60 protein-coding genes and 1 pseudogene (1 of these 61 cut by a window edge) are annotated in these 55,318 nt (G+C 67.8%); 26 read left to right on the top strand and 35 right to left on the bottom strand.

Features of this window, described 5'->3' with window-relative positions:
• Positions 1–189: the 3' end of an MFS transporter gene (locus A5706_RS16650; protein WP_068132532.1), read on the top strand. 1,113 nt of this gene lie to the left of the window's left edge; only the last 189 of its 1,302 coding nucleotides appear in the window; its start codon lies off the left edge, out of view; it ends in the stop codon at positions 187–189.
• Positions 190–199: 10 nt separating this feature from the next.
• On the opposite strand, the gene A5706_RS16645 is transcribed toward A5706_RS16650, so the two are convergent.
• From A5706_RS16645 to A5706_RS16635, 3 genes are all read right to left on the bottom strand, one after another.
• Positions 200–1,837, bottom strand: coding sequence for an NRAMP family divalent metal transporter (locus tag A5706_RS16645; RefSeq protein WP_068132531.1), 1,638 nt, complete (start codon positions 1,835–1,837; stop codon positions 200–202).
• Complete coding sequence (locus tag A5706_RS16640) at positions 1,834–3,162, bottom strand: magnesium transporter MgtE N-terminal domain-containing protein (RefSeq protein ID WP_068132529.1); 1,329 nt, start codon at positions 3,160–3,162, stop codon at positions 1,834–1,836. The genes A5706_RS16645 and A5706_RS16640 overlap by 4 nt, the downstream gene beginning before the upstream one ends.
• A gap of 233 nt (positions 3,163–3,395) precedes the next feature.
• Entirely contained in the window at positions 3,396–4,145 is a 750-nt protein-coding gene (locus tag A5706_RS16635) for a sensor domain-containing protein (RefSeq protein WP_068132527.1), read from the bottom strand.
• A gap of 132 nt (positions 4,146–4,277) precedes the next feature.
• Here A5706_RS16635 and A5706_RS16630 point away from each other — a divergent pair, with 132 nt between their 5' ends.
• The gene (locus tag A5706_RS16630; protein WP_082964440.1) at positions 4,278–4,637 is read left to right on the top strand and encodes a VOC family protein; all 360 of its coding nucleotides are present in this window, start codon (positions 4,278–4,280) and stop codon (positions 4,635–4,637) included.
• Here A5706_RS16630 and A5706_RS16625 read toward each other — a convergent pair.
• Positions 4,608–5,486 carry a DMT family transporter gene (locus tag A5706_RS16625; protein ID WP_068132541.1) on the bottom strand — a complete coding sequence of 293 codons (879 nt, stop codon included), beginning with the start codon at positions 5,484–5,486 and terminating at the stop codon, positions 4,608–4,610. The two genes, A5706_RS16630 and A5706_RS16625, sit on opposite strands and share 30 nt — an antisense overlap.
• A gap of 80 nt (positions 5,487–5,566) precedes the next feature.
• On the opposite strand from A5706_RS16625, the gene A5706_RS16620 reads away from it, so the two are divergent.
• The 3 genes from A5706_RS16620 (at position 5,567) to A5706_RS16610 (ending at position 7,150) form a co-directional block, all read left to right on the top strand.
• Positions 5,567–6,100: a hypothetical protein gene (locus A5706_RS16620; protein ID WP_156767175.1), complete on the top strand. Its 534-nt coding sequence runs from the start codon at positions 5,567–5,569 to the stop codon at positions 6,098–6,100.
• A 12-nt stretch (positions 6,101–6,112) separates the two neighbouring features.
• Complete coding sequence (locus A5706_RS16615) at positions 6,113–6,700, top strand: TIGR03086 family metal-binding protein (RefSeq protein WP_068132519.1); 588 nt, start codon at positions 6,113–6,115, stop codon at positions 6,698–6,700.
• Positions 6,701–6,847: 147 nt separating this feature from the next.
• Complete coding sequence (locus A5706_RS16610; protein ID WP_156767174.1) at positions 6,848–7,150, top strand: hypothetical protein; 303 nt, start codon at positions 6,848–6,850, stop codon at positions 7,148–7,150.
• Positions 7,151–7,293: 143 nt separating this feature from the next.
• Here A5706_RS16610 and A5706_RS16605 read toward each other — a convergent pair whose 3' ends face one another.
• From A5706_RS16605 to A5706_RS16585, 5 genes are all read right to left on the bottom strand, one after another.
• A complete protein-coding gene (locus A5706_RS16605) occupies positions 7,294–7,686 on the bottom strand; it encodes a MauE/DoxX family redox-associated membrane protein (protein WP_068132516.1) in 393 nt (130 codons plus the stop codon).
• 34 nt (positions 7,687–7,720) lie between these two features.
• The gene (locus A5706_RS16600; protein WP_068132514.1) at positions 7,721–8,779 is read right to left on the bottom strand and encodes a cupin domain-containing protein; all 1,059 of its coding nucleotides are present in this window, start codon (positions 8,777–8,779) and stop codon (positions 7,721–7,723) included.
• A 125-nt stretch (positions 8,780–8,904) separates the two neighbouring features.
• Complete coding sequence (locus A5706_RS16595) at positions 8,905–9,684, bottom strand: HD domain-containing protein (RefSeq protein ID WP_156767173.1); 780 nt, start codon at positions 9,682–9,684, stop codon at positions 8,905–8,907.
• 3 nt (positions 9,685–9,687) lie between these two features.
• Positions 9,688–10,560 (bottom strand): alpha/beta fold hydrolase, encoded by an 873-nt coding sequence (locus tag A5706_RS16590; protein ID WP_068132510.1) that lies wholly within the window; start codon positions 10,558–10,560, stop codon positions 9,688–9,690.
• Between the two features lie 45 nt (positions 10,561–10,605).
• Positions 10,606–11,118 carry a helix-turn-helix domain-containing protein gene (locus A5706_RS16585; RefSeq protein ID WP_068132508.1) on the bottom strand — a complete coding sequence of 171 codons (513 nt, stop codon included), beginning with the start codon at positions 11,116–11,118 and terminating at the stop codon, positions 10,606–10,608.
• A gap of 155 nt (positions 11,119–11,273) precedes the next feature.
• Here A5706_RS16585 and A5706_RS16580 point away from each other — a divergent pair, with 155 nt between their 5' ends.
• Positions 11,274–12,449, top strand: a complete 1,176-nt coding sequence (locus A5706_RS16580; RefSeq protein ID WP_068132506.1) for a thiolase family protein — start codon at positions 11,274–11,276, stop codon at positions 12,447–12,449.
• A gap of 60 nt (positions 12,450–12,509) precedes the next feature.
• Here A5706_RS16580 and A5706_RS16575 read toward each other — a convergent pair whose 3' ends face one another.
• The gene (locus tag A5706_RS16575; RefSeq protein WP_369831888.1) at positions 12,510–13,094 is read right to left on the bottom strand and encodes a hypothetical protein; all 585 of its coding nucleotides are present in this window, start codon (positions 13,092–13,094) and stop codon (positions 12,510–12,512) included.
• Between the two features lie 132 nt (positions 13,095–13,226).
• Between A5706_RS16575 and A5706_RS16570 the strand changes: the two genes are divergently transcribed.
• Positions 13,227–13,955 (top strand): 3'(2'),5'-bisphosphate nucleotidase CysQ, encoded by a 729-nt coding sequence (locus A5706_RS16570; protein WP_068132503.1) that lies wholly within the window; start codon positions 13,227–13,229, stop codon positions 13,953–13,955.
• Between the two features lie 80 nt (positions 13,956–14,035).
• Positions 14,036–14,899, top strand: coding sequence for an alpha/beta fold hydrolase (locus A5706_RS16565; protein WP_082964439.1), 864 nt, complete (start codon positions 14,036–14,038; stop codon positions 14,897–14,899).
• Between the two features lie 20 nt (positions 14,900–14,919).
• On the opposite strand, the gene A5706_RS16560 is transcribed toward A5706_RS16565, so the two are convergent.
• Positions 14,920–15,342, bottom strand: a complete 423-nt coding sequence (locus A5706_RS16560; protein ID WP_231985327.1) for a hypothetical protein — start codon at positions 15,340–15,342, stop codon at positions 14,920–14,922.
• Between the two features lie 238 nt (positions 15,343–15,580).
• Here A5706_RS16560 and A5706_RS16555 point away from each other — a divergent pair, with 238 nt between their 5' ends.
• Entirely contained in the window at positions 15,581–16,612 is a 1,032-nt protein-coding gene (locus A5706_RS16555; protein ID WP_068132498.1) for an amidohydrolase family protein, read from the top strand.
• A 7-nt stretch (positions 16,613–16,619) separates the two neighbouring features.
• On the opposite strand, the gene A5706_RS16550 is transcribed toward A5706_RS16555, so the two are convergent.
• The gene (locus A5706_RS16550) at positions 16,620–17,525 is read right to left on the bottom strand and encodes a haloalkane dehalogenase (protein WP_068132496.1); all 906 of its coding nucleotides are present in this window, start codon (positions 17,523–17,525) and stop codon (positions 16,620–16,622) included.
• A gap of 110 nt (positions 17,526–17,635) precedes the next feature.
• Between A5706_RS16550 and A5706_RS32345 the strand changes: the two are divergent.
• Positions 17,636–18,214: pseudogene (locus A5706_RS32345) on the top strand (DUF2652 domain-containing protein).
• 80 nt (positions 18,215–18,294) lie between these two features.
• Here the strand turns inward: A5706_RS32345 and A5706_RS16545 are convergent.
• Together A5706_RS16545 and A5706_RS16540 are read right to left on the bottom strand one after the other, a co-directional pair.
• On the bottom strand, positions 18,295–19,431 hold the full coding sequence (locus tag A5706_RS16545; RefSeq protein ID WP_369831887.1) for a MalY/PatB family protein: 1,137 nt from the start codon (positions 19,429–19,431) through the stop codon (positions 18,295–18,297).
• A gap of 46 nt (positions 19,432–19,477) precedes the next feature.
• Positions 19,478–20,584 carry a dihydrodipicolinate reductase gene (locus tag A5706_RS16540; protein WP_068132492.1) on the bottom strand — a complete coding sequence of 369 codons (1,107 nt, stop codon included), beginning with the start codon at positions 20,582–20,584 and terminating at the stop codon, positions 19,478–19,480.
• Positions 20,585–20,888: 304 nt separating this feature from the next.
• Here A5706_RS16540 and A5706_RS16535 point away from each other — a divergent pair, with 304 nt between their 5' ends.
• Positions 20,889–21,881 carry an LLM class flavin-dependent oxidoreductase gene (locus A5706_RS16535; protein ID WP_068132490.1) on the top strand — a complete coding sequence of 331 codons (993 nt, stop codon included), beginning with the start codon at positions 20,889–20,891 and terminating at the stop codon, positions 21,879–21,881.
• A complete protein-coding gene (locus A5706_RS16530; RefSeq protein WP_068132488.1) occupies positions 21,878–23,074 on the top strand; it encodes a cytochrome P450 in 1,197 nt (398 codons plus the stop codon). Before A5706_RS16535 ends, A5706_RS16530 begins: the two co-directional genes overlap by 4 nt.
• Positions 23,075–23,081: 7 nt before the next feature.
• On the opposite strand, the gene A5706_RS16525 is transcribed toward A5706_RS16530, so the two are convergent.
• A complete protein-coding gene (locus A5706_RS16525; RefSeq protein WP_068132487.1) occupies positions 23,082–23,867 on the bottom strand; it encodes a spirocyclase AveC family protein in 786 nt (261 codons plus the stop codon).
• Positions 23,868–24,040: 173 nt separating this feature from the next.
• On the opposite strand from A5706_RS16525, the gene A5706_RS16520 reads away from it, so the two are divergent.
• Together A5706_RS16520 and A5706_RS16515 are read left to right on the top strand one after the other, a co-directional pair.
• Entirely contained in the window at positions 24,041–24,679 is a 639-nt protein-coding gene (locus tag A5706_RS16520; protein WP_082964436.1) for a TetR/AcrR family transcriptional regulator, read from the top strand.
• Between the two features lie 8 nt (positions 24,680–24,687).
• A complete protein-coding gene (locus tag A5706_RS16515) occupies positions 24,688–25,887 on the top strand; it encodes a cytochrome P450 (RefSeq protein WP_068132484.1) in 1,200 nt (399 codons plus the stop codon).
• Between the two features lie 50 nt (positions 25,888–25,937).
• Here A5706_RS16515 and A5706_RS16510 read toward each other — a convergent pair whose 3' ends face one another.
• The 7 genes from A5706_RS16510 to A5706_RS16480 all read right to left on the bottom strand — a co-directional run bounded on the left by A5706_RS16510 (position 25,938) and on the right by A5706_RS16480 (position 31,428).
• Positions 25,938–26,927, bottom strand: a complete 990-nt coding sequence (locus A5706_RS16510) for an alpha/beta fold hydrolase (protein WP_068132481.1) — start codon at positions 26,925–26,927, stop codon at positions 25,938–25,940.
• A gap of 217 nt (positions 26,928–27,144) precedes the next feature.
• On the bottom strand, positions 27,145–27,648 hold the full coding sequence (locus A5706_RS16505; RefSeq protein WP_068132478.1) for a lipoprotein LpqH: 504 nt from the start codon (positions 27,646–27,648) through the stop codon (positions 27,145–27,147).
• Between the two features lie 99 nt (positions 27,649–27,747).
• Positions 27,748–28,476 (bottom strand): hypothetical protein, encoded by a 729-nt coding sequence (locus A5706_RS16500; protein WP_068132476.1) that lies wholly within the window; start codon positions 28,474–28,476, stop codon positions 27,748–27,750.
• On the bottom strand, positions 28,473–28,970 hold the full coding sequence (locus A5706_RS16495; RefSeq protein WP_068132475.1) for a hypothetical protein: 498 nt from the start codon (positions 28,968–28,970) through the stop codon (positions 28,473–28,475). Before A5706_RS16495 ends, A5706_RS16500 begins: the two co-directional genes overlap by 4 nt.
• A 12-nt stretch (positions 28,971–28,982) precedes the next feature.
• A complete protein-coding gene (locus A5706_RS16490) occupies positions 28,983–29,846 on the bottom strand; it encodes an LLM class F420-dependent oxidoreductase (protein WP_068132472.1) in 864 nt (287 codons plus the stop codon).
• Positions 29,843–30,625: an SDR family NAD(P)-dependent oxidoreductase gene (locus tag A5706_RS16485; RefSeq protein ID WP_068132471.1), complete on the bottom strand. Its 783-nt coding sequence runs from the start codon at positions 30,623–30,625 to the stop codon at positions 29,843–29,845. The genes A5706_RS16490 and A5706_RS16485 overlap by 4 nt, the downstream gene beginning before the upstream one ends.
• A complete protein-coding gene (locus A5706_RS16480) occupies positions 30,622–31,428 on the bottom strand; it encodes an alpha/beta hydrolase (protein WP_068132469.1) in 807 nt (268 codons plus the stop codon). The genes A5706_RS16485 and A5706_RS16480 overlap by 4 nt, the downstream gene beginning before the upstream one ends.
• Before the next feature lie 164 nt (positions 31,429–31,592).
• Here A5706_RS16480 and A5706_RS16475 point away from each other — a divergent pair, with 164 nt between their 5' ends.
• Positions 31,593–32,603: a 5'-methylthioadenosine/S-adenosylhomocysteine nucleosidase gene (locus tag A5706_RS16475; protein ID WP_231985326.1), complete on the top strand. Its 1,011-nt coding sequence runs from the start codon at positions 31,593–31,595 to the stop codon at positions 32,601–32,603.
• A gap of 1 nt (position 32,604) precedes the next feature.
• Here the strand turns inward: A5706_RS16475 and A5706_RS16465 are convergent, their stop codons facing one another.
• Entirely contained in the window at positions 32,605–33,456 is an 852-nt protein-coding gene (locus A5706_RS16465) for a sulfurtransferase (RefSeq protein ID WP_068132467.1), read from the bottom strand.
• 267 nt (positions 33,457–33,723) lie between these two features.
• On the opposite strand from A5706_RS16465, the gene A5706_RS16460 reads away from it, so the two are divergent.
• From A5706_RS16460 to A5706_RS16445, 4 genes are all read left to right on the top strand, one after another.
• Positions 33,724–34,056: a DUF732 domain-containing protein gene (locus A5706_RS16460; protein WP_068132466.1), complete on the top strand. Its 333-nt coding sequence runs from the start codon at positions 33,724–33,726 to the stop codon at positions 34,054–34,056.
• A 182-nt stretch (positions 34,057–34,238) separates the two neighbouring features.
• Positions 34,239–34,700: a hypothetical protein gene (locus tag A5706_RS16455; protein ID WP_068132465.1), complete on the top strand. Its 462-nt coding sequence runs from the start codon at positions 34,239–34,241 to the stop codon at positions 34,698–34,700.
• A complete protein-coding gene (locus A5706_RS16450) occupies positions 34,684–35,403 on the top strand; it encodes a TetR/AcrR family transcriptional regulator (RefSeq protein ID WP_068132463.1) in 720 nt (239 codons plus the stop codon). Before A5706_RS16455 ends, A5706_RS16450 begins: the two co-directional genes overlap by 17 nt.
• A complete protein-coding gene (locus A5706_RS16445) occupies positions 35,400–36,239 on the top strand; it encodes a class I SAM-dependent methyltransferase (protein WP_068132461.1) in 840 nt (279 codons plus the stop codon). The genes A5706_RS16450 and A5706_RS16445 overlap by 4 nt, the downstream gene beginning before the upstream one ends.
• Positions 36,240–36,252: 13 nt before the next feature.
• Here the strand turns inward: A5706_RS16445 and A5706_RS16440 are convergent, their stop codons facing one another.
• Entirely contained in the window at positions 36,253–37,377 is a 1,125-nt protein-coding gene (locus tag A5706_RS16440) for a glycosyltransferase (RefSeq protein WP_068132458.1), read from the bottom strand.
• Between the two features lie 77 nt (positions 37,378–37,454).
• Positions 37,455–38,237, bottom strand: a complete 783-nt coding sequence (locus tag A5706_RS16435) for a helix-turn-helix domain-containing protein (RefSeq protein ID WP_068132455.1) — start codon at positions 38,235–38,237, stop codon at positions 37,455–37,457.
• An 84-nt stretch (positions 38,238–38,321) separates the two neighbouring features.
• Between A5706_RS16435 and A5706_RS16430 the strand changes: the two genes are divergently transcribed.
• Positions 38,322–39,272 carry an LLM class flavin-dependent oxidoreductase gene (locus tag A5706_RS16430; RefSeq protein ID WP_068132453.1) on the top strand — a complete coding sequence of 317 codons (951 nt, stop codon included), beginning with the start codon at positions 38,322–38,324 and terminating at the stop codon, positions 39,270–39,272.
• Entirely contained in the window at positions 39,269–39,934 is a 666-nt protein-coding gene (locus A5706_RS16425; protein WP_068132451.1) for a maleylpyruvate isomerase family mycothiol-dependent enzyme, read from the top strand. The genes A5706_RS16430 and A5706_RS16425 overlap by 4 nt, the downstream gene beginning before the upstream one ends.
• Positions 39,935–40,114: 180 nt before the next feature.
• Here A5706_RS16425 and budA read toward each other — a convergent pair whose 3' ends face one another.
• The 7 genes from budA to A5706_RS16390 all read right to left on the bottom strand — a co-directional run bounded on the left by budA (position 40,115) and on the right by A5706_RS16390 (position 48,841).
• Positions 40,115–40,897 carry an acetolactate decarboxylase gene (budA, locus tag A5706_RS16420; RefSeq protein WP_082964434.1) on the bottom strand — a complete coding sequence of 261 codons (783 nt, stop codon included), beginning with the start codon at positions 40,895–40,897 and terminating at the stop codon, positions 40,115–40,117.
• Positions 40,898–40,906: 9 nt separating this feature from the next.
• A complete protein-coding gene (alsS, locus tag A5706_RS16415; protein WP_068132447.1) occupies positions 40,907–42,598 on the bottom strand; it encodes an acetolactate synthase AlsS in 1,692 nt (563 codons plus the stop codon).
• A gap of 26 nt (positions 42,599–42,624) precedes the next feature.
• Positions 42,625–44,148, bottom strand: a complete 1,524-nt coding sequence (locus A5706_RS16410) for an FAD-dependent monooxygenase (protein ID WP_068132445.1) — start codon at positions 44,146–44,148, stop codon at positions 42,625–42,627.
• The gene (locus A5706_RS16405) at positions 44,145–44,786 is read right to left on the bottom strand and encodes a TetR/AcrR family transcriptional regulator (RefSeq protein ID WP_068132444.1); all 642 of its coding nucleotides are present in this window, start codon (positions 44,784–44,786) and stop codon (positions 44,145–44,147) included. Before A5706_RS16405 ends, A5706_RS16410 begins: the two co-directional genes overlap by 4 nt.
• A 55-nt stretch (positions 44,787–44,841) precedes the next feature.
• Complete coding sequence (locus A5706_RS16400) at positions 44,842–45,999, bottom strand: AAA family ATPase (RefSeq protein ID WP_068132441.1); 1,158 nt, start codon at positions 45,997–45,999, stop codon at positions 44,842–44,844.
• Between the two features lie 8 nt (positions 46,000–46,007).
• Positions 46,008–47,600, bottom strand: a complete 1,593-nt coding sequence (locus A5706_RS16395; RefSeq protein ID WP_068132534.1) for a Na+/H+ antiporter — start codon at positions 47,598–47,600, stop codon at positions 46,008–46,010.
• Positions 47,601–47,788: 188 nt separating this feature from the next.
• Positions 47,789–48,841: a DUF5685 family protein gene (locus A5706_RS16390; RefSeq protein ID WP_068132440.1), complete on the bottom strand. Its 1,053-nt coding sequence runs from the start codon at positions 48,839–48,841 to the stop codon at positions 47,789–47,791.
• 134 nt (positions 48,842–48,975) lie between these two features.
• On the opposite strand from A5706_RS16390, the gene A5706_RS16385 reads away from it, so the two are divergent.
• A complete protein-coding gene (locus A5706_RS16385) occupies positions 48,976–49,410 on the top strand; it encodes a protease inhibitor I42 family protein (RefSeq protein WP_068132438.1) in 435 nt (144 codons plus the stop codon).
• A gap of 110 nt (positions 49,411–49,520) precedes the next feature.
• The gene (locus A5706_RS16380) at positions 49,521–50,339 is read left to right on the top strand and encodes a lysophospholipid acyltransferase family protein (protein WP_068132436.1); all 819 of its coding nucleotides are present in this window, start codon (positions 49,521–49,523) and stop codon (positions 50,337–50,339) included.
• Here the strand turns inward: A5706_RS16380 and A5706_RS16375 are convergent.
• Positions 50,336–51,100, bottom strand: coding sequence for an SDR family oxidoreductase (locus A5706_RS16375; protein WP_068132434.1), 765 nt, complete (start codon positions 51,098–51,100; stop codon positions 50,336–50,338). The genes A5706_RS16380 and A5706_RS16375 overlap by 4 nt on opposite strands.
• A 2-nt stretch (positions 51,101–51,102) precedes the next feature.
• Positions 51,103–51,525 carry a DUF1707 domain-containing protein gene (locus A5706_RS16370; RefSeq protein WP_068132433.1) on the bottom strand — a complete coding sequence of 141 codons (423 nt, stop codon included), beginning with the start codon at positions 51,523–51,525 and terminating at the stop codon, positions 51,103–51,105.
• 64 nt (positions 51,526–51,589) lie between these two features.
• On the opposite strand from A5706_RS16370, the gene A5706_RS16365 reads away from it, so the two are divergent.
• Positions 51,590–52,177, top strand: a complete 588-nt coding sequence (locus A5706_RS16365) for a TetR/AcrR family transcriptional regulator (protein ID WP_068132430.1) — start codon at positions 51,590–51,592, stop codon at positions 52,175–52,177.
• Here A5706_RS16365 and A5706_RS16360 read toward each other — a convergent pair.
• Positions 52,123–53,418: an alpha/beta hydrolase gene (locus A5706_RS16360; RefSeq protein WP_068132428.1), complete on the bottom strand. Its 1,296-nt coding sequence runs from the start codon at positions 53,416–53,418 to the stop codon at positions 52,123–52,125. The two genes, A5706_RS16365 and A5706_RS16360, sit on opposite strands and share 55 nt — an antisense overlap.
• 17 nt (positions 53,419–53,435) lie before the next feature.
• Here A5706_RS16360 and A5706_RS16355 point away from each other — a divergent pair, with 17 nt between their 5' ends.
• Together A5706_RS16355 and A5706_RS16350 are read left to right on the top strand one after the other, a co-directional pair.
• Positions 53,436–54,092, top strand: a complete 657-nt coding sequence (locus tag A5706_RS16355) for a TIGR03085 family metal-binding protein (RefSeq protein ID WP_231985325.1) — start codon at positions 53,436–53,438, stop codon at positions 54,090–54,092.
• Positions 54,093–54,293: 201 nt separating this feature from the next.
• Positions 54,294–55,318: serine/threonine-protein kinase (locus A5706_RS16350; RefSeq protein ID WP_156767172.1), on the top strand; the 1,025-nt coding region annotated here is incomplete at its 3' end.

The following is a 55,318-nucleotide window of genomic DNA, read 5'->3' as shown; positions in this document are numbered from 1 at the left end:
ACGGCGTTCGCGTTCTGCACGTCGTTCGGCCGCTTCGTCGGCGCGGGCGTCAACTTCCTGCTCGGCGCGGCGGTGCTGCACCTGCACACCCTGGGGCTACCGGTCGCTTTGACGGCCATCGCGTTCGTGATCGGGCTTTTCATCATTCCGTTTGCGCCCGAGACGCGGGGCGAGGCGCTGCCCCAATAAGGGGCGAAACTCAGCGGCCGAGCTGGACGGCTTTGACCACTAGCAGCAGCGCGCCGACGACCAGGTAGCTGCGCAGCGCGATCATGCCGAGCCGGGTGCCGGGGGACCAGGTGACCGGTTCGAGCAGCGTCAGCGGCGGCATCCGCCAGGTGTTGCGGTCGACGGGACGTGCCGGCTCCTTGGGGGCCGATGGGGCGGGCTGGCCGCGAGACATCCAGCGCAGGGCCGGTACCGCGGCGGCGGCGAGGATGACCAGCGCCAGCGAAAGGTAACCGGCCACGGCGACCACGTCGATGTGGGGGAACAGGGTGGTGGCCATCAGGATGCCGGACAGCAGCAGCAGGATGCCGACGATCAGCCCGGCGACCCAGTTGAGCCAGCGGCGATTGACCCAGGGCCCCAACACTTCCCGGTCGTTGCACAACAACAGCAGAAACACGCTGGCGCTGGGCAATAGCAGGCCGGCCAGGGCCTGCACGGCGGTGGTGATCAAGCCCAGTGGCGCGCCGGGGATGAGCACGATGGCGGCGGCCAGCGCGACCATCGCGGTGTAGGACAGGTAGAACTGCTTGGCGTCGGCGAACCCGCGGTGCAGCGAATGCTTGAGGCCGAAGACGTCGCCGAAGGCGTAACTGGTGGCCAGCGTCACGGCGGCCGCGCCGATGATGGAGGCGTCCATGAGCACGATGGCGAAAAACGCTCCGAGAGTGGCACTGTGCTGGCCGAGCAGGTGCGCGATGGCCCCGGCGTCGGTGAAGCCGCCCACGGTGTTGGTCGAGCGCGCCGCCCAATCGCCGGTCATCAACAACGCGGCGGCGCCGACGATCACGACGAAGGCCCCGATCACAGTGTCGGCGCGCTCGTAGGCCATGAACCGCGGCGTGATCCGTTTGTCGACGACGTTGGACTGCTGGAAGAACAGCTGCCAGGGCGCGACGGTGGTGCCCACGATGGCGATGATCAGCAGCACCGCATCCGAACTGACGCCGCCCGAGATGCTCGGCACCACAAACGACTTCGCCGCATGCGCCCATTGCGGGTGCGACATGAACAGCATCGGGATCTGCAGCAGGGTGACGGCGATGAAGATGAACATGGCCCGCTCCCAGCGCCGGAAGCTGCCGCTGGCCATGATCGCGACCAGCGCAACCGCCGAGATGGGCACCACAACGTATTTGGAGATGCCGATGTAGTCGGCGGCCAGCGTGATGCCGATGAACTCGGTGACGATCGTCAGGAAGTTGAGCAGGAACAGGTCGCCGACGGAAAACCAGCCCCAGCCACGGCCGAAGCGTTCGTTGATCAGCCGGGCGTGACCGACGCCGGTCACCGCACCGAGCCTGACCACCATCTCCTGGTTGACGATGAGCACCGGGATGAGCAGCAGCAGCACCCACAACAGGGAGTAGCCGTAGTTTTGGCCGGCCTGGGTGTAGGTGGCGACCCCGCCCGCGTCGTTGTCGCCGACCATCACGATGATTCCGGGGCCGACGATCGCCAGCAGCGTCAGCAGCCGGGTCTTCCACGTCCGCGGGTGGTCGGTCTCGCCGAGTTTGATGCGCCCGAACGCACCCTCGATGTCGCCCAGGTGTGCGGTGTCGAGCACCGCGCTGAACCCGGGATTGGTCTCGTCCGCGTTCGACGTCACGGTGCCTGGCCTCCGGGGGCGTGGCTGTCGGTCGGTTCGGTGATTTCACGGAACGGGCGTGGGGCGGGCTCGCGTCGGCGCCAGTCCTCGGGGATGGTCGCTTCCAGGACGTCGTCGACGGTCACCACCCCGAGCACGCGGTCCTCCTCGTCGACGACGGGAATGGAGTAGAGGTTGAAGTCGGCCATCAGCAGCGCTATGTCGGTCAGGTCGGCGTCGGCGCTGACGCACACCGGGTCCGAATCCATCAGCGCGCCAATGCTTTCGACGGGATCCGCCTGCAACAGGGTGATCACCGACACCACACCGGCCAGCCGCTCGCCCTCGTCGAGGACATGCACCTTGATCAACGCCTCCGGCTGGACGGTGCGCGCGGCCGCGATCAGGGCCAGCGCCGTGCCCGCGGTCGCAGTGGCGGCGCACGAGACGAAGTCGACGTTCATCAACCCGCCGGCGCTTTCGGGGTTGAACCCCATCAGGGTGATCACCTTGGTGCGCTGCGGGGCGGGCATCAGCTCCAGCACGCGCCGACGTCGCGACTGACGCAGGTCGGCGATCGCGTCGGCGGCGTCGTCGGCGCGCATCCGGCCCAGCAGCGCGGCGACCTCGTCGTCGGGCATGCCGTCCAGGAGCCGGCTGGCCTTGTCGGGGTCCAGCTCCTCGAAGACGTCGGCTTCCAATTCCGGGTCGCTGCGGACCCGGTCGAGGATTTCGCCGCCTTCGGTCTTGTCGGCCTCTTCGAGCAGGTCGGCGATCTCGGCGGCCTTGAACTCGCCAAACCGGTCCGACAGCCGCCGCACCGCGTCGGAGCCACCGTGGCCGATCAGCGGTTCGAATGCCTTCCAATCGCGTGCCGCATGCCCGCCGGAATGCTTGATCAGGCCGAACAACGTCGGCGGCCGGCGGGTGTCCAGCCGCGCAACCACCCACCCGTCGCCGGTGTCCTCCAGCTCGACGTCGTACGCGCGCACCAAGTCCGCGGCGGCCACATCGATCAACCGATGGCCCAACACGTCGGCGCGCAACAGCACCTCACCGTCGCGGCGCTCGAACCCGCGGAGGTCAACTTTGTTCTTGTTCAGGACGATTCGCTTCGGGGCGAACTCCTCGATGGATTTGGTGCCGATGAATACTCGACGGCCGCCGACCCCCGCCACGATGCCGGTCACCGCCGGATAGTCGTCGGCGCCCCGCAGCCGCACGATCACGTCCTCGACGCGGCCCACGGCCTCGCCGGCGCGGGCCACCACCGGCGCGCGCAGCAGTTCGGAGAGGTGGATCACCGGAAGCCCCCCTCGGGGCTTCGCCGTCTCTGATGTGCTCACTTGTCCTCCTCAACGCTGTGCGACAGTCGCCCGCAGGATGCCATCTGCGGGTACGGCTTACAACCAGGTTCGGTGATGGCGCAAGTATCGTGTCTCGACGGGTTCGGCCGCCAGAGCGTACGCCGCCGCCGCGCGGGATGGCTACAGCCAACAGGTGAACGGCGGGTGGCGATCGGGGAATACGGCCGCGCCCGCCGCCTACCGCGACTTCCTAAAACGCTTGCACGAGTGGGCTATTGCTTGTCGACTTTGCCGGCGATCTGGTTGGCGACGGTGACGGCAAGGTCCCCAGGGTCCTTGCGGCAGGCGTCGACGTCGATCACGACGTTGTTGCGCACGGTCAGCGCCCGCTGGCAACTCTGGGACAGCGTGGTGCCGTTCCTGGTCGCGGACACGCTGGTGGTGGTGCTCAAAACCCCGTTGCTGTTGGAGACGGTACCCACCTTCCATTGGATTTCGGGGGCGTCCGCGTCGCCGGGAATCGTGCCCTGGCGGTTGGCGCAGTCAGGCCAGCGCTGGGTGGAGGTGGTGAAGAAGGCGTTCGCCTCTTTCGCGGAAGGGAACAACACCACCACCTCGTTCACCTCGGGATCGGGATCGTTCGAATTTGGTGGGAGCGGGGTGGTGGCGCGCTGCCGCTGAACTGCGGTGTTGCCGCTGCCGGCATAGACGGGGGCCTCGCCGGGATGCTGAATGAAGAGGCATTCGGCCGGAAATTTGTATCCCTGGGGGTAGTTCGTGGTGCTGTCGTCCGGCAGGGTGTCGAACTTGTCGCCGACGGTCGTTCCGGTGCCGCCCACCGCGCTGTCGATCTCGGGCGGGGTGAGCATGAGATTGAGCAGCGCGGCCTGGGCCAGGGGCGGCTTCGACGGGGTGGTGGTCGTCGTCGATGACGAGGCTGCGCCGCCCCCGTCGCCGCCGCCGCAGCCCGCGGCCAGTATCCCGACGACGGCCACGGCGACCGCGGTTATCTGCTTGCGCATGGTTTGAGCGCCCTTCGTGCTTGAGTAGGCTCCTCAAGCGTTCCGCGCACCCCCACGCGTCGGCTATTCAGAGGTGGTTTGCGGGTGGAGCATACGACAGCGTTCTTGCTGCCACACTGGGGTGTGCCCGAAATCGCGTTTGACTCTGTGTCGCCGATCGTGCCCGTCCGAGATCTGGACGTCGCGCTCGACCGCTATCGCCAACTCGGCTTCGACGCGCGCGCGTATGAGGGCCCGGCGCGCTACGGGTTCGTCGACCGCGGCTCCGTCTCCATCCACCTCACCGAATGGGACGAGCACGACCCGCTGAGCACGGCCGCCAGCGTGTATCTCTACGTCAGTGACGCCGATGCCCTCTACGCGGAGTGGGCGGCGCTGGAAAATTTGGCCGGTCGGCTGATCGAACCGCAGGACACGGACTACGGTTTAAGGGAATTCGCCTATGTCGATCCCGACGGGACCCTACACCGGATCGGTTCGCCGACCATCTGATTCCGTCGCCTGGCTGCGCGCCAGCGCCACCGTCGCGGCGATCATCACCGCGACCGACACGCCAAGCGCGACCATGCCGACCTTGTTGGTGCGAAGCGTCTCACCCAGCACCGTCACTCCGAGCACCGACCCGACGATGGGCTCGGCGATGGTCACCGCGGGTAGCGACGCGGTGAGCGAGCCGGCGCGAAACGCCGACTGCTCCCAGGCCGTCGCCGCGAGGCCCAACACCGCCCAGATGTACAGCTCGGGTGCGCGCAGCAGCGCTGGGACGCCGTTGCCGAGCTGGTCGACGACTCCCTTCGTCAGGACCGTGAAGACGCCCCACAGCGATCCCGACATCAGCCCCAGCAGCAGAGCGCTGACCCAACCCGAAAACAGCTGGGCGCCAATCACACACAGGAACAGGCAGGGGCCCAGGACCAAGCCCACGACGATCCACGTTCGAACCGACCCGCGCGGGACCCCGGCCTGCGGGTTGCCGACCGTGACCACGACGGTGACCGCGGCGGCCAGCAGCACGGCCCAAATCCCTTGCCACCGAGTGATTCTGCGATGGTTGGCCGCCGCGCTGATGACCAATGCGAACAGCAGGGAGGTCACCGACAGCGCCTGCACCAGCACCACGGAACCCAAGCCGAGCGCCGCCGCCTGCAATCCGAACCCGGCGGCGGCCACCAGGCTGCCCGTCCACCATCGGCGGTCGCGCAGCAGCCGGCGAAACAGCGCGAGGGTGCCGACCGGCTTGTCGGTGACCTGTTGCGCGGATCGCTGCTCGAGGACATCGCCGATGCCGATCATGAACGCGGCGCCGATCGCGAGCAGTGCCGCGATGCCCGTTCTGCCCACGATGACCTCCTGTGAAATCAACTCACCTCGGGACTTGCGACCCTAGACGGTCGCGCGGTGGGCGGCGAAAAGTCGGTGTCGTGGTGCGCCGAAGGCTTCTGTACCGGTTTGTGATGCTGCCCGCCATTGTGGTTGGCGCGGTAGTGGCCGCTTATCTGATCTTGCTCGGCTGGGGGATGCTCATGCGCGTGGAGCGGATCAGCGATCGGACGCGGCAAGCCACCAAGCGATTGAATCCCTATCTTCGCTGGGCCGCTGGAACCCGGCTTGGCACGCTCTATTTCAACCTGAGCGCGTTGCATCACGTCGGTCGGCGCAGCGGCAGGCCCTACGTGACTCCGCTGAGTGCATATCCCCTCGGCGATGGCTTCGTGCTCGCGGCGGCATTCCCCCACGTTGACTGGTTGGAGAATGTGCTGGCCGCCGGCGAATGCACGCTCATGTGGAACGGCGCCGAATATCCGCTCGAACGGCCCGAGGTGATTTCGCGACAAGAGGCGATGACGGCCTATCCGTTGCTGGTGCGGCCGTTCCTGGCCGGTGCCGCGGGACAAAACAAGTTCGTGTTGTTGCATCGCGTCGGAACCCCGACAGAGCAAACGGCCGCCGGCTGATTGCGAAGGTATATGAACGACGCGAGGACGCGGATCGGCGTTTTGGCCGCCGAGGCAATGGATCTGCTCATTGACGCGGTGGAAGCGATCCCGCCGGAGAGCTGGGACATGCCGTCCAACCTCGAGGGCTGGACGGTGAGGGAACTGGTCGGTCACGCGACCGGGAGCGCAGCGAAGATCGTGACGCTTGTTGAGAACGGAAAGGTCTGGGACCGCCCCTCCCAACCGGCCGAGTGGATATGCGACAACCCGGCGGCACGGCTTCGCGAGCTGAGCACCCGACTGCGCGACGCCCTACCCGGCACCGATCTTGACGCGACGCGGAAGTCGCCGCAGGGCGACGTTCCGTTGCACCGGGCGCTGACCTATCCCGTCTCGGACCTGGCCATGCACAGCTGGGATGTGTATGCCTCACAGGGCCGCTTGATCGAGCTCCCCGGGGATCTGCTGGCATTGTGTCGTGGGCTGGTGGCGTCGGTACCGGAGAATGTGTTGCGGCGACCCGGCGGCTTCGGACCGGCTCGGTCCGCCCCAGACGAATCGACCCCGACGGCGCGGCTCATGGCCTATCTCGGGCGCTCGGTCGATAGCCGTGGCTGACCGCGGGCTGTCACGGTGAGCCCCCTGGACCGATGCGGGGCAACAACATTCCCGGTGCCGCCAAGCCGAACCGGAATAAAGGTCGCCGCCGCATATTGCATTTTCGCGGGGCTGTCCGAGATATGGGTCGGAATCACCGGTAATTGGATGAAATTGCTGTCCAAGCCGCTCAAACCGTCGTTCCGTACGGCAGTCGTTGGAGCCTTCTATGTTGCCGCCGGCATGTCGTTATTGCTGAAGAACAGGTCCGGCGGACTGCTGGGCATTCTCTTCATCCTGCTCGAGGTCCTCGGCCGCGTTCACCTGGTGCGTACCGGTGATTACCCGCCGAGGGGTCCCGACTTCATGAAGAGCGTTGTGGGCGGCGCTATTGCGCTTCTAATCGTGGTCTACCTGGCCTCGCAGTGGCGAAAGTTCGACGCCGGGCAAAGCCCGAACGCACCCGCGTAGCCTCTGAGCCCGAGGGCAGACATATCGCCCGCCTCATAGGCATACTGTCGAACGACGCGGGGAACGGCCCGAGAACGTCCATTTGTCGCTAGCGGTCGGGCAAAGACGTCCTTTCCCGACGGGGACTCGTGTCGCGAGGAGACTCAGCTATTTCGGCTGATCTTGAGCGCGGTGGTGATCATCGGGATCTGCAGCGGCAGCCGGGCCAGCGCGGCGATCCGCATCGGCCATGGCTTGCCCCACCACAAGCGGCACATGTTGACGTTCGCCGGGAAAACGCAGACGAACAGCAGCGCGGCCGCCAGCGCGGCCAGCCGCCGGGTGCGCCGCGGCACCAGCAGTGCGCCGACGGCAATCTCGGCGACTCCGGATGCGTAGGTATAGAACCGCGCGTCGCCGGGAAGTTCGGCCGGGACGATGTCGTCGAATGGTTTGGGCGCCAGGAAGTGGACGGTGCCGATGCCCATCAGCATCGCCGCCACTCGATAGGCGGTTGTTCGGGTGGTGTCCCGTTCAAGGAGGGGGGTGGTCGTCATCGATCCATTGTGTCGTGCGCGGCGCCGACGCCGCTCACTGCTCTCCCACAGCGTGGGCATCGACCGGGTTGCGCCGGTTGACGATCAGTGGATCCGCCTTCGTGAACGGGAAGTCGGGAAGATCGTCGATGTGTGTGTCGAACGTCGCCGCCAGCACCTTACGTGAGTAGGCGCTTGCCGACGCGCGATACCCGATGTCGCCGGGGGTGGGTTGATCGAAGAAGATGCAGAAGTGCATCTCAGGGGCGTCGAAGACCTCGATGTGGTGGGGGTAGGCGCGGGGGATGAAATACACGTCTCCCTGTCGCAGATACCACGTGTCGAGCGTGCCGTCCGGATCCATCACGGTCATGCGCGCCCCGCCTCGGTTGACGTAGCCCATCTCCGCGGTGATCGGATGCCAGTGCGGCTCGCGCATGCCGTCCTCGCGGATGCGCAACGAATACATCGACAGGTCCTTCAGGGCTGGCCAGTACTGCAGTCGTGCGGTTCGGGCCGAGCCGACGGCGATGCTGACGGGAGGCGTCATCGCCTCCACCGAGAACTTGTGCGGGTCATCGAAGTAGGCGGTCGCCGGCACGTCCGGATCCCCGTCCCGGGCCGCCAGTGCGCGGTCGCTGGTGCTGCGGCGGATAGCTGCGAAATCAGAGGCCGGCAGGTCGTAGGTGTTGCCCAGGACGGCGTCGGTCATGGCCCCGAAAGCCGCCCCCAGCCCGAAGTCCTCGGGCCGTTCACTGCGAAAGGCGATGATGAACTCGGCTGTGTCGGTTCCGATGTTCTCGATGTGGTGCAGTGATCCGGAGTCGATGTGAAACATGTCGCCGGCCCGCACCACGAAGGACGAGAATTGGCTGCCGGTGTCGAGCACCGACACCAGCGCGGTACCGGAGACGCAGTAGGTCAACTCGTTGGCGTTGGCATGCCAGTGCGGGGTCCGCATGGCGCCCGCGCTGATCAGCAACCGCTTGATCGAAAGCCCTCGCAGGATCGGGAAGGTGTCGGCGGTGAGGCGGCGGATCGAGCCGAGATCGGATTCCTCGAGGATTTCACCGTCCGTTAACGATGCGACGTGTTCGCTTGTCCGCGTGAGCATTTCATCCTCCAAGGAGATTCCGGGCCGAGATCAGAAGGGCTACCGTCTCTACCATCCCTCTTCGGACTCTGTCCGTCCAACGCAAGTCTTCGATGCGCTGATCAGCGTCGCTTATCAACCCGGCTTTACGCGGGGGTGAAGGTGCTCCAGCGGACCACGGTTGGAAAAATCGGGCCGAAGCATGCGAATCGGCAGCCGGGGTTGCGGCGGGCCTCTTGCTTGACGAGTCGGGCGGTGTCTTCGGCGAATCCGTCACGCGGGTGAAGGTTGAGAATCTCGTCGAGGTTGTCTGGGTGCAGCGCCCATTGCTGGGCCAGGACGTCGACCAGTCCACCCTGCCGGAGCCAGTAGGCGACCCGGCCGTATCGATGCGCGGGGACAAACGGGTTCAGATTGGTCGTGATGGCCAGGGCCACGCTGTCCTGACGCGAGCTGGCCCATCCGGCTACCCCGGTGATCTCCCGAGCCAGTCTGGCGCCGGAGACGGTGAAGCACCCTTGCCGGGTGGGGTCGAAGAGCCCGGTGTCGTGGAGTAGCGCTGCGACACAGAGCTCTTCGCGGTCGAGTGGGTCGGGTTGGCCGCTCAACTCGTATCGAATGGCGGTGAAGTAGTAGGTGCGGAAGCTGTGGTCGACAATGTGCGGGCTTGCGACGGCGCGCAGGCGCTCCTCGGCCGCGCCGACCGCCTCCGTGCGTGGCGGCGCCCACCGCGCGAGGTCGACCTTCCGGGGCGCGCGGGGCGGGGCGACATGTCGCATGGCCCAACGCAATCGGGAAGCGGCGTCACCGAGCAGCACCGCGCCGGTGCCGGCGAGCAAGGCCACGCGCTGAGGCACGGACAATGGCGGGCCGCCCAGCCTTTCCCATTCCAGCGAGCCGACCGGTGGTGCGGGGCTGCGGCGCATCCGTCACTCCGCTCTCGTCGGGTGAGCGGCGAGGAAGCCCTGGATCGCGGTGACAAGGCGATCGGGCTGCTCTTCGGGGATGAAGGTGCGGCTGCCGGTGATCAGTTCAAATTGGCCTTGCGGCAACAGCTTTGCCAGTCGTCGTCCGTGGTCCCGGGGGAATATCTTGTCGTTGTCGGCCCACAGCACGAGCGCGGGTTTGTCGAAGCCGGTGAGCCGGTCGGCGGCCTCGAAGGTGTACTTAGTGTCGACAGCGCGCAGCATGCGCCGGAAGTCGCGCCTGACCCCCGGGTTCAGGCGCACCGGATCGGTGAAAGAGCGCATGATGTCCGGCGGCATCGGCCGCGAGGTCACAAACCCGTAGGCGGTCGGCAGGCGCTGAATCGCCTTGAACTGCGCGGTGTATGCGACGATCCAGGTGAGCAACCGGGAGCGCGCCATCACCTCGAGGTACTTCTGCGGCGTCGGCGGAAACTTCTCGAACGCGTCGCACGAGGTGAGCACTAGGCGGGCGATCCGATCGGGGTGGCGGCCGACCAATGCCTGGGCGACGGCGCCGCCCGTGTCGTTGGCGACGATCGTGACGTCGTCGAGGCCCAAGGCGTCGAGGAAGTCCGCGGTGATCCGGGCCATGCCGGGCAGCGACAGATCGGCGTCGGCGTTCAGCGGGATCGAGTGCGAGCCCCACGGCAGGTCCGGGGTGATGCATCGATGGTCGGCCGAAAGCCGCGGTGCGACATATCGCCACAGATCGCCGTTGACGCCAACGCCATGCACAAACACGATCGGCGGACCAACGCCGCGGTCGCGGTAGCTGATCGCGCCTTGCGGGATGGCGACGCGACGCTCCTGGCCAAGATCGGCACTGATCGACATAGCCTGCATACTTGCATGGTGCAAGTAGAGGGGCAATGGCGCGGCTCAATGTCGCGCGGGACGGCCTTCCCAAGCTGCGAGTTGGGGCGGTGTCAGGGTGGTCGGTTCGCCGTCCGGTCCGACCGCGCCGGGCGCCGTCACCACACGCAGGTCGGGTAGCTCGATGGGCTCGTCGCAGTGTTCGCAGCGCAACGCGCCACCGGCCTGGTGCTCGCAGCCCTTATGCAAGATCAGAACTTCGGGACCCTCCGGCCCCGGCTCGTGCCGGTCGGCCCAAGCCATAAGCGTCAAAACCACCGGGAACAGGTCGCGGCCCTTCTGGGTCAGGTGGTACGAGCCGCGCGAGCCGCTCCGCTCCATCACGCCGTGGTCGACCAACTTCTGCAGCCGAGCGCTCAATACATTCGTCGCCAGACCGAGGCTACGCAGGAACTCGTCGTAGCGGGTCAATCCGTGAAAGGCATCGCGGACGATCAGCAACGTCCAGCGCTCGCCAAGGATCGTCAGCGCCCGGGCGAGCGCGCAGTCCTGACCCGTGTAGTCGCGCCCAAGTGGCATGGTGCAAGTTTAGGCGTGCGGGGCGCTTGATTGTTAGCGCCGTCACAGCCGGCGGCGTCAGGAACTTAGCCCGTTACTATTGCTCATACGGTATTGAATACGATTCCACCCACCCGCTGCTGCCGACCGCAGCCAAACAGTCCGAGGTTGAAAACATGGCCACACCCGTGATCGTCGGAGCCACCAGGACGGCGATCGGCCGCTCCTTCAAGGGCGCGCTCGTCAACACGCCGCCCGAGACGCTGATCACCACGGTGCTTCCGGAGGTGGTGCGCAGGTCGGGCATCGACCCCTCGGCCATCGACGACATCATCTTCGCCGAATCCCACTACGGTGGTGGGGATTTGGCGCGTTACGCGGCGGCCGCGACCGGTATGGAGGACATCCCCGGCCAGGCGGTGAACCGGCACTGCGCGGGCAGCCTCACCGCGATCGGCAACGCCGCGGCCCAAATCGGCTCCGGGATGGAGCGTGCGCTGATCGCCGGCGGGGTGCAGTCGCTGTCCATGACGCCGCTGATGAACCAGCGCATTCCCGGCCCCGAGCTGAAGTTCGAGGAGCGCTGGCTGCCTCCGACCCACGTCGAGAGCCCGGACGCGCCGACCAAGGACATGTCGATCACCGTCGGGTGGAACACCGCGCAGACCGTCGGCATCACCCGCGAGGAGATGGACGCCTGGGCGGCTCGGTCACACGAGCGAGCCATCGCGGCCATGGACGCCGGCAAGTTCCTCGACGAGATCGTCCCGCTGAAGATCACCCAGGCCGACGGCTCGGTGACCGAGTTCGCGGTCGACGAGCATCCCCGGCGCGACACCACGATCGAGAAGCTCGCCGCCCTCAAGGTGCTGCACCCCGAGATCGAGGGCTTTTCGATCACGGCGGGCAATAGCAGCGGCACCAACGACGCCGCGGCGGCGGTCGCGCTGGTGGACCGTGACTATGCGCTCGCCGAGAAGCTGAACGTGATGGGCACGGTCCGGGCGTGGGCTGCCGTGGGCGTGCCGCCCCGGGATTGTGGCCTGGGTGCGGTCAAGGTGATCGGAAAGGTGCTGCAGCGGGCCGGGTTGTCGGTGGACGACGTGGCGCTGTGGGAGATCAACGAGGCGTTCGCCTCCGTGCCGATCGCCGCGTGCCGCGAGTACGGCATCGACGAGGAGAAGGTGAACTTCTCCGGCAGCGGCTGCAGCCTCGGCCACCCGATCGCGGCCTCGGGCGCGCGCATGGTCACCACGCTGGTCTACGAGCTGGCCCGGCGCGGCGGCGGCATCGGTGTCGCGGCGATGTGCGCGGGCGGCGGTCAGGGCGGCGCGGTCGTCGTCGAGGTCTGAGCGGCGATCGCGGGGTCAGCGAAGCTGGGCGAAGCGGGTCGCCGCCATCAGGTCTACCTCTCAGTTGCAGAACGTGTAGCCGATGAACTGCGCGTCGCGGGCGTTGGCGACCGAGTAATTGACGTAGTGCACCGCCGGCATCCCGTTGTACTGGGTGTTGGTTTTCTGCGCGGTGGGCGGTGGGACCGCCTTGGGGAAGGCCAAGATCAGATCGGCAAAGATCTTGAGCCCCGACTGACAGACCGCATCGGGCCGGGGCGGCTGGGCGTTCCACGCGTGCACAACGACCGGATCGGTGAGCTGATATCCCGCGGCGCAATTGGGGTCGCAAATCTTGAAGACCGCGGTGCCGGTTCCATCGGCGCCCTGCGGTCCCCACGAGCTCCACGACATGTCTTGCAGCGCAACGGCAACGCTGGCGCATCCCAAAATGCTGAGCTTCTTCGGACGCTCGACCGGCGGGACCGACGGGTTGTAACAGCCCGGGATGGCAAAGCTGCTCGGTGGCGACGGCTGCGTGGTGGCCTGGCCCGGGGTGCTCCGGTGGCCAGTTAGAAGCTTCACGCTGACGAAGGCGAGTACACCGATCAGCAGCACAGCCAGGATGACACCCACGACCCCCAGGCGTCCCCCCGGAAACCGCAGCCGACTCGATGACGAGACGTTGCCGCTCACGGTTACCAGGTTATGGCAGAAACGGCCGAGCCGGGTGGCGCTGCCGCAAGAATCGTCGCACGGTAAATTTGGTCAACGCTACCAACTTATTGAGGATTACCGATGGATGATCATGCTCTGGCCGCGCGGCTGGCCGCGGAGGCGGGACGGCTGCTGCTCGGGGTGCGCGAGCAATTCGCCGAGGCCGACGCCGCCGAGCGAAAAGCGGCGGGGGACAAGCGGTCCCACGACTTCCTGATGGAGGAGCTCGCTCGCGAGCGGCCCGACGATGCGGTGCTGTCCGAAGAAGGCCCCGACGACCCGGTGCGGTTGCGCTCGCAGCGGGTCTGGATCGTCGACCCGCTGGACGGGACGCGGGAATTCTCCGAGCTTGGGCGCGTCGACTGGGCGGTGCACGTGGCGCTCTGGCAGGACGGTGAGCTCGCCGCCGGCGCGGTGGCGCTGCCGGCCCAGGGGGTCACCTTGGCGACGCCACTCGTCGACGCGCCCCCCGTCCCACCGGACCAGCCGCGGATCGTGGTCTCGCGCACCCGGCCGCCGGCCATCGCCCTAGCCGTCCGCGACGCGCTGGACGGCGTCCTCGTCGAAATGGGTTCCGCCGGAGCCAAGGTGGCGTCGATTGTCCAGGGTCTGTCGGACGTCTACGTGCATGCGGGCGGCCAGTTCGAATGGGACTCGGCCGCTCCCGTCGCGGTGGCCCGCGCCGCCGGCCTGCACACCTCCCGCATCGACGGGTCGGCCCTGGCCTACAACCAACCGGACCCCAAGCTGCCCGACCTGGTGGTCTGCCGGCCGGAACTTGCTCACGCCGTACTCGCCGTCACCGCCTGATTGCACCGGGCCGGACTCGTGCCGGCGGGGTTGACGAAATCGGCGCGTAGTCGGACCGCGGCTACGTTGGAGAAATGCTGATGAGTTCTCCCTGCGACCGCTTCCGGCTGGCCTACAAGCGTCACGGGGCGGGTGGGCAACCGGTCATGCTGCTCCATGGGTGGCCCGGTGACCACACCGACTACCGCCACGTTGTCCCGTTGTTGGGCAAGGATTTTGACGTTGTGGTACCTGACCTGCGGGGGTTCGGGCACTCCGACAAACACCGTGTCGATGCGGGACGCGAATACGGCGCCGCTGCCCAGGCGCGCAGCATCGTCGCGCTGATCGACGAACTGGATTTGCGGCGACCTGTCGTTGCCGGCTACGACATCGGAAGCCGCATCGCCCAGTCTCTGGCCAAGGACCGTCCGGATGTCGTCAAACACCTGGTGGTGTCGCCTCCATTGCCCGGCGTGGGAAGCCGTGTCCTCGAGCCAAACGCGCAGAGGCAGTTCTGGTACCAAGCGTTTCACCAGCTGTCACTGTGCGAGGAACTGATCGACGGAAACCGCGACGCCGTGCGGACCTATCTGCGTCACTTCTGGGCGCACTGGTCCGGCCCGGCTTTCACCATCGCCGACGCGGACCTCGATCATCTCCTCGCTGTGTATTCGCCACCTGGCGCACTTATCGCCTCGATCGGTTGGTATCGGGCCGGTGCCGGGACGGTGGCAACCGCGCCGGCCGAACAGCCGCCTCGGCGCGATGAACGAATCAGCACCCCCACGTCGGTGCTGTGGCCGGACGACGATCCACTGTTTCCCCGCCAGTGGTCGGACCGCCTCGACGACTTCTTTGCCGGCGTGCACCTGAGCGCCGTCGATGGCGTCGGCCATTTCACCCCGCTCGAATGCCCGAAGCAATTCGCCGAGCTGATATGCCGCGCGGCGGCCGCCGCATAGTCTCGGCCGAGCGGCCTTGTTCAATCGCGTAGGCGGCGCCGATGCCCTTTGGCCTCATGGGTCCACTCTTGTTCGATGCGCCCGATCTCGAGCGACAGAAGCGCGAGAGTCGGGTTGTCGCAATGCACTTCGTGGGCAGTGCGCAATGCCGCCGCATCGCCGGTGGTCGGCAGGTACGGCCGCAAGCCCTCGAACCATTCGTCGCCGACGACATTGGGCGGATCGCCGGCTTGCGGGCCGCATGCCCATTGCTGGTAGACGTCCCGTGCATTCGCCAAGCCGCTTCGCCAGCGCTGGATGGCGTCGCAGCGCTGCGCGTGGATGTGCATCTTCATCTGGTGCTTGTTGTTGGTGCTCGAAACCATCCCCGGGAGCAAGTTGTCGGCGGCGGACCTCGCGACGCCCGCGATGCCCATGGCCGACGCACCCACGACCGTGCCCATAAGGCCCATCGTTACCATGTCCATTCGCAGATCGTCGCACCCCGGGCGGCGACGGCCAAGGACTACCGCATTAACTCCGATCGGGCGAGGTCGAGGGCGATGTCGACGAGACCAGCTGGGAGCCCGCCACCCACCAGGGAATTAGCATCTGGGGGCACTCCAGAGGGCACTATGAGGAAGTCGTGCCGACCCTGGCCGGCGCGGGCATTCCAGCCCATTGATCGACAAGGGAGCAGCGATGTTGCGGATCGACACCCACCACCACGCCATCCCGTCCTTCTATCGAGACCTGTTGCTAAAGGCCAAGATCGACGATGAGAGCGGCCGCGCGCTGCCGGAGTGGAGCCCCGAGGCGTCGTTGCAGACCATGGGTGAACTCAACGTCGCCACCGCGATCCTGTCGGTGTCCACGCCGGGCACCGCGTTCCTGCCTGACGCGAGGGACGCCGCCTCGCTCGCCCGCGACCTCAACGACTACCTCGCTGGACTCGTACGGGCCCAACCCGACCGGTTCGGGTTCTTCGCGACCGTCCCCATGCCGCATCTCCGAGAGTCCGTCGACGAGGTCGCCAGGTCACTCGGCGACCTGCACGCCGACGGCGTCGTAGTGCTCGCCAACAGCGCGGGAACCTATCTGGGCCAGGACGGACAGGACGATCTGTTTGCGGTGCTGGACGCGCGCTCGGCGGTGGTGTTCATCCACCCCGCCAACCTGCCGGGCCCCGTCGTGGACGGCGTCCCGCCGTTCGCGGCCGACTTCCTGCTCGACACCACTCGCGCGGCGTATTTGCTTGTCCGCAACGAGATTTGCCGCAAGTACCCCAACATCCGGTTCATCCTCAGCCACGCCGGCGGGTTCGTGCCGTACGCGTCGCACCGCATGGCGCTCGGCATCCTGAGCGACACCGGACGGAGCGTCACGGACAGCCTGGACGACTTCGCCAGCTTCTACTTCGACACTGCGTTGTCGTCGAGCGCCGCGGCGCTGCCCAGCCTGCTGGCCTTCGCGAAGCCGGGACACGTCACCTTCGGCTCCGACTGGCCCTTCGCTCCCGTCGCGGCCGGCAAGCTGTTCGCCGCGGGCCTGGAAACCTATCCGGGGCTCGATGCAGGCGCCCGCACGGCGATCGAGCGCACCAACGCCCTCACGCTGTTCCCGCGTTTGGGGGCCGCGGCGCCGCCGGACACCGGCTCCGCCGTGGATCGGGCGCGCCACGCGGCCAGCAGGGTGTTGATGCGCGGCGTCACGCGACTGATCAACAGCGGCTAGCTCCCGCTCAGCGTAGGGCCTGCTGCCAGGACAGCATGCGTCGGGCCAGTTCGGGTCCGGCGTCTTCCTGGATGAAGTGGCTGGCCTTGATGCGGGCGTGCGGCTGGCCGGCCGCGCCCGGGATGTGCTTGATCAACGGGCGGTCCGCTTGCCCGAGGATGGGATCCCTGTTGCCGAAGATGGCCAGGCAGGGCTTGTCCCACTGGCCCAGGGTCTTCCACGCCGCCCGGTTGGCCGGGATCGCCGGGTCATACGGTGACGTCGGCACCAGCTGAGGGAACGCGCGGGCGCCGGCCTGATAAGTCTTGTCCGGGTAGGGCGCGTCGTAGCCCGCCCGCACCTTCGGGGGCACCCGGCGGACGGTGCCGAAGGCGACGATGAGACCGGCGGGCAGCACCGGGGAGTAGCGGGCGAACGCCCGCCACAGGCGGAAGGCCGGCGGCGTCGGGCGCTCGGCGGTGGGCAGGAAACCGTTCGCCACCACCAGCCGCGCGATCCGGTCACCCTGCTCGGCGGCGATGCGTAGGCCGATCAACGATCCCCAGTCCTGGACGAACAAGGTGACGTCCTTCAGGTTGAGGCGCTCGAACCACGAGGTCACCCATTCGACGTGGCGCAGGTAGGTGTAATCCTCCATCCGGCTGGGCTTGTCGGAGCGGCCGAAGCCGATCAGGTCGGGCGCGAGCACGCGGTTGCCGGCGTCGGCCAGCGGCGGAATCATCGTGCGGTACAGGTAGCTCCACGTCGGCTCGCCGTGCAGCAGCACGATCGGTGGACCATCGACCGGGCCCTCGTCCAGAAAGTGCATGCGCAGCGGCGGGGTGTCGCTTGCAGTCACGTCGATGTAGTTCGCTACGAACGGATAGCCCTCCAGGTTTTCGAATCGGGAGTCTGGGGTTCGCAGCACATCCATATTCGGCTCCTCCGGGGGTGAGACCTCTGCAAGCCTCTCGCGGCAGCGCGATTTCGTCCAGTGGCAGATTCATTGAGACGGTAACTGGCAACAATTACACTGCCCCCATCATGGCCATCCGGCAAGCGGTACTGCTGATCGCCGACATCGGCGGATACATCACTACATGAGCTGGAACCGGACGCACTGGCGCACGCGCAGCTAACCGTGGCCGGGTTGTTGGAAGCCGTCATCGACGCCGGCAAAGGGCTGAAACTCGCCAAGCTGGAGGGCCTGTAACTTTCAAGCGGCGTTCTTCTGGGCGCCCGACGGCAACGCCAAAGTGCTGGTATGCGAGCGGCTGTCGCGGATGCGCGAGGCTTTCCTCGCAAAGCGCGAGCGCTTCAAGTCCGACATCGCCTGTGACTGCGCGAGCTGTGGGCAGCTGGACAATCTCTCCCTGAAGTTTGTCGTGCACCAAGGCGAGGTCGCGGAGCAGAAGGTGAAACGCCACGTCGGAGGTGCCGGCCGTGCGGCCACGGCGCAGCCGTTTCGGCCGGTTCGGCGCCACGGCCAAGTTGGAGCTGACCGCGTTGCCGTTTCTGTTGGGCATCAAGAAGCCCGCGGAGGGTAGGTTCCCGCGTGGCCGAAAATCGTTCGATGCTAGCGGAAATCACACAAGTCGCCTGAGTACCGTCAGCTGGTCATAGGGCGACTCCGATTTGCGATATCACCGGCGATATCGAGAATTGAACTCACCTATTGGTCCCGTCGCGCAACGGTTTTGCGCTTACCGGGACAGTGCCCGGCCCATTCGCGAAATCGCCTCGGTGAGAATGACTTTCGATGTCGCGAAGTTCAACCGGACATGCCCGGCGCCGCCGGTGCCGAAGACGTGACCTGAGCTGAGCGCGACCCGGGCGTGGTCGAGGAACCAGCGGGCCGGTCCGGCCATGTCCGCCACCACCGCCAGCCCCCCGCCGGCCTCCTCGTCGAAACCGAGTTCGCGGCAATCGAGCCACGCGAGGTAAGTGCCCTGGGGCCATTGGTATTTCACGCCGGGAAGGTGTTCCGCGATCAGATCGCCCAGCAGCGTCCGGTTCGCGTCGAGGCCGCTCAGCAGTGCGTCGAGCCACTCGCCGCCGCTGCGGAACGCTTCGGCGTGCGCGACGACGCCGAGGTGGCTCGGACCGTGGCTGACCTCCTCCGGCATCCGGCGCAGGTCCGCCGCCGCCTCCGGACCGGCAACGGCCAACGCCGCCTTCAGGCCCGAGAGGTTCCACGCCTTCGATGCGGACGTCAGGGCCAGCGCGTTCTCCGCGCCGGGCACGGTCAGGTACGGGACGAAACGCGCACCCGGCAAGATGACCGGCGCGTGGATCTCGTCCGAGACCACTCGCACACCGAACCGTCGAGCAAGATCGGCGACGGCGCGCAGCTCCTCGAACGTGTGCGCCGACCCGGTCGGGTTGTGCGGATTGCACAACAGGTAGGCGACCTTGCCGCCCGACGCGCCGGCCCGGGCGAACGCGTCCGCCAAGGCGCCCAGGTCAATTCGGCCGTCGACGTCCAGCGGCGCCTCGACCACCCGGCGGCCGTCGTGTGACACAAATGCGTAGAACGGCGCGTACACGGGCGGGTTGACGACGACGGCATCCCCGCGGTCGGTGACCAGGCGCAGCATTTCGACGGCGCCGAGCATGACGTCGGGAACCATCGCGGTGCGCCCGACCTGCAGGTCGTGCCATTGCCAGCGCTGGGACGCGAATTCGCTGACCGCCTCGGCGAACGCGGTGCCGCAGGGATATCCGGTGTCCCCGATGTCGATCGCCCGGCGCAGGGCCTCGGCCACGGTGGGCGGCAGTGCGACATCCATCTCGGCGACCCACAGCGGCAACACGTCGTCGGCGTGGGCGCGCCATTTCATGCTGGTGCGCAGCCGGAGTTGCTGCAGCGTGAGTTCCTCGAGCGGGTTAAAGGCCACTCCGGCAGACTAAAGCGTGCTTTGGAATCGTCAGGGGCAGGTCGACCGAACTCAGTAGCCCGGGTTCCGCCGCAACGACATACGGCACGGCGTTGACGACGCGCATGGCGGTGGCGACCATCGCGCCCGCGCCGGAGGTCATGCCCCCGATCCCGGCCTTGCGGGGATCCTTCAGCGTGGCCGCCAGGGTGCACTCGATGTCGGGGTCGCCGGTGATCGCGATGCGGTAGGACAGGTCGCCGATCCCGGTCGGCCAGTCGGGGGCGACGTCGTGCGCGAGCCGGGTGACGTGCTCGATGACGATCGCCTCGCGGCCGTCGACCACCCCGATCGCCTGCATGCGCAGCGCGCCACACGTGCCGGCCTCGACGGTGCCCATGGCAACCTCGAGGGTGCGGTTGGTGACCGCGCGGTCGAAAGTCTCACGGATTTCCCGCACTTCGACGCCGAGCGCATCGGCGATCAATCGGATCTGCCCCTGCCATTCGCCGGCGATCGCGCCCGGATAGCCGATCCAGGGCTGGTAATCCAGCGGGCGACCGAAACCCAACGCGTCGCTCATGATGTCGGGAACGCCGTAGTCGTCGTACAGGCCGATTTCGAACGAGTGGATCTTCTCGATCGACGACGATTGCGTGGACAGCACCAGCGGCAGGTAGTCCGCCGCGAACCCCGGCTCGATCCCCGACGCGTAAAGCGACACCTGGCCCTGCTTGGCCGCCGCGACGAGCTGGTCGCGCCACTCCGCCGGTTCGTAGGCGTGCGGGTTGACCAACCGCGTGGTGCTGGTGGTGACGACGTTGATCCCCGCCTCGAGCAGCCTGACGTAATCCGGGATCGCCAGCGCGTCGCGTTCGGGGCCGCTGGCCGCGTAGATCACGCAGTCTGGTTTCAGGGCGATCAGCGCGTCGGCGTCATTGGTGGCCTTCAAGCCGATCGGCTCGCCGCTGGCGAGTACGCCGGCGTCCTGGCCATCCTTTTCCGGCGAGTGCACCCACACGCCGACCAGGTCGAGGCTGGGGCGCCGCTGAATGGCGCGGATGGCGATCGATCCGATGCCGCCCGTCGCCCAGACCACTACGCGATGAGTCGTCATCCTGCTCCTCCTTGAGTGCGCGTACCGAAAGTCGAGACGGCCGTTGCCCTTAAACCGTTAAGGAAGTGGACACTATCCTAAAGAACAAATCTTAGGTTAACCCGCAGCTGATGTACACGCTCAGGTTCGACATGCGCGCCCCGGACCGGGCTGGGCCCGCCGCCGACCTCTACGCCACGCCGATCGACATGTGCGCGCGGGCGGAAACCCGAGGCGCGTTCACGTCTTCGACTACCCGTTGACGCAGCTCTTGGCGGGCACGTACCGTACGCGATACAAATATTAGGTTGGCTAGGAGTCGCTGGTGTTCACGCTGCGCTTCGACATGCGCGCCCCCGCGTGGGGAGCGCCGCGAGTAGCGCTGTACGGCGCCGTGCCCGAAATGTGCGCGTGGGCCGAGGATCATGGCGGCCTCGCCGCGGTGTTCTGTGAGCACCACGGGTCCGAGGACGGCTACCTGCCGTCACCGTTGTTATTGGCGTCGTCCGTGGCCGCGAGGACAGAGCGCTTGGCGCTGAGCCTCATCCTGATCCTCCCGTTCTACGACCCGGTGCGCCTCGCCGAGGACATGGCCGTCCTCGACATCATCAGCAAGGGACGGGCGTCGTACATCCTGGCCCTGGGCTATCGGCCCGAGGAGTTCGAGCACTTCGGCGTGGCGATGCGCGGTCGCGGTCGGCTCGCCGACGAAAAGCTTGCGCTGCTGCGGTCGCTGCTGTCCGACGAGACGGTCAGCAAGGACGGGCGCCGGATCACCGTCACGCCGCGCCCGCACACCGCTGGCGGGCCAGGCATGATGTGGGGCGGCGGCACCGTGGCGGCGGCCCGCCGGGCCGGTAGGTACGGGCTGGGCATGCTGGGCAACGCCAACGAACCCGGTATGCGGGAGGCCTACGAGGAGGCCTGCCGCGAACACGGTCACACGCCCGGCCCGACGATGTTCCCCAGCCGCGACACCCCCTCGGTCGTATTCGTCGCCGACGACGTGGACCAGGCGTGGAAAGAGCTCGGCGAGCACCTGCTGCACGACGTCCGTACCTATGCCGCATGGAATCCCGGGGACGAGACGACGGCCGGCTTCTCGCACGTGAAGACCATCGACGAGCTGCGCGCCTCGGGCACATCGCACATCATTATCTCTGTCCCGGAGGCGATTTCGCGGGTCCGCGCCGGCGAGATACTCAACCTGTCGCCGCTGTGCGGTGGGCTGCCACCGGAAGTCGCGTGGCCCTATCTCAAGCGCGTGGGCGAGGTCGTGCTGCCGGAGGCGTTGTCTGAGACAAAGACACCGCTATGACCGGGGCGAGCACCGCGAAGGTCTACTACGACCCCTTCGATTTCGAGATCGACGACGATCCGTACCCGATCTGGAAGCGGCTGCGCGACGAGGCGCCGGTCTATTACAACGACAAGTACAACTTCTACGCGCTGAGCCGCTACGAGGACGTCTCCCGCGAGCTGATGAACTTCGACACCTACCGGTCGGGCCGCGGCACCACGATCGAAATCATCAAGAGCGGCATCGAGGTTCCGCCCGGGATCATCCTCTTCGAGGATCCGCCGATTCACGACCTGCATCGCCGTTTGCTCTCAAAGGTTTTCACGCCGCGCCGGATGGAGGCCATCGAACCGCTGACCCGCGCGTTTTGCGCACGCGCGCTCGACCCGCTGGTCGGTGCGGGCACGTTCGACTTCATCGAGAATCTCGGCGCGATGGTCCCGATGCGCACGATCGGCTACCTGCTCGGCATCCCCGAAGAGGGCCAGGAAGCCATCCGCGACAAGGGCGGCCGCCAGCTCACCCTGAAAGAGGCCACGTTCCGGCCCGCCACGCAAGAGTTCTTCGAACGCAGCTATGAGATGTTCGCCGACTACATCGATTGGCGGGTCGACCACCCGTCGGACGATCTGATGACGCAGCTGCTCAACGCCGAGGTCGAGGACGGCGGGAACGCCCGGCGGCTGACGCGGATCGAGGTGCTGCAGTACACCAGCATGATCGCCGGCGCGGGTAACGAGACGACGACGCGCCTGATCGGCTTCCTGGGCCAACTGCTCGCCGAGCACCCCGACCAGCGGCGGGAGATCGCGGCGGACCCCTCGCTGATCCCCATGGCCATCGAGGAGACCTTGCGCTACGAGGCCCCCTCGCCGGTGCAGGCGCGGTACGTCGCCCGCGAGGTTTCATGCCACGGCACGACAGTTCCCGAGGGCTCAATCATGTTGCTGGTCAACGGATCCGCCAACCGCGACGAGCGCAGGTACCCCGACGCCGACACGTTCGACATCCACCGCGGCGACACCCACCTCAGCTTCGGACACGGGCTGCACTTCTGCATGGGATCGGCCTTGGCCCGCATGCAGGCCCGCGTCGCGCTCGAGGAGGTCATCAAGCGCTGGCCGGACTGGGAAGTCGACTACGCCAACGCCGCCAAGGCCCACACGACCAGCGTGCGGGGATGGGCGAAGCTGCCGGTGTTCACCGGGTAGGTCGGGGCTACTTGGGCTGGTTCGGTACCCCCGGGAACAACTGTTCGGTCGGCCCCGCGGTCACCCAGCCGCCCAGCTTCGTCACCAGGTGCGGCGCGAAAACAGCGCAGTAGAGCAGGTTTCCGACGACGACGACTGCCGCGACCGACAGCACCGACGACTGCAGGCGAGTCTTCGATCTCTTGTCGGCCCACACCTCGACGACGTTGCGTCCCTCCGCGTCGGTGCGCCCGAGCAGGTAGGTGAAGACCATCATCTGTATGCCCATGGCGAGGGAGTCGTAGAGCGGGTACTGGTGAATGGTGCCCTCGCGTATCGCGAGCCCGGGGATCACGCGTCCGTAGTAGAAGACGCCGAGCTTGGCTCCCAGGAACCCGTTGAACAGCAGCGCCCAGCAGAAGCCGACGACGAGCCCGACGATGAGGAGGGTGGTTGGCCTGCGCCACTTGAACTTTGCGCTCAACCACCGCCCCAGCGCCGCCCCGGTGACGGCCGGGAGCACGAAGTAGGAGATGTAGCCGATGGGAACGAACGAGGGCAACCCACCCCAGGTGACGTTCAGCGGCCACCATGACGGCATCCGCGGAATGGCGGGCGGGAACTGGGCGTACATCGCCCAGTCGTAGGGCGCCTCGATCCACGAGAACGAGATCGCCGAGACGCAGAGAAGCAGCAGTGGGTGTACCCGGCGCTGGCGAATGCTCAGGTAGACACCGATCGCGGTGAATGTGATGCCACCGACGAGGGCGAAGCCGCTCGCCGCCTGCATCACGGGCGTCATCCCGCTGCTCATCGACCGCCCTCGTGTCCGCGGGAGCGGCGCGACTCGGGGTCGAAGCGGAGTACCAGCCCGAATACGAAGACGATCAGTCCGAACAGCGTGCCCAGCATGATGACTGCGCCCACGTCCGTACCCCTTCCAGGATCGGGTCGACCCCCAAGATAGTGCATGCTATCTTAAAAGTCGTGCCCCAGCGACCCGCCGTTGCCCCGGCCACGCGCCGGCCCCGCGGCGCGCCGCGCAAACTCCTGCTCGACGCCGCACGAGACTTGTTCGCGCGGCAGGACTACCGCGGCACCACCACGCGCGAAATCGCCCAGGCCGCAGGCGTAACCGAACACCTGCTGTTCCGCCACTTCGGCTCGAAGGCGGCGCTGTTCCGCGAGGCCCTCGTCGTACCGTTCACCAGCTTCGTCGACGAATTCGGCCGCACCTGGCAGGCGGTCGTGCCCGAGGAGACCAAGGAGGAGGACCTGGCGGGCCATTTCGTCGGGCGGCTCTACGACGTGTTCGTGGAACACCAGGGTCTGCTCTTGACGCTGATGGCGTCGGAGGCCCTCAGCGACGAGGAGAAGGCCGACGCCGGCATCGACGACGTCCGGCGCGCCCTCACGGTGCTCGGCCAGATCAGCGCCGAGGGCATGCACCTGCGCGGGTTGCGGTCGGATCACCCTGACCTGCCGGCGCATTCGACGGTGGCGATGATCGCGGGCATGGCCGCGTTGCGATCGACCTACTTCGGCAGAAAGCAGCCGTCGCGGGAAGTGATCGTCGAGGAGCTCGTCCAGGCGATCCTGCACGGCTTCCTGCACCGAAATGACTGAGAGGCAAGATGTTACGTTCAGCCGAGCTCTATTACGACCCTTACGACGTCGCCATCGACGACGACCCCTACCCGGTGTGGAAGCGCATGCGCGCGGAGGCGCCGTTGTACTTCAACGAGAAGTACAACTTCTACGCGCTGAGTCGTTACGAGGACGTGGCGCGCGAACTGCCGAACTGGGAGACCTATCGATCCGGGCGGGGGACCACCGCCGACATCCTGTTCAACAACATCGAGGTGCCGCCCGGCATTCTGCTGTTCGAGGATCCGCCCCTGCACGACCTGCACCGCAAACTGCTGTCCCGCGTTTTCACGCCGCGACGCATGCTGGCCGTCGAGTCCATGGTGCGCGGATTCTGCGTCCGCGAACTGGACCCGCTGATCGGTGCCGGCGGGTTCGATTTCATCGCCGACCTCGGGGCGATGATGCCGATGCGGACCATCGGCTACCTGTTGGGCATACCCGAGGCGGACCAGGCGAATATCCGGGATCGCAACGGAGCCTTCATCGAAATGGCCGAGGGGCGAAAGCCCGGCGAGGTCAACCCGAACCTGTTCGCGGACACCATCGCCATGTTCGCCGAATACATCGAATGGCGCGCCAACAATCCGTCCGATGACCTGATGACCGATCTGCTGCGGGCCGAGATCGAAGAACCCGACGGGACCCGACGCCCCTTGTCCCGGACCGAGGTGCTGTCCTACACCGCGATGATCGCCGGCGCGGGAAACGAAACCACCGCTCGCTTAATCGGTTTCATGGGGCAGCTGCTGTCGGATCACCCGGATCAACGCCGCGAGCTCGTTGCCGACCCATCGCTGATCCCCGGCGCGGTCGAGGAAACGCTGCGCTACGAACCGCCGTCGCCGGTGCAGGCCCGCTACGTCGCCCAAGATGCCGAGCACTACGGCCGCGTGGTGCCGGAAGGGTCGTTCATGTTGCTGCTGAACGGTTCCGCCAACCGGGACGAACGCCGATTCCCCGATCCGGACCGCTTCGACATTCACCGCCAGGGCGGGCATCTGAGCTTCGGGCAGGGCCTGCACTTCTGCCTCGGCTCGGCCCTAGCCCGGATGGAAGCCCGGGTGGCCTTGGAGGAGGTCCTCAAACGCTGGCCCGACTGGGAGGTCGACTATGCCAACGCCCAGCGGGCGCACACCGCCAGCGTGCGCGGGTGGGCGCGGCTGCCCGTCGTCACCGGGGCGTAGCGGCTCTTGCGCCCAATGCCCGGCCAGCCGGGCGCTCGGGGGCGAGACGGCTAGGAGAAGCTTTCGTCGACCAGCACGGCGCCGCCGGGCTGATTGCCGAGCGTCTGAAGCGGGATGTCCCCGCCCTCGGCCGTGAGGCGAACGATCTGGGCCAGTTCGCCGGGGGCGTCGCACTGCAGGTAGTGGTCGGCGCTGGGCACCACCCAGTAGCGGTTCCGGCCGGGCTTGCTCTTCAGATACGTTTGCCAGACGTAGTTGGGGACACGCACGGGTGAGACGTTGTCGTGGATGCCCCACACCAGCGCGGTGTCGACGGGGTTCTTGGAAAGCGCCTCCAGCCAACCGGTTTCGTCGGCGGCACGCTCATGGAGGTATTGAATCGTGTCCGGCAGCACGCGGATGCCGTCGTTGTGAGCGAAGCATCGCGCCAGCGCGGCGATCTCCGGGTCTTCCAGTGTCCGCCGCGGCATGAAGGTGCTGACGCCCAAGCCGGCGGCGAGCATCTCCGGCGTTGTCGCCGCCGCGGTGTCCCGCCCGGTGGCGGTATCGAGCAGGGCGGTCTGGAACATAGTCAGGTTCGAAAGCGGGAGGTAGATGTTGGCGTTCGTCAGGATGAGGTCGACGGGCACGACGGGCGGATCCTGGGCCGCCAACATCTCCAGCGCGATCATGCCGACGCTGCTGCCGCGATCGTGCGTGAGCATGCGGAATTCGGTCAGCTTCCACACCTGGGTGATCGCGTAAACGAGCAGGCGCGCATCGTCGTACAACGAATAGACGTACGGGGCCGGCGGCTTGTCGGACAATCCGTAGCCGGGAAAGTCGAGCATGAACATGTCGAACTCTGAGGCCAGCTCGTGGGACAGGCCGAAGTAGTCGATGCTCGACGTCGGAAAGCCGTGCACCAGCACCAGCGCGGGTGCCCCGGGGGTACCGCAACGGCGGCTGAACACCGTGACTTCCCGCCCGTCGTTGGCGGCCGTTGTCGACCGCCACCGCAGCTCGGTCCCGCCGCTTTGCCACTCCGCGAAGATGTCCAAGCTGACAGCATCGCAGAGGCGGTGGCGGTGGACAACCAGGCATCGATAATTTCCTGGCAGCACAGGAAATTGGGATGCGCCGCTGTGCCCGCCTCAGAGCGACAGCTTTGATGCCCTTTACCGCTTGTCGCTGTGAGGCGGGCAAAAAGCCATCCAACATCCTGCGGTGGCTCGAGTGATCGAAAACCAAACTGCAGCAGTTGGTTTAAGACGTCGCTCAGGGGCAGGTCACATGAATCCCGAACGTCACCTGGTGCACGTCGCCCTGATTGGGCGACACTCCCTGGCCCGTCCCGGTCACGGTGTAACTCTTGCCGTCCTTCGTCGCCTGCACCTGCGTCGCGGACTGCGGCGCCTGGTAGGGCAGCTGGTACTCACCGGATCCCGCTTTGAGTGACAGTGAAAAGCCGTCGACGCTGGGTGGCTTTTCGTCCGACAGCGCCAGCGACACCGAAGCCGAATCGTCGTGAACGCTGATCCGGGTGGTCAGGTCCCCGGACTCCGCGGGTGTGGCGCTGGGTTGCGCCGCCGTCGCGGTGCACTCGACCTTCGTCATGATCGTGTGCTTGTTGCCGCCGATCATGACGGTCGTGCTCGGCGGGGCCGCGCTCGTGCTCGTGGCAGAAGACGGCTGGCCGCTCTTGCTCGAGCAGGCCGGCAGGGTGGCCGCCACGGCGATCACGCCGACCGCGGCGGCGAGAACGAGTCGCGAACTGGTCATCTCAGGTCCTTTGCTAGAGCTCAGAAGGACTATAGAGGCCGTGCGTTGCGGCGAGGTCTCATCCCTCTGGCGACCGGCCCAACGGCGGATCCGCGCAGTTCACGGCCACGCTTCCCAGCTGACCATCGTTCGTAACGGTCCCGCGAAGAGCGGCCGCACCGCGCCCGACCGCCACCGTTCCTCGATGAGCGGAGCCAGCGCGTCGACGGTGGTGAGCGGGTCGGCGTCGACGTAAACGACCGTGATGTATTGGTGGTCCGTCAGCCATCCCGCGGGTAGGTGGCTCCACCCGGTGCTCGTCCCGAAAGTCCAAGCGCCGGCGGTGCCGGGCGCGGCGAGCAGCGCCGGATGGTGTTCGGTGTGCAGCCATTGCAGCCACGCGTCGGGGCGGCCTTCGGTGGGTTCCTCGACGATCAGCACGATGCCGCGGTGCGGCCGAAAGGGCACCACCTCGGGCGAGACGAGGGCATGCGGCGCGGCCTGCCACTGCAGCAGCCGCAGACCGGCCACCTGCAGCGACGGGCGCGTGACGGGAAAGCGGCCGTTTTCCCGCAGCGAGCGGCCGAGCGCGACGAAGTCGTCAAAGGTTTGTTCAACGGGCTCACCGATCAGGTAGTGCACCACGTTGCCGACCTGCGCCAGCGGCCCGTCGGCCGCCAGACGGTGGTCGGGGTAGGCGCCGTCGGCGATCCAGCGCAGCCCGTGGACGATGCCCGGCAGCTGGTATTGCTCGGGCATGTGATCCAGCAGGTGCCAACGCAGGTAACTGCCGTCGTCGTCGGGCGCGGGAGGGGTAAGGCTGAAAAAGCCTGCCTTGACGCGGTTCACGTGCCCGGGCCGATCACGAAGCAGCGGCCGCTGCTGCTGGTGAGTAATACCTCTTGTACGGAGGACTTGTCGATGGTCGCGAACTCGAAGCGGTGCACCTGTTGTCCGGCTTCGATGTTGGCGTCCTGGGACTCGGTGGTGCCGTCCTTCTTGCGAACCAGGGCCGTGACCTTGTCGGGCTTCGAAATGTTCTGCGGCTCATGGAAGTACCACACTTCGATTCCCGCGCCCGAGCCCTGCCAGCCGTCGGCGTAATAACATCCCGGGTTGCCGTCGGCGTCCGGCGGCGGTGGCGGGCATATCGATAGGCCGATGCACGGCGTCGGCGCCGTGCTGGTGGCCGTGGCCGGAGCGACGACCGTGGTGGTCGCCGCAGGCGGTTTCGTCGTGCCGGGACTGGACGCCTTCGGCGGCGACGCTTGCTGCGACGCGCACGCCGCAACGCCCACGGAACCCATCAGGAGGATGGCCAGCACTCGGATCGCCTTCGACATGAAAGCCCTTTCCTAAGACGTTTTCAGTTCGGCGAGCGCCGCCAGATTGTCCAGATACTGCCGCAGCGAGGCGTGTTTGAAGATCGCGCTGACGATGGTGGCGCCGTGCGCGCCGAGCTCGCCGAGCGCGTCGCGGGTGCGTTCCGGCTCGTTGATGGGATCCAGCGGCGCCGACGGCGGCAGCACGACCTCGAATCCGGGCGGAAGGTCGAAGCGGCCCAGCCATTCTCGGACCTGCTGCGGGCTGACGTTGAAGGGGGCCCAGCCGTCGGCCAGGGTCGCGGCGCGGCGCAGCGATCGCAGCGTGCGCCCACCGATCCAGATGGGGACGCGTTCCTGGACCGCGCAGGGGTCGACGACCATCCCGCCGAACGAATAGAACTCGCCGTGGTAGGCGGGTTCGGGGACCGACAGCGAGGCGCGAAGCGCGCGCAGCGCGTCGTCACCGCGTGGCCCGCGGTCGTCGAACGGGGCGCCGAGGAGCTCGAACTCCTCCTTGAGGCTGCCCACCCCGACCCCGAGAATGAGCCGGCCGTTGCTGACCTTGTCCAGGGTGCCGTAGCGTTTGGCGATCTCGAGCGGATGGTGGTACCCGAGCACCAGCACATGGGTGGCCAACCGGATCCGCCGGGTGCGCGCCGCGAGGTAGCCCAGCGTGGCCAACGGATCCCAGTAGCGTGCGCCGCGGCGATCGCGCTCGGCGGCGGGCAGCGCGATGTGCTCGCTACAGGTCAGGTGGTGATAGCCGAGTCGGTCTGCGGCCTCGGCGATTTGGGCGAGATCGTCGATGGACGCGTTTCGGGTCCACTCGCTGCTCCCCGGAAGCATGGTCACCACGGGCGTGGCCACCGATAGTTTGACTGCAGCGGTCCTCATCCCTGCATGTACCCTCCGGCGTCGACGGGGATGGATTGGCCGGTGATGGTTCGGCTCTCGTCGCTGGCCAGGAACAGCGCCAGGTTGGCGACGTCCTCGGGCGAGGAAATGTCCTGCAGCGCTACCCCTTTGAGTGACCTGGCGCGTTGGGTTTCGTAGTCGACCCCTTGCTCGTCGGCGGTGCGTTGCACCCACTTGCGAAACAGCTCGGTGTCGATGGCGCCGGGCACGATGCAGTTGCACCGGATGCCGTACGGACCGACCTCTAGCGCAACGGCTTTGGTGAACGCGCGCAGCGACGCCTTGGCCGCGACGTAGTGGGTCTTGCGGACCATCCCGCCGTAGCTGGCCGTCGAGGAGAAGTTCAGGATGACCCCTCGCCGGCGTTGCAGCATCGACCGGTTGAGCACCTCGCGGGTGCACAGCATGGCCGCGGTGACGTCGATCGCGATGGTCGCGTTCCAGTTGTCCAGCGTCTGCTCCCATATCCAGCGGTCCTGGCCGGGCGCGGCGGCATTGTTGCACAGGATGTCCACCTGGCCGAACTCGTCGACGGCCCGCGTCACCATGGCGGCGACGTCGTCCTCGTCGGTGACGTCGGCGCGCATCGCGACGGCGCCTGGACCGGCCGCTGTCGCGGCGTCGCGGACCAGCTCTTGGCGCCGCGCGGCCAGCAGCACCCGGGCGCCTTCCGCGACGAACAGTGACCCCATCACCGGCCCCAGGCCGCTGCTGGCGCCAGTGATGATCGCGACCTTGCCGTCGAGCCGCCCGGTCATTTCGGCGACGCCGTCGGACAACGGGTTTGGAGCCAGGCGTGAATTCGCTCGGCCACGTCGGCCCACCCGGGCTCGAGCATCATGTCGTGCGCCATTCCCGGAATGAACTCCGCCTCGGTTCGATATGCGCTCGCGGTCGCCCGCACTTCCCGCGTCGAGAAAAGGATGTCGTTTTCGGCCCCGAGGACCAACATCGGGGTGTTGACGAGGGACGGCTTCGGCAGATCGAGCCACAGCATGCCGAGCACGTGTTTGCCCACATACTCCTCGTCAAGCCCGGCTGCGTAGCGCGCCACGGCGGCGAGGGGAGTCGAGTCGGAAAAGAAGCTTTCGCGGGCCAATTCGGGTGTGCGGCCCATACTCGCCTTGGATTTGGTGATGGCCAGGTGCCGGGCGGTGAGCCACGGGTGCAGCCTGAACCGGCGCAGCAGGAACCTGGCGATCCCGCTGGGCGGCACGGACGCGAGCAGGACGGCGGCTGGCGCGTCGTGCGACTCGAGATACTTCTGCACCACGAAGCCGCCCATGGAGTGCCCGATCACCACCGGTCGTTCGGGCAGGCCGTCGGCGACCGAGGCGACGTCGTCGACGAAGTCCGCCATCGAGCAGAACTGCATCGCTTTGGGTGCGGGGCTCTTCCCGTGACCGCGCAGGCTGACGGCCACCGACCGATAGCCCTTCGCCGCGAAGAAGTCCAGGAAATGTTCGTCCCAGCACCAAGCGCCGTGCCAGGCGCCGTGGACGAACAACAAGGGCGTTTTGCCGGAGCCGCCGTTCGGTCCCTTGTCGATCACTTCAAGCACGCCGTTGAGACTAGCGGCAATAACGACACGAAATCGCTAAACAAAAAGAACGATAACGAATATTCAGCCGCGCCATCGATGCGCGAAAATCAAGCCATCACATTAGCCACGTCGATAAGGCAGCGAGTCTCGGCATTCATGACCGACAAAAAACCAGGGGGATCGTGCTCAAGCCTTTTCGCGTCGCTGCCATGGTGGCGCTCGCGCTGTCGGTGGGCGCCGGCGTGGCCGCCGCCGAGCCCGCAGGCGCGCCGGAGGTGACGACGGATTCCTGCGAACAGCGCACGCTGGTGCTGTCCGCCTTCCCGGCCGAGGCCGATGCCGTGCTGTCCCTCACCGCGCTGGACCCCCACCCGGTGGTGCGGTCCGACCGCCGGCGTTATTACCTCGGGACGATCGGCGGCAAGAAGGTGATCGTGGCGATGACGGGCATCGGCCTGGTGAACGCGACCAAGACCGCCCAGACCGCCTTCGCGCGGTTCACCTGCGCGTCGTCGGTTTCCGTTGGCGCGGTGGTGTTCTCGGGCGTCGCCGGGGGCGGCGCGCGCGTCAACATTGGGGACGTGGCGGTGCCGGCGCGCTGGAGCCTGGATCAGGGCGCGACGTTTCACCCGGTCGACCCTGGCATGCTGGACGCGGCCCAGGGTTTGAGCGTCGACCTGGAAAGCGTTAACTACCTTGGTAATCCGATCTGCCTGTGCAAGAACGCGCCCCGCGTCAAGCTGATCAACCTGAAGCGCCAGCCGAGGCTGGTGGTCGGCGGTGACGGCTTCAGCTCCGACAACAACAACGGCCGCGCGTTCCCGTGCATACCGAACGGCGGCGACGTCTTCGGCTGCCAACCCTGCAGCGCGCCGGATCGCTCGCTTTTCTACACCGGCAACTTCTTTCAGGCGGCAGGTCCGTGGCTGCGGAACTCCCTGATCAGCAATCTGAACATCGCGTCGACGGCCAACCCGGCCTTCGACGCGACGGACAACGAGACGGCGGCGGTCCAGGCGGTCGCCGACGCGCACGGCGTCCCGTTCCTGGGCATCCGCGGGATTTCGGACGGGGCCGGCGACCCGCTGGGCCTGCCGGGGTTCCCGTTCGAGTTCTTCTTCTACAAGCAGATCGCGGCGGAAAACGCGGCCCGGGTGACCGCGGCCTTCCTGCAGAGCTGGGCCGGCGTCTGAGTTACTCGGGGCCGCGGGCGACCGGGCGGCTGGGATCCGAACACCACTCCGACCACGACCCCGGATACAGCGCCGCTTCTCGGCCGGCCGCGGCCAGCGCGGCGATCGTGATGGCCGCGGTGACACCCGAGCCGCAATAGACGCCCACCGGGCCCTCGCGATCGATGCCGTGGTCGGACAGCAGTTGGTCAAGCGCGTAATCGCCGACGAAGGTCCCGTCGCCCGCCAGGACCGCGCCGCTGGGAAGGTTTTTCGCGCCGGGAATGTGGCCGGCGACGGGGTCGAGGGGTTCGACGTCGCCGCGAAACCGTTCGGGGGCACGAGCATCGAGCAGCGTCACAACCTCGCCAACTTGGGCGGCCGCCAACGTGGGTCGTCCGCCCGTATATAGATCATCGTGCGGCACAACCACATTCCCGGGCGGCGGATCGACCGGGCCGGTGTCGAGGCCCCGTCCCGACGCGCGCCACGCGGCCAGGCCGCCGTCCAGGATGCGGACGTTTTCCAGCCCCGCCGCCGTCAGCACCCACCACGCCCGCGCGGAGCCGGCGCGGTTCCAGTCGTCGTAGACGACGACCAAATCGTCTTGGTCGATGCCCCATCGGCGCGCGGCCGCTTCCAGGCTGCGCCCGGACGGCAGCGGGTGGCGCCCCCGGCCGGCCAGGCCATGGTCGCTCAGCTCATCCTCGAGCGACACGTACACCGCGCCCGGCAGGTGGCCCTCCAGGTAGGCCGCGCGGCCATCGGGTTCGTCGAGGCGCCAACGCACGTCGAGTATCGCGAGCGGATCGCCGCCCTCGATGGCGGCGGCCAGCTCGGTGGCCGTGATCAGGACCTGGTCGCGGGCCTCCACTAGTGCACCTCCTTGCGCTTCTCGCGAGCCTAGCCGCGTGCCGGGAAGTAAACGCCGTCGGAACCGGAGGTGAACACTTGCGGTCCCCGACGAGGTCGGCCGCGCGTTCAGAATTAAACTCGACCAGAACTAAAACTGAACGGCGGATTGAAGTTTGGCTTTCGGCGTGCGGTCCCGCGAGAAGACTATTGACCATGGAACCGCTCGCACGCGAGGATTAATTACAGTGGGCTTTCAGCCCGTGTGGTTTTCGAAAGTGATGGGGAAATGAAGAAGAAGCTTTCTGCGGTCGCGTTCGGCGCGTTCTTGGCTTTCACGTGGGTGCCCACAGCCGTCGCGCACGCCGACCAGACGGACCAGGACTTCGCGGAATACCTGGCGGGGCACGGCATCAACTTGGGTTCGCCGGCGCAGGTCGTGAACATGGCACGCACCATGTGCGCGGACCTCGAGGCGGGCTACACCCAGAAGGACGAGATCGACCAGCTGACCGGGTCGCACAAGCTGACCCAGGCGCAAGCCGAGACGTTCATCGGCGCGGCCACCGCGGACTACTGCCCGGGCAAGCACGCTCCCAGCAAGCCCAGCGGCGGCGGATAACCCCGGGTCTCCGCGAGCAGACGCAAAATCCCCCGACACGCCGAGCGTGCGGGGGCTTTTGCGTCTGCTCGCCGAGTCGGCTTGAGCTGCGGTTATTCCTGCGTCATCGCATGACCGACCATCGGTCTGGCATACCGACCACTGGTCGGTTACGCTTCTTTGGTAACCAGGGAGGTGTAGCAATGAGCCGATCCGAGCAGTCAGAATTCCGCACCCGCATGTTCGCGCGCGTGATGGGCCCGTACCTCACCATCGTGCCGACCACGGTCGCGGTGCGCGGGCACTATATGGTCGAGCTGTTCAACGAGTTCAAGGCCAATCCGATGTGGCCGTGGCTCTACGGCGCCATTCTCCTGATGGGCGGGCTTTTCATCGTCGCGTTTCACCAGTACTGGCGGACCCCCGCGGCCGTCATCGTCTCGCTCGTCGGCTGGTTCTTCGCGATACGCGGCCTGCTCCTGCTGACCGTTCCCCGGGCCTATGACGCGGCCGGCAACGCCGTCTACAGCTCGGGCGCGTCGGCGGTGATCTGGGTGTTGTTCGCCTGTCTGGCCTCGGCCGGCCTGTATCTGACCTACGTCGGCTGGAAACCGGAGCGCGGTGGGCCCAAGGCCGCGGATCGCCCAAATGCCGCGGGTAGTTAAGCATCCGGATATCCGCCGCGCGGAGCTGCTCGACCGGGCCGCGGGGCTATTCCTGCGCGACGGCTACGACAACGTCAGCCTCAACGACCTGATCGCCGACGCGGGGGTCTCCAAAGGCGCCTTCTACCATTGGTTTCCGTCCAAGGATGCGCTGATAGCCGCGCTCGCCGAGCGCAGCGTGGCCGAGACGTTCGCTTTTGTCGAGCAGGCCCTCGCCGCGTGCGACGGCAACGCGCTGGCGCGGCTCAACGCGGTCTTGCGGGCCGGTTTCGACGTGAACATGAGGACAGGTGGACCCGAACAGCTGGCGGCGATGGTGTCGCTGCTGCGTCCGGACAACGCGCACCTGTATGCACGCATCCTCGCCGTCGAGGAAGCCATGTTCCTGCCGCTGTTGACGCGGTTGATATCGGACGGCGTCGCCGGCGGCCTGTTCGACACGTTCGACCCGGAGGGCGTCGCCGACATGATCTACGCCCTTGCGGCGCGTACGAACTCGAACGTCATCGAAGTGTTGCAGGCCCCCGACGAGTCCGCGCGCGACGCGGCGATCGACCGCCTGACAACGCGATTCGGCCTGCACGGACTCGCGATCGACCGCATCCTCGGCCTTCCCGACGGCAGCGTCACGACGCTGACGCGCGGGCAGGTCGAGGCGTTGGTCGCGGCGCTGCCGCGAAACTGGTTGGGGGACAGCCCATGAGCCTTCCGGCCTTCACGCCCGCCCAGGAAAGCCTGTTTCTGACGCTCGGCGGCCGGGCCCTCGACAGCCGTTTGCCGCGTCCGTTCCTCGGCGACACCATGGCCGACGAGATCCTCAGCGAGGTCGGCTACGACCTGGCCCGGTTTCCCGCCCTAACATCCAGGCTGCTCGATCCGCGGTCCAGGGTTTTCGACATCGCAGTGCGGGCCAAGACGCTCGACGATCTGGTGCGCCGCTTCGCCTCCGATCACCCTGATCCCGTGATCCTGGACCTGGGCGCCGGGCTGGACACCCGGATCTTCCGCGTCAACCCGCCGCCGACGGTGTCGTGGTACGACATCGACTTCCCCGAAGTCATCGCACTACGCTCCCGGGTCGTCCCGCAACATGCGAACGCGCACAGCATCCGCGCGGATCTCACCGACCCGAACTGGCTCGACGACGTTCCGCGCTCGCGGCCGGCCATCATCGTCGCTGATGGGCTCATCGCATTCCTCACCCAGAACGGCTTCGTTTCCCTGCTGGACCGACTCGCCCGTCACTTTCCGGGCGGGGAGCTGGCATCCAATCTCTATACCCGCAATGCCATTTGGGCGGTGAAGCACGCGCCCGGCATGGCCGCCATCGCGGGCGGTGTCGTCAATCCCGGTTTCAACGACCCCCGTCAGCCCGAGAGCTGGGTGCCCGGCCTCAAATTGGTGGAGGAAATCTTCCTGACCCGCGACCCGGAAGTCGCGGGGCTTCCGCTCACGATGCGCGCGATGGCCCGCCTCGCCGCGCCGAGCGCGCGATTGTCCCGCCTGATCGGCACCGTGGTGGTCCGGTACAGATTCTGAATTCGCTTGAGCGCTAGGCGCTTTCTTTGGTTTCGCCGGTTTCCAACGACGCCAGCATGCCCGCCGCGGCGCGTTCCCAGGTGAAGTTCTCCGCGCGGCGCCGCGCGGAGCGACGGCGGTGCTGTTCCGGCCGACCGACGACCGCGCCGACCGCCCACGCGATGGCGAAGGGGTCGTTGTCGGCGAGCGCGCCGCTGTCCGGGGTGATGATCTCGGTCAGCGCCGACGTGCGCGACACGACGGCCGGTGTCCCGCATGCCAGCGATTCGAGCGCGGCCAGCCCGAACGTCTCATGCGGGCCGGGCGCCAGCGTCACGTCGGCCGTGGCCAGCAGCTCGGCGACGGTGCGCCGGTTGTTGATGAAGCCGGTGAAGTCGATCGGAAGGCGGGAGGCCTGCCTTTCCAGCCTGGCCCGCAACGGCCCCTCGCCCACGACGACCAGCCGGGCGTCGACGCCGGCATGGCACAGCGCGCCCAGGGCGTCGATGCTGCGGTCGACGCGCTTTTCCACCGACAGCCGGCCGCAGTGGACCAGCAGGATCTGTTCCGGGGTGGCCCAGCGCCGCCGCACCAGGTAGGAGTGCCGGCGCGGGTGGAACGTCTGCAGATCCACGCCCAGTGGCACGGTGACGGTGTTGGTGGCGCCGATCCGGTCGAACTCTTCGCGCGCGAACGCGGTGGTGCACACCACGGTGTCGTAGTTGGCGGCGGTTCGCCGGTTGGCGAAGTCGGCGAACTTCTCCGCGCTGCGCCGCGGAAGCACTTGCCCCACAAGGCGATCCAGGCGTTCGTGGGAGATCATCACCGTGTTGGCGCCATATTCGCGGCCCCACGGCCCCAGCGACCGCAGGGTGAGCCGGTCGGAGACCTCCAACGCGTCGGGCTTCAGCGCCGCCAGCAGCGCCTTGACGGGTCCCGGCATCACCGCGCGGTAGCCGCCGGTGAAGGGAATCAACCGGGCCGGCATGGTTATTCGCACCACGCCCGTGGGCAGCTCCGTGCGTTCGGCGTTTCGGCCGGGGACGATCAGGAACACCTCATGCCCGGCGGCGCAGTATTCGGCGCCGAGCCGGTCCACCGCGGTGCGCAGGCCGCCGGAGCGAGGGCCATAAAAGTTGGCGACCTGTGCAACACGCATAACGTGAGGACACGCGGCGCGTATGTGCATTCATCGATGTGGAACCGTCGCGTACCTGAACAGTCCGTGAATTCGCCTCACCCGCCGTGACGGCGGGCGAGAATCGCGGCGGTTTCGCGGTCGGCGGGCAGGAACGCCTCGAGGCGCAGCTCCGACACGGTGACATCGAGCGCCGTGACGAACGTCGAGATCGTCGCGATCAGCCGCACGTCACCGTCGGGAGAGCGCAGGTGCAGCGGCACCGCGAACCCGAGCGATTCGATCGGCCGCCCGCCCGGCGCCGGCACGCCGTATCCCTCGAGTTCCTCGATCAGCGCGTCGATGCGCGGGTGTGGACCGCGCTCGCGTAGGCCATGCAGAATGTGGCGCCGCCAATCGTCGAGGTTCACGATGCGCGCCGCCATGCCCTCCGGATGCAGCGCGACGCGCAACACGTTGACCGGCGCCTCCAGCAGCCACTCCGCCACCCCGTCGGTCAGCAGTCCGAAGGCGCCGTTGGCGGCGACCAACTCGCCGAAGCCGTCCATGACCATCGCCGGATACGGCAGGTGGCCGTCGAGCACATGCTGCAGCGCCTCCCGCACCGGTTGCAGCAGCGGCGCGTCGGGCGCTGACTCCGGGTACGCGGGCGCGAACCCCGCCGCCGAGAGCAGCGAGTTGCGTTGCCTCAGCGACAGCTGCAGCGAGTCGGCCAGGCGGCTGACGATGTCGCGCCCCGGCACCGATCGACCCTGCTCCAAGTAGCTCAGGTGCCGTTGGGTGGTGCCGGCATCGTTGGCCAGGTCGATCTGGCTGAGCCGTCGCCGATTACGCCACTCCCGCAGCGCCGTGCCGAAGTCGCCCTGCACCGAAACCGACATGCAAACAGTCAACCCGTTCGCGGCGCTGGCCGCTATTCCCTCGAGGGAATTGCCGCGCGCCAGTGCGGGCGGCACGATCGCCGTATGAATCAGCCACTCCGCCTCGGTGTGATGCCGCCCCTGGCCGCCGAACCATGGGCCGGTACCGACTTGCGCCGCCTCCTCGACTTCGCCCGCGCCGTCGAGGATCTGGGGTTCGACTCGCTGTGGGCAAACGACTCGTTGGTGCGCCCGCGCATCGAAGCCCTGACGTTTCTGTCGGCGGCGGCCGCGGTCACCGACCGGATTACCCTGGGGACCGCCGCCCTGCAGCCCGTGCTGCGGCGGCCGGTGCAGACCGCGCAGGTTCTGGCCTCCATCGATCGGCTGTCGGGCGGGCGGTTGGTGGTGGCGGTCGGCGCCGGCTTCCCGGGCTTGTCCGAGGTGGAGTACGCGGCCTCCGAGGTCCCGTGGCGCCGGCGCTTCGCGCGCCTCGACGACACCGTCACGCTGTGGCGCCAGCTGTGGAACACCAAGGAGCCCAGTTCTTTTCACGGGGCGGTGTTGCATCTCGACGACATCCCGGCCGGCATCACGCCGTTCAACGCGTCCGACCCGCCGGTATGGCTGGCCGCGGACACGCCGGGTGCGCGTGCGCGCGCCGGCCGCCTGTACGACGGATGGCTCCCGTATCCTCCGGCACCGCAGGCGTATTCGTCTGGTCGCGCCGAGGTGCGGGCCGCAGCCCAGGGCGCGGGCCGCGCCGCCGACGCGGTGACGCCGGCGCTGTTCGTGACCGTGCTGATAACCGAGGATCCCGACGGCGGGCGGGCGGCTTTGGATCATTTCGCCACCCAGACATACGGTTTCGGCATCGATGTCGTCGAGCAGATCCAGACGTACGCGGCGGGGACGCCCGACGCCGTGATCGCGAGGCTGGCGGGCTATATCGACGCGGGCGCGCGGGACCTGGTCTGCCGGATAGCCGTGCTCGGCCCGGACGGATTCATCGAGCAGCTGCGCCAGCTGCGGACGGTGGCGGAGGCGTTGCGATGACCACGATCGTGCGGCCCGGACCCGACCGAGTCGCGACGATCACGGGCCTTGTCGACGAATACCGCTCGTTCGCCGAACTCATCGGCGCACTCGATGCATCGGGGTGGACGCGCGAAACCCGTTGCGCCGGCTGGCAGGTGCGTGACGTGGCCGGCCACGTGGTGGGTCAGGCCGTCGACACCGTCAGCGGCGCGATCGGCACCCGCACACCCGACGACCAAGCGGCGGCCTTGCGCGGCGAATCACCGGCCGCGCTCGCGGGGCGGCTACGGGCCGCGGCGGATTCCGTTGCGCGCCTTGCCGCGGTGATCGACGACGCGACGTGGTTGGCGCCCAGCCCGGTGCCGGAGCTGACCCTCGGCCAGGGCGTGCACGCGCTGCTGAACGACGCCTACCTGCACGGCGACGACATCCGTTGTGCGCTCGGTCTGCCGTTCGACGCCGGGCCGGGCTTGCATGCCACCCTCGATTTCGTGCTCGGCGCCCTGCTGCGCGATGACGAGGCCGCCGCGGAACCGGCCGTCGCCCAGCTGTTGGGGGTTTCGGTTGAGCACTTCCCGGGCCAAACCGGCATGGCGGTGCACGAGTTTCTAATGGCCGCCACCGGCCGGGGCGACCCAGCGCGCCTGCGGTTGCCCGATAGCGTCAACATCTACCGCTGAGGGAGCGGCCGGCTAAGCGTCTTGTCACACCCGTCACGTTGGCCTCCGGCGGGAAGGATGCCCTTTGTGCCCGCCTCCGAGCGACAATCCGCCGTGATCGAGTGTGCGCCTGCAGTTGTCGCTACGAGGCGGGCACAAAGGGTGCCCGCTCGGACGGATACGCGTGTGGCGGATGTGACTTCACCGCCCATCGCCTTTGGGCCCTTCGGCCTTCCCGATCCGCTCGGCGAGATCGTCACCGGCCAGTTGCGCGCCGAGAAACCCGCCGGACGTGGGCAGGCTCAGATGCAACTGCGAGGCGCCGCTGACCGAGACCGTGCCGCGCTCGAGGGTGAAATCGAGGACATGGCCGCCGCCGGTCCGGTCCTCATTGAGAAAGTGCAGGTGATATCCGGCCACGGAGATGCCCTGTTCGAAATCGGGGGTGCGGAACCCGACCACCGTGCCCGAAACGTCGGTGAATACGGTTTCGGCCTGGTCCTCGGTCGCTTCCGTCAATGGGGGATAGGGCTCTTTTTGCTCCATCACCGTGCGGGTGTGCAGGTCGGCGAAATCACCGACAATCCGGATCGCGTAAATCAGGTTGGGGCTTTGGATTTCGCGGTCGATCGCCGCGCTCACCTCCGCGCGCCCGGTGCGCGTCCGGATCGGGATCGCGAAGTCGGTGTGGAACCGCGTGACCGCCGCGAATGGTGTGCGGTCCGTTGGCTGTGCCCGGGTGGCGGTCCCGTCCGAGCGGAGTCGGTAGCAAATGCCGTCGAGGATCACCATTTCGCCGTCGAGGTGGTTGAAGGTGCCCAGGCCGAAGTCGCCGTGCCGAAGGATATCGGCAACGGTGGCGTCGCCGTCGTACACGCCGTCGAGCAGGGCGCTGATCGTCGAGAACTGATACACCTCATCGTCGTGGTGATGTCCGAGAACCGTTGCAGCCCAATGGCGGAAAAGCTCGTATGCGTTACTCATGGTCCCAGCTCATTCGAAGGGGTCGTCGTGCAGGTGTGCGGCGAGATCGGTGTTTCGGCTGTAGTCCACCGGGACGTCGATCAGGGTCGGCCCCTCCTCGGCCAGCGCCTGGCGCAAGGTGGCGCCGAACTCGTCGAGCGAATTCACCCGGTATCCGCGGGCACCGAAAGCGGCCGCGTAGCTGACAATGTCGTAGTCGGCGAGTTGCACGCCGGACTTGCGCTGATACTTCAGCTGTTCCTGGAAGCCGACCATGTCGTAGGTGTTGTCGCGAAAGATGATGTGGGTGAACGTCAGGCCCAGGCGGGTCGCGGTCTCGAGTTCCTGGGCGGAGAACAGGAATCCGCCGTCGCCGGACACCGACACGACGGGTGTGCCCGGCCGCACCAGGCAGGCGGCCATCGCCCAGGGCAAGGCCACGCCCAAGGTCTGCTGCCCGTTGGAAAACAGCAGGCGCCGGGGCTCGTAGATTCGAAAGTGGCGCGCCATGTAGATGTAGACGGAGCCGATGTCGCAGGTGACGGTGGCGGTGTCGTCGAGTTCCTCGCGCAGGCGCAATGTGACCGCGACCGGGTTGAGCCCGGGCCCGCTCGGCGCTTGGTTGCGTGCGGCGTTGTCTATGTCTGCCAACGCTTTTCGCTGGCAATCGATCTGGCCCCGATACTCGTCGGTGAGCGTGAGGCCGGCGAGGTTGCCGGTCAACTCGGTGAGGGTGGCCGCGACGTTGCCGAGCAGCTCCAGGGCCGGCTGATAATGGTTGTCGATGTCGGCGGGTATCGAGTCGATGTGGATGACGGTGCGCCCGTGCAGCTTTGCGTCGTTGTTCCACAGCACCGGGTCGTATTCGACGGAGTCGTAGCCGATGGTGACCAGGACGTCGGCGTGATCGAGGATGACGTCGCCGGGCTGGTTGCGGAACAGGCCCACGCGGCCCAGGAAGTGATCCTCGAGCGCGCGGGAGATTACCCCCGCGGCCTGAAAGGTTTCCACCACGGGCAGCCCGGTCGCCGCAACGAGGGCGCGCAGCGCCGCGCAGCTGTCCGGGTCGGCGCCACGTATCCCGACCAGGAGCGCCGGCCGCCGCGCGTTGCGGATGAGCCCGACCGCCTCGGCGATGGCGAGCGCGGGGGCCGCCGCCAGCGGCGGGATCGGCAGCCGCACCGCGATGCCGGCCGTCGTGGGAGCGGCCAGGACGTCGGCGGGCAGCACGACGGCGGCGGCCCCGCGAGGCTCGCCAAGAGCGGCGCGGAACGCGCCGATCGTCGCCTCGGCCGCGTTGTCCGGGTCGTTGACCTCGCCGGTGAACTTGGTGACCGTCCGCAGCATCGCCGCGGCGTCCATCGACTGGTGGGTGCGCTTGAGCCGGTCTTCGCGGCTCACCGCGCCACACAGCGCGACCACCGGATCCTGTTCGGTGTTGGCCGTGAGCAGTCCGGTCGCCAAGTTGGTCGTACCCGGTCCCGACGTCACCAGCACCACCCCGGGGTTGCCGGTGAGCCGGCCGATCGCCCCCGCGATAAACGCCGCGTTTTGTTCGTGACGGCACACGACCAGTTTTGGCCCGCCGTCGACCAGGGCGTCGTAGACGGCGTCGATCTTGGCTCCGGGCACGCCGAAGATGTACTCGACGCCCTGCGCCGCGAGCACCTCGACGATCTTTTGCGCGCTGCGCACCGGTTCGCCGGGATTTGTGGGGGCCATGGAGCCCAGTCTGGTCGCTGGCGCGGCTAGCCGCTCGACTCGGGCCCGAACCACCGCTCCAGCGCGGTGCGCAGGCCGGCCTCTTCGTCCGGCCCGAGCGCGTCCGCCGCCCACGCGACGTATCCGTCGGGCCGGATCAGCGCCGCGGCGGCGGGCGGGTCGGCAGCGGCCGCGCGGACGACGTCGACGCGATCCAGCCATCCCCGCGCCGTGGCCTCGGCGCCGCAGTCGAGGTCGAGCAGGATGGGCCGCGCGTCGTGCAGCAGCTCGGCGACACGCCGTCCGTCGTCGAGGGTGAGTTCGGGCACGGGCCAGCCCGAGAGCGGGTGGTCGTCGCCCACGTCGTAGCGGACGTCGTTGCCGGCCAGCAGCCTAGCCATGTGCCTCGCGGTGTCGGGCAGGGCGAAAAGCTCGCCCAAAAGCGTTCGCAGCGCGGCGACTTCGGGGCCCGGCGCCATGAGCGCGGTCTGGGCCATGGACTGCATCATCACGCGCTCGCCCACCGGGTGGCGCTCGGACTCGTAGGTGTCGAGCAACCCGGCGGGCGCCCAGCCGTTGAGCTGGGCGGCGAGCTTCCAGCCGAGGTTCAGCGTGTCCTGCAGACCGAGGTTGAGGCCCGGCCCGCCCATGGCGCTGTGCACGTGGGCGGCATCGCCGAGCAGCAGGACCCGCCCGTCGCGGTAACGTTCCGCGTGCCGGGTGTTCTGCCCGTTGATCCGGCGAAGGGCATGCGGCCCAGGGCCTTTGGGCTCGCCGAACGCGACGTCAACACCGAGGACGCGGCGCGCGCTTTCGCGCAGCTCGGCCAGGCTCATCGGTTTGTCCTCCACCGGCGGTGAGAATTCGATGGTGCCGAACAGCGAGCGGCCCGGCTCGAACTCGGCGTAGATCACTCCGCCGGTGTCCAACCGGGTGTGGCCGAACCGGAGCGTTCCGAAGCTCGGGATGTCGATGCCGCCGTCTGGGCGGCGCAGCTCGTCGGGGACCTGCACATGCGCGAGCCGGCCGACGGTCTGCGACGTGTGGCCCGGGAAGTCGATGCCCACGGTCTTGCGCACCAGGCTGCGTCCGCCGTCGGCGCCGACCAGGTATCGCGCTCCGATGCGGTACTCGCGCTCGGGCGAACTTACCACCACCTCAACGGATTCGGGCTCCTGGCGCAGCCCGGTGAGCTCGTGTGCCCAGCGCAGGTCCACCCCGAGGTCGCGCGCCCGCTTCTCCAGCATCCGCACCAGTCGGGGCTGTTGCATGGGCAGCGCGTACATCGGATTGTCGGGCATGCCAAGGAAATTCAGGGTCATGGCCGCGAAGATCCAGCCGTAGACGGGTTGCGGCGGGTTGGGGTCGCCAGTGAACTCGCGATACAGCCCACGCATGTCGAGCATCCGGACCACCTGCCCAATAAGGCCGTTGGCCTTGGGCTCCGCGCTCGGCCCGGGCAGGGGATCGAGCACGACGGGCCGGATGCCCGCCAGCGCCAACTCGCAGGCCAGCATCAGCCCGTTGGGGCCGGCGCCGGCGATGACGACGTCGGCGTGTTCGTCAGTCATGGTCTGCCTCCGTGCTGGGTGGGTTCGGGCAGGCCCGCCTTGACGGTGGCGAAGCCGGCGCGGATCAGCTCGGTGATGGCGACGGGCGGGTCCGCGCGCACGTAGGCCTCCGCGGCGGCGTCGCCGACGGCTCGCACGACGGCCACCACCAGCCGCGGGTACAGGTCGCGCTCGGGATCGGTGCCGGTGCGTTCGGCGATGACCGCGAGCCACTCGTCAAAGAGGTCCTGCGGCAACGCATTACGCACCTGAGGATTCATCAGCAGCTTTCGGACCTCGACGAGCTCTTGACGGCTGGGCACCCGGTTCTCCTCGCCGTAGACGTCGCCGAAATCGGCCTCGATGGCCTCGAGCACGACGTGGGCGATCGACGTCCACAGCGGCTCGCCGGCGGGGCGCTGCCGCAGCGCGGCGACGCTGCGGCGCATGCGCTCGGTCTGCCGGTAGGCGAGCGCCTCGTACTTGCCGTTGAAGTAGTTGTTGAACGTGCGCAGCGACACCCCGGCCAGGTTGGCGATCTCGTCGCGCGTCACGTTGTCCAGCCCGCGTTCGAACGCCAGGCTCAGCGCGGCGTCGCTGAGCGCGCGCCGGGTATCGGCCTTCTTGCGCTCGCGCAGTCCGAGGGACGGGTCGGTCACGGGCACCAACGTACGGGAAAGTTGCACGGTGGGCAAGATTGCCTGCTGGGCAAGGTTAGCGTTTGCCCCATTCCCAGGGCGGCGTCGTCAGCAGGCCCTGGCCGGTGATGCGCGTTTCGCCCCATTCCTTGTACAGCTCGATCTCGACGGTGTCGTCGCCGGCGGCCTCGAGCAGCGCCCGCGAATGGGTGACCGCCACAACCTGTGTCCGCGCGGCGGCGGCGCGGATCAGCGAGGCGAGGGGGCGCACCAGTTCCGGGTGCAGGGAGGTCTCGGGTTCGTTGAGGACCATCAGTGAGGGCGCTTGCGGGCTGAGCAGTGCGGCGGCCCAGAGCAGGAATCGCAGTGTGCCGTCGGACAATTCGGCCGCCCGCAGCGGGCGGAGCATGCCGCGCTGGCGCAGCTGGAGGTCGAACACTCCGTCGTGGACGGCGACCGAGACGGTGGCGCCGTCGAACGCGTCGGCGACGGTGCGGGCGAGGTCGTCGAAACCCGCCTCGATAATGGTCTGGATCGCGGCGGCAAGATCGTGGCCGTCGTCGGAGAGCACCGGCGTGCGCGTGCCCACCTGCGGGTGCCGGGCGGGCGCCCCGGCGTCGACGCGGAAGCCGTCGTAGAAGCGCCAGCCGCGCAGCCGCTCGCGCACGGCCGCGAGTTCGGGCAGCGCGTGCGGGTTGGCGTACTCGGCCAGCACGCTGCGATACGACGGCAAGGACCGGCTCAGCTCGTCGAACCCTCGGCCCGACTCGGCGCTGACCTCCGCGAAATCCCGGGTTCGGCGCACCAGCGTCGCGCCGGTCCGCAGCACCGGGCCGGCGAACACCGCTTCCCGTTTGATCTCGGGATCGCGGCCGAACGCCGACGCGATCCCCGCCATCTGCGGGATGCCGAGGTCCACCAGGTAGCCGAAATCGTCTGCGGCGAAGCCCATTTCGAGCGACACCGGCCGGGTGCGCACCGTGCCCTGGGCCTTGCCGGTGCGTCGGGCGCCGCCGAGCTGCTCGGGCCCGGCCCACAGCACCGATTGCAGTCCGCCCTCGCGGGCGAGCGAGCCGATCACCTCGCCTCGGCCGCAATCGGCCAGCAGCCGCAGCGCGCGGTACAGCGACGACTTCCCGGCGCCGTTGGCCCCGGTGACGACGGAGAGCCGCCCCAGCGGCACGATCACCTCGCGCAGCGACCGGTATCCGCGGATGGCGACCGTCTGCAACACCAGGGCGCCTACTCTTCGTCGGCGGCGTCGAGCAGTTGAACTTCCTCGAGGTCCATCTCGTTCTGCAGCTCGCGCAGCACGATGTCGTCGATGAGGTTTTGGTTGCGCAGGGCGGTGATTTCGCGCCGCTTGTGATCGAGCACGCCCAGGCGCACCCGTCGCACCTTCTCCTTGCCCTTGACCAGTTTGTGGCTGGTGGACCCGTCTTCGGTGGCCTTGACCAGTGCGGCCTTCTCTTCATATTCCTTTCGCAGCCGCCCCAGCAGCTCCTCGCTGATGCCGACCTCGTCGGCGACCGTTGGGAGCGCGTCGAGCGCCGCTTGAATGCCCCGGCAACGGGCCATTTCCAGCTCCTGGACGTAGGTGAGGTCTTCGGGCATCTTGGCCCAGCGGACCACGGCGGGCAGCGTGCTGCCCTGGACCAACACGGTGACCAGGATGACGAAGGTCACGATGAAGATCAGCAGGCTCCGGTCGGGGAAGGGCGTGCCGTTGAGAGTGGTGGCTGGGACGGCCAGCGCCGCGGCGAGCGACACGGCCCCGCGGAATCCCGCCCAGGCGATGACGAAACGCTGACGCCAGGGGGCGCGGCGCTCTCGCTGGACCTGCCGGCGATCGATGAGGCGAATCAGGCCGGTGGTGATTTCGCCCCACACGATGCGGGAGAAGATCACCACACCGGTGACGGCCAGGGCGATGTAGGCGGCGTGGCGAAGGCCGCCGTCGACGTGCGAGATGCCGTGCAGCGCGCCCGGGATCTGCACGCCGACGAACACCCACAGCGAGCCGTTGAGCAGGAAGGTCGCGATGTCCCAGAACCCGAAGGCCGCCAGGCGGGACCGGGCTCGGATCACCACCGGCCCGGCGTAGGCGAGGACCAGGGCCGACACCATGACCGCGACCACGCCGCTGCAGTCGAATGCCTGGGCCAGCAGGAACGCCGCGAACGGCGTCAGCAGGCTCATGGCCCCTTCCTCCTGCGGCGCGTCGATTCGCTTGCGCGCCAGCACCACCAACCCGCCGACTAATAGGCCGGCGGCGATGCCGCCGAGGTAGGACAGGATGAACCGGCCGCTCACTTCGAGCGGGCTGATCGCGGACCCCCCAATGGCCACGGTGACGCTGCCGGCGAACAGCACCAGCGCGGTGCCGTCGTTGATGAGGCTCTCGGCCTTCAGGACGGTCAGCTGGCGGCGTGGCAGCTTTTTCGCCAGGCCGGCGACGGCGGCGGCGTCGGTGGGGGACAGCACGGCGCCCAGGACGCCCGCCGCGTGGGGGTCCATGCCCAGCGATCGGGCCGTCCATGACACCGCCGCCGCGGTGGCGATCACCAGGGCGATGCTGAGCAGGACGATGACGCGCGCGTTGGCGCGGATCTCGCGGAAGCTGGTGTTCATGCCCTCCCAGTAGAGGATCGCGGGCAGGAACAGCAGCAGCACGACCTCACCGTCGACGTGCACGTGACCGAAGCTGGGGATGAGGCCCAGCAGCGCGCCCAGCGAGATGAGCAGCACCGGGGGACCCACGCGGTAGCGCCGGCCGATGACCGTCCCCACGATGACGGTGGAGACGAGCGCGACGATCAGGACGAGGCCAAACACCTGGCCCATCCTGCCGGACGGATACGACTTGCGCGGCTTGGGGTTTTGAGGGGTGCCAGGCGAATCTCAAATGCGATAGCGCCGGCGCTATCAAGTTTGGGAGTCGTGTGGTCCCCAGTTCAGGCGAACTTGGCCGCCCGCTTGTTCACGAACGCGTCGATGCCCTCGCGGCCGTCAGTGGTCATCACCTAACAATCGCAGCAACAGTCGTCGCAGCAGCAGTCGCAGCCCTCGCAGCAGCACAAGCAGGTGCCGTCGCCGCCCTTCTTGCGTTTCCCGGGGTTGGGGGTCTCGCCCTCGTCGGTCGGCTCGCCGGGGCCGCCGGGCTGGTTGCCGAAGTTGATCGGCTCCTGCTGGCCGCGCGGCGTCCCGCTTTGCGCCGTGTACCCGGCGTGGCTGAAGGTGCGTTTGATGGCGCGGCGCACTTCGCCGGTGAGCAGCCGCTGGGCTAGGCGCCCGTCGGTGAACTCGACGTCGGCCAGCGCCAGCTCGATGCCCAGGGCCGCGTCATCGCACAGCGCGCGGGCCTCTTCGACGGGAGTCGCGGTGGCCGCCAACGGGTTCCACTTGCCGCGCGCGGCGTCGTCGCGGTAGTCCTCGACCGCGTCGAGCAGGTGCGCAACGCGGCCGAAAAACTGCCCGATCTCGCGCAGCGGGGCGGCGTTGCCGGGACGCCCGGCCAGCACGGCGGTGTGCGCGAAGGCTTCGGCGACCGCGGTCTCGGTGGGCTCGGTCACCGCCAACAGCGGGCTGCCCGGGCCGGCGGAGGCTTCGAGCGCGGCCTGGCGGTCGATCGCCGCGACGAGCACGCCGGTGTCGAAGCCCAGGGTGTGACCGGCGTCGGTGCCCTGGCGCACCCAGCGCTCGGCGATGCGCCGCGCCGCCGGGCGAACTCCGGCCACGCCGACCAAGCCGTCGCGGTCCTCGACGTGGTCGCGCATCCGCGCGGCGGCCAGCGCCAGCGAGACCACTGCGGCCAAACGCACGCAGTCACCGGTGGCCACGTCGGCCCGCCGCATCCCGCGCAGCGCGCAACGCCCGGCCTTGCGGCGCGTCGGCTGCCCGGCTGACTGCGCCTCGACCAGCAAGGAGACCACCAACCCGTCGTAGTTGGTGGCGATCCGCGCGACCTGGCCGTAGTCGTCGCGCAGCGCCAGACACAATCCACACAACTGGGCTCGCCAGGCGTCCGCGAGCTCGCCGCCGAGCCGATGACGGCAGGGCCGGATGATGCCAAACATGCACAGAAGCTACCCGAGCTTCAGCAAACGCGCGCCGCAAAACGCCGTGCGACGGGTTCCACCTGCGGCGACACCTCGCTCTCACCCGGGCCTGGGATATTAGGGTGCTGAGGCGAAATCGAAGGGGGAATTTCGTGAAGACCAGACTGCTCCTCGCAGTCGCCCTGCTCGCGGGCTCGACGGCCGTGGGCTGCCATTTTGCGTCCCGAAACCCGCCGACAAACCAGACCCTCGGGGTCGCGATGGGTGACGTGCTGAAGCAGAACGCCATCACGCAGGACGTCACGCTGGGCGTCGGCAACACCCTGACCCTGAGGTTGGGGTCGAACTACACCACCCCGTACCGGTGGACGATCAACACGAAGATCGGCGATCCGACCGTCGTCAAGCAAACCAGCCACGAGTTCGTGCAACCGACCTCCGACGCGCTGGGGGCGCCGGGCACGGAGGTCTGGACGTTCGAGGCGTTGAAGCCGGGGAGGACGACGATCAGCACCGCCTACTCGAGCATCGTCGGCAAGGACTCGAAGACGGCGTGCACCTACACGGCCAACGTCACGGTGCAGTAGACGTCTCTGGCAAACGAGTGCACGCGGGGGCGGAGCGCCTTATGGGCGGGAAATCGCCGAGTTGACCAAATGCCCTATTCGCTGCCTTGCGGTCGGCTGAAGATCGGGGTATGAGCGTCAGGCATGGCGATTCGACCGATATCGACAAATGGGATCGGGGCCTGACCGAGCACGTCGTCGCGCTGACCCGGCCGATCGTCAAGCACTATTTCCGTTCGGAAGTGCGCGGCCTGGACAATATCCCTTCCGGCGCGTCGCTGGTGGTGTCGAACCATTCCGGCGGGCTGACTTCGTTCGACCTGTCGGTGTTCGCCGTCGACTATTACGACAAATACGGCTACGAGCGCCCGCTCTACGCGCTTGGGTTTGACACGCTATTCGGTGGGGTGGCGGGCGAATTCCTCAACCGCACGGGGGTGATTCGCGCAACGCGTGAAAACGCCGTCAAGGCATTGGCTTCCGGTGCCGTCGTATTGGTCTTTCCGGGCGGGGATTTCGACGTCTACCGGCCGAGCATGCGCGAGAACGTCATCAACTTCGGCGGCCGGACCGGCTATGTCACCACGGCCATGGAGGCGGGGGTGCCGATCGTGCCGGCGGTATCGATTGGCGGCCAGGAGGGCCAGCTGTACTTGAGCCGCGGCACCTGGTTGTCGCGCCTGCTGCGGCTCACCAAGTTCGAGCGCAAGTACTTCCGAACCGACATCCTGCCAATAACTTTCGGGTGGCCGTTCGGGCTGAGCGTCCTCGCCCCGGTCAACGTGCCGCTGCCCACCAAGATCGTCACCGAGGTGCTGAAGCCGGTCGACGTGGCAACCGAATTCGGCGATTCGCCCGACGTGGAGCACATCGACGCGCTGGTGCGCGGCCTGATGCAAAAGGGCCTGGACGCGTTGGCAGCCAAGCGGCGCTTCCCGATATTCGGCTAGGCCTTCGTGGGCTGCAGCATCCGGCCGACGACGCGCGCCGAGATCGAACCGGGTCCCAGGCGGGCGAACGTCGACGTGAACCGGTTGCGGAACCCGGGGACGACGACGGGGCGCCCCCTGTCCAAGGCCTTCAGCCCGGCGGCGACGACGGGTTCGGGCGCCGCGAGGCGCCGATAGACGGCGGTGTGCGAGACGTCTTCGCCGAGGGCGTCGACGAAGCCGGTGCGGGTGGGGCCGGGGCAGAGCGCCGTCACGGTGACGCCGGATTTGCGGGTCTCCGCCCACAGGGCCTGGCTGAGCGACAGCACGAACGCCTTCGACGCGCCGTAGGTGGCCTGATACGGCCCGGGCTGAAAGGCGATGGTGGACGCGACATTCAGGATCCCGCCGCGCCCGCGGGCCAGCATGCCCGGAAGCACGGCGTGGGTCAGCCGCACCAGCGCGTCGACGTTGACGGCGACCAGCTCGTGCTCGCGCTGCGCGTCGACCTCGGCGAACGGGCCGTAGGTGCCGAACCCGGCGTTGTTGACCAGGACGTCGACGTCTTTGCCGGCCAGGTGGGCGATGAGGTCGTTGGTGCCTTCGTCGGTGCCCAGGTCGCCGACGACGAGTTCGGCGTCCTGGTCGATCTGCTGCGCCACCGCCTTGAGGCGGGTTTCGTCGCGGCCGGCGAGCACGAGGCCGTGGCCGCGTTGGGCGAGCTGCTGGGCGAAGATTGCGCCCAGTCCGGAGCTGGCGCCGGTTATCACTGCGGTCGACATTGCTAAACCCCTTGATATTCAACTGTTTTGGCGATCGGCCGGACGGCCAGAGTGTGGCTGACGAGGCCGATGCCCGCGCCGAGGATGGGCCAGATCGGCCAGAAGTATGTCACGGCTGTAGCCGCCCAGACGGTGAGAACGACCGTAGTCATCGCGAGGAAAGCGGCGAGGTGGATGCGCACGCTTGCGCGGGCCTTTCGAGCGGCGGCGGCGCGGCGGCGCGGGTCGGCGCGCCGGATGCGATCCAGCGGCAGGTCGGCGACGAGGTGTTTGAGCTCTGCCGCGGTCTGGGTTTGGAAGGCGGCCTGGAGGCGGCGGTCGTACTCGTCGAGCTGCAGGTAGCCCTGGGCGAGCGCCTGGCCCAGTCGGGTGGCGGTGTTTTGCCGGTCGCGGTCGCCGGCGCGGGCGATGGTTGTGGTGGTCATGGGTCCTGTCCCTTCCTGGGATGTGAATAGCATTAACATACTCTCGAATGTTAATGTCGTCAACATGGCACGTTCGGTTGCGCCGGCGCGGCGCGATAGCTATCACCACGGCGACCTGAAAAGGGCGCTGACCAGTGCCGCGCTATCGCTGGTGGCCGAGAAGGGGCCGAAGGGCTTCACGCTGACCGAGGCGGCGCGGCGCGCGGGCGTCAGCGCCGCGGCCCCGTACCGGCACTTCGCCGACAAGGCCGCGCTGCTGGCCACCGTCGCCGAGCAGGGCTTCCGCGAGCTGCACGCCGCGCTGGTCGCGGTCCCCGAGATGGACCCGAAGGCGCGTGTGGTCGAGCTTGGCCGCGCCTACGTCCGCTGGGCCGTCGCCCATCCGGACCACTACCGGGTGATGTTCGGCGCGGACATCGGCAATGCGGAACACCCTGGCTTGGCGGTGGCCGGGGAGCAGGCGTTCGGCGAACTGGTCGAGGCGCTCACGGGGGTTGTCGACGGCCAGGACCCGCGTTCGGTGGCCGCGCCGCTGTGGGCGCTGGTGCATGGCGTCGCGTCGCTCGCCATCGGCGGCGAGCTGAGCGCGGTGGGGGTTCAGTCCGAGCCGGAGGCCATGGTCGCGAACGTGGTGGCCCGGGTGCTCGCGTAGACCTCGGCCAGGAACTGCTCGACGGCGACTGCGGCGTGCGCCGCGCGGGCCGAGCCGAAGATGTCGAAAGCGTGCTGGGTGTAAGGCAATTCGGCGTAAACGACGGGCTGGTTGCTGACCTCGCGCAGCCTGGTGGTGAACGCGCGGGCCTGCTCGACGAAGGCCAGCGAGTCGTTCGTGCCGTGCAGCACGAAAAACGGGGGAGCGTCGGCGTTTACGTGATGGATCGGCGACGCGGCTTTGAAGGTCTCGAGGTGCGTCGAGGGCCGTTGCTTGATGATCGATTTGATGAGCAGCCCGGGCATCATCGCGTGCATCGAATCGTCGAGGCGGGTGAAGTCGTAGATCCCGTAGAAGGGCACAGCCGCCTGCACCCGGGTGTCGGCGTCCTCGAATCCCGGTTGGAATTGCGGGTAATTGGGCGTCAGCGCCGCCAGCGACGACAGGTGGCCACCGGCCGAACCGCCGGTGATGGCGATGAAGTCGGGGTCACCGCCGTACTCGGCGATGTGCTGTTTGACCCACGCGAGGGCGCGTTTGACGTCGACGATGTGCGCGGGCCAGGTGTTGCGCGGGCTGTGCCGGTAGTTGATCGCCACGCAGATCCAGCCGAGCTCGGCGAGGTGGCTCATCAGCGGATGCGCTTGTCCGCGTTTGTTTCCCGTCGTCCAGGCGCCGCCGGGGATCTGGAACAGCACCGGTGCCTTGCCATTCGGGTCGAGGTCGGGGCGGCGCCAGATGTCGAGGTGGTTGGCGCTGCCGAATTCGCCGTAGCTGATGTTGGAGTCGTGGGCGTAGTCGCGGTAGATCCGCATCATCCGCAGCAGCCCGGGCGCCTTGGCGATGCCGGGGCCTTTGGGGCGGCGCCACAGGTCGGCCGAGTCGGTGCGCCGGGACGGGCCCAGGCCGTCGTCGAGCGCCTTGGAGAGCGGCACGTTGGCCTGGTGGCCGGCGCGACTGAAGTTGAGCAGGCCCGCGGCAGAGACGGCCGCCGTCAGCCAGGCGAGGATTCGCACCGGCCGGTTGAGCCGGCGCGCCGTCAACGCCAGCCCGCCGAGCTGGCTGGCCATCGTCTGCAGCGGTAACTCCGTGACGACGAGGCCGAAAAACCACGAGAACACCGAGAGGTACCCCTTGCGGGCCAGCGGGCGGTAGGCGTTGAGGGTGGAGGTGGCCGTTACCGCCGTGACCACAAGAGACGCTGCCTGGCGGAGGTTGTCGATGAGTCGAGCCTTCTGCATTGCCCCACTGTAAAGAGGTGCCCGTAGACTCCGGCGTTGTGGTGCTGGATGCTGCCGAGCGCCGTTCGCTGTGCGATCTTTTCGACGAGCTTGGCCCGTCGGCTCCCACCCTGCTCGACGGGTGGACCTCTCACGATCTGGCCGCGCACCTGGTGTTGCGCGAACACGATGTTGTCGCCGGTCCGTGCATGGTTTTGCCCGGTCCGTTCGCCGCGTTCGCCGAGCGGCGTCGCGCCGCGTTGGCCGGGCACTCGGAGTTTGCCGAGCTGGTCGCGCGCATCCGGTCCGGCCCGCCCGTCGGGTTCTTCCGGATCGGGTGGGTGCGCTCCTTGGCGAACCTCAACGAGTTCTTCGTTCACCACGAGGACGTGCGGCGGGCCAACGGGCTGGGGGTTCGCAGCCTTGGGCCTTCGATGGACGCCGGGCTGTGGCGAAACGTGCGCCGCGGGGGGCGGTTTTTGAGCCGTCGGCTCCGGGGGTGCGGGCTAGAGGTCGAGTGGGCGGGTGCCGGTGAGCGGGTGACGGTTCGATCCGGTGCGCCGCTGGCGCGGCTCAGCGGTGAGCCCGGTGAATTGTTGCTGTATTTGTTTGGGCGCCAAGCGGCGGCGCAGGTTTCGGTGAGCGGGCCTTCGGAAGCCGTTGCGGCCGTGGGTCGCACGCACTTTGGCATGTGAGTCACATTGGCCACATGCGTCCCTGGAAAAGGCGGCACCCGTTGTGCCCGCCTCAGAGCGACAAATTCCGAGGGGTGCCGTCGGTTGTCGCTGAGAGGCGGGCACATCGGCACATCCCTGACTTCTTGTGACTCGAGCCGGCGCCGTTATCTGCACGCTCGATGTGGGAACCCTCGTGCAGGCCGAGCGAAAGGATGTCGATTGTTTACGCCGTATCGTCGCTCGCGCGTCGGCACTCGATTCGGGCCCTACGAGCTGCGATCGCTGATCGGCGCGGGCGGAATGGGCGAGGTGTACCGCGCCTACGACACGCGCAAGGGCCGGATGGTCGCGCTCAAGCTGTTGCGCCCCGAGCTGGCGGCTGACCCGGGTTTTCAGCAGCGGTTTCGGCGAGAGTCGCAGCTGGCGGCGCGATTGCAGGAACCGCACGTCATCCCGGTGCACGACTTCGGCGAGATCGACGGGGTGCTCTTCATCGACATGCGCCTGGTCGACGGGGGCAGCCTGAAGGACCTGCTTCGCGAGCGGGGCGCGCTCGATCCCGGGCAGGCCGCGGCGATCACGGCGCAGGTCGCGACCGCGCTGGACGCGGCCCATGCCGAGGGCCTGGTTCATCGCGACGTGAAGCCGGAAAATGTGCTGCTCACCCCGGACAACTTCGCGTACCTCGTCGACTTCGGCCTGGCTCAGGCGCACGGCGATCCGAGCGTGACGGCGGGCGGACCGTTGATCGGATCGTGCGCCTACATGGCGCCGGAACGATTCAGCGGGGGCCCAGTCGGACCGCAGACCGACGTCTACTCGCTGGCCTGCGTGCTCTACGAGTGCCTCACCGGTCAAGCGCCGTTCGAGGGCGCGGAGATCCCGCAGCTGATCACCGCGCACCTGCAGATGCCGCCGCCCCGGCCGAGCATCATGCGTCGGGGGATCGACAAGGCGCTCGACGACGTCATCGCCCGCGGGATGGCCAAGGAGCCCGCCGCGCGGTTCTCCTGCGCGGGTGAACTGGCCAGGGCGGCGTTCGGGCTGACGGCGTCGACCCCGCTGCCGCCACCGCCTCCGGCGCCGCCCAGCCCGCCGCAGCGCACCCGGCCGTTCTCGGCGGTCTACCCGAACCCGGACGACACCGGTTACAGCCCGTATCCGTCGCCCGCACCGCGGCCCCAGCGGCCGGCCAATCCGCTTCTCGGGCGGGCGCCCGTCCTCGTCGCCGGGGCGGCGGCGGC

This window comes from Mycobacterium sp. E796, assembly GCF_001672815.1.
Taxonomy (GTDB): domain Bacteria; phylum Actinomycetota; class Actinomycetes; order Mycobacteriales; family Mycobacteriaceae; genus Mycobacterium.
The sequence above is the reverse complement of the archived record's forward strand: the minus strand, read 5'-3'. Positions and strand labels throughout refer to the sequence as shown.

Coding starts and splice junctions, on each gene's coding strand:
- A5706_RS16435 (WP_068132455.1), bottom strand. CDS start 38,237: ATGTCGGTTTCGGTGCAGGGCGACTTCGGCACGGCGCTGCGGGAGTGG.
- A5706_RS16490 (WP_068132472.1), bottom strand. CDS start 29,846: ATGAGGACCGCTGCAGTCAAACTATCGGTGGCCACGCCCGTGGTGACC.
- A5706_RS16495 (WP_068132475.1), bottom strand. CDS start 28,970: ATGTCGAAGGCGATCCGAGTGCTGGCCATCCTCCTGATGGGTTCCGTG.
- budA (WP_082964434.1), bottom strand. CDS start 40,897: ATGAGTAACGCATACGAGCTTTTCCGCCATTGGGCTGCAACGGTTCTC.
- A5706_RS16365 (WP_068132430.1), top strand. CDS start 51,590: ATGGCACGTTCGGTTGCGCCGGCGCGGCGCGATAGCTATCACCACGGC.
- A5706_RS16540 (WP_068132492.1), bottom strand. CDS start 20,584: ATGACGACTCATCGCGTAGTGGTCTGGGCGACGGGCGGCATCGGATCG.
- A5706_RS16545 (WP_369831887.1), bottom strand. CDS start 19,431: ATGAAATGGCGCGCCCACGCCGACGACGTGTTGCCGCTGTGGGTCGCC.
- A5706_RS16600 (WP_068132514.1), bottom strand. CDS start 8,779: ATGCTCACGCGGACAAGCGAACACGTCGCATCGTTAACGGACGGTGAA.
- A5706_RS16425 (WP_068132451.1), top strand. CDS start 39,269: ATGACCACGATCGTGCGGCCCGGACCCGACCGAGTCGCGACGATCACG.
- A5706_RS16410 (WP_068132445.1), bottom strand. CDS start 44,148: ATGACTGACGAACACGCCGACGTCGTCATCGCCGGCGCCGGCCCCAAC.
- A5706_RS16565 (WP_082964439.1), top strand. CDS start 14,036: ATGAGTTCTCCCTGCGACCGCTTCCGGCTGGCCTACAAGCGTCACGGG.
- A5706_RS16505 (WP_068132478.1), bottom strand. CDS start 27,648: ATGACCAGTTCGCGACTCGTTCTCGCCGCCGCGGTCGGCGTGATCGCC.
- A5706_RS16375 (WP_068132434.1), bottom strand. CDS start 51,100: ATGTCGACCGCAGTGATAACCGGCGCCAGCTCCGGACTGGGCGCAATC.
- A5706_RS16590 (WP_068132510.1), bottom strand. CDS start 10,560: ATGTCGATCAGTGCCGATCTTGGCCAGGAGCGTCGCGTCGCCATCCCG.
- A5706_RS16605 (WP_068132516.1), bottom strand. CDS start 7,686: ATGACGACCACCCCCCTCCTTGAACGGGACACCACCCGAACAACCGCC.
- A5706_RS16635 (WP_068132527.1), bottom strand. CDS start 4,145: ATGCGCAAGCAGATAACCGCGGTCGCCGTGGCCGTCGTCGGGATACTG.
- A5706_RS16610 (WP_156767174.1), top strand. CDS start 6,848: ATGAAATTGCTGTCCAAGCCGCTCAAACCGTCGTTCCGTACGGCAGTC.
- A5706_RS16455 (WP_068132465.1), top strand. CDS start 34,239: ATGAGCCGATCCGAGCAGTCAGAATTCCGCACCCGCATGTTCGCGCGC.
- A5706_RS16445 (WP_068132461.1), top strand. CDS start 35,400: ATGAGCCTTCCGGCCTTCACGCCCGCCCAGGAAAGCCTGTTTCTGACG.
- A5706_RS16370 (WP_068132433.1), bottom strand. CDS start 51,525: ATGACCACCACAACCATCGCCCGCGCCGGCGACCGCGACCGGCAAAAC.
- A5706_RS16460 (WP_068132466.1), top strand. CDS start 33,724: ATGAAGAAGAAGCTTTCTGCGGTCGCGTTCGGCGCGTTCTTGGCTTTC.
- A5706_RS16380 (WP_068132436.1), top strand. CDS start 49,521: ATGAGCGTCAGGCATGGCGATTCGACCGATATCGACAAATGGGATCGG.
- A5706_RS16525 (WP_068132487.1), bottom strand. CDS start 23,867: ATGAGCAGCGGGATGACGCCCGTGATGCAGGCGGCGAGCGGCTTCGCC.
- A5706_RS16515 (WP_068132484.1), top strand. CDS start 24,688: ATGTTACGTTCAGCCGAGCTCTATTACGACCCTTACGACGTCGCCATC.
- A5706_RS16440 (WP_068132458.1), bottom strand. CDS start 37,377: ATGCGTGTTGCACAGGTCGCCAACTTTTATGGCCCTCGCTCCGGCGGC.
- alsS (WP_068132447.1), bottom strand. CDS start 42,598: ATGGCCCCCACAAATCCCGGCGAACCGGTGCGCAGCGCGCAAAAGATC.
- A5706_RS16550 (WP_068132496.1), bottom strand. CDS start 17,525: ATGGATGTGCTGCGAACCCCAGACTCCCGATTCGAAAACCTGGAGGGC.
- A5706_RS16485 (WP_068132471.1), bottom strand. CDS start 30,625: ATGACCGGGCGGCTCGACGGCAAGGTCGCGATCATCACTGGCGCCAGC.
- A5706_RS16595 (WP_156767173.1), bottom strand. CDS start 9,684: ATGCGCCGCAGCCCCGCACCACCGGTCGGCTCGCTGGAATGGGAAAGG.
- A5706_RS16560 (WP_231985327.1), bottom strand. CDS start 15,342: ATGGGCACGGTCGTGGGTGCGTCGGCCATGGGCATCGCGGGCGTCGCG.
- A5706_RS16585 (WP_068132508.1), bottom strand. CDS start 11,118: ATGCCACTTGGGCGCGACTACACGGGTCAGGACTGCGCGCTCGCCCGG.
- A5706_RS16390 (WP_068132440.1), bottom strand. CDS start 48,841: ATGTTTGGCATCATCCGGCCCTGCCGTCATCGGCTCGGCGGCGAGCTC.
- A5706_RS16530 (WP_068132488.1), top strand. CDS start 21,878: ATGACCGGGGCGAGCACCGCGAAGGTCTACTACGACCCCTTCGATTTC.
- A5706_RS16430 (WP_068132453.1), top strand. CDS start 38,322: ATGAATCAGCCACTCCGCCTCGGTGTGATGCCGCCCCTGGCCGCCGAA.
- A5706_RS16570 (WP_068132503.1), top strand. CDS start 13,227: ATGGATGATCATGCTCTGGCCGCGCGGCTGGCCGCGGAGGCGGGACGG.
- A5706_RS16580 (WP_068132506.1), top strand. CDS start 11,274: ATGGCCACACCCGTGATCGTCGGAGCCACCAGGACGGCGATCGGCCGC.
- A5706_RS16360 (WP_068132428.1), bottom strand. CDS start 53,418: ATGCAGAAGGCTCGACTCATCGACAACCTCCGCCAGGCAGCGTCTCTT.
- A5706_RS16555 (WP_068132498.1), top strand. CDS start 15,581: ATGTTGCGGATCGACACCCACCACCACGCCATCCCGTCCTTCTATCGA.
- A5706_RS16615 (WP_068132519.1), top strand. CDS start 6,113: ATGAACGACGCGAGGACGCGGATCGGCGTTTTGGCCGCCGAGGCAATG.
- A5706_RS16450 (WP_068132463.1), top strand. CDS start 34,684: ATGCCGCGGGTAGTTAAGCATCCGGATATCCGCCGCGCGGAGCTGCTC.